The 44,851-nt window shown below is 59.3% G+C and carries 40 protein-coding genes and 1 riboswitch; of the genes, 27 read left to right on the forward strand and 13 right to left on the reverse strand.

Annotated elements, in window-relative coordinates:
* Window positions 1-122 precede the first annotated feature (122 nt).
* The 3 genes from HMPREF2547_RS08405 to HMPREF2547_RS08415 all read left to right on the forward strand — a co-directional run bounded on the left by HMPREF2547_RS08405 (window position 123) and on the right by HMPREF2547_RS08415 (window position 2,694).
* Window positions 123-605 (forward strand): pirin family protein, encoded by a 483-nt coding sequence (locus HMPREF2547_RS08405; RefSeq protein ID WP_048732946.1) that lies wholly within the window; start codon window positions 123-125, stop codon window positions 603-605.
* A gap of 249 nt (window positions 606-854) precedes the next feature.
* Window positions 855-2,093, forward strand: coding sequence for a methyltransferase domain-containing protein (locus tag HMPREF2547_RS11120; protein WP_083280599.1), 1,239 nt, complete (start codon window positions 855-857; stop codon window positions 2,091-2,093).
* 121 nt (window positions 2,094-2,214) lie between these two features.
* Entirely contained in the window at window positions 2,215-2,694 is a 480-nt protein-coding gene (locus HMPREF2547_RS08415) for an SDR family oxidoreductase (protein ID WP_070546444.1), read from the forward strand.
* Here the strand turns inward: HMPREF2547_RS08415 and HMPREF2547_RS08420 are convergent.
* Together HMPREF2547_RS08420 and HMPREF2547_RS08425 are read right to left on the reverse strand one after the other, a co-directional pair.
* Window positions 2,676-4,523 (reverse strand): hypothetical protein, encoded by a 1,848-nt coding sequence (locus tag HMPREF2547_RS08420; RefSeq protein ID WP_070605525.1) that lies wholly within the window; start codon window positions 4,521-4,523, stop codon window positions 2,676-2,678. The genes HMPREF2547_RS08415 and HMPREF2547_RS08420 overlap by 19 nt on opposite strands.
* Complete coding sequence (locus HMPREF2547_RS08425) at window positions 4,520-5,050, reverse strand: hypothetical protein (RefSeq protein ID WP_242451376.1); 531 nt, start codon at window positions 5,048-5,050, stop codon at window positions 4,520-4,522. The genes HMPREF2547_RS08420 and HMPREF2547_RS08425 overlap by 4 nt, the downstream gene beginning before the upstream one ends.
* 384 nt (window positions 5,051-5,434) lie before the next feature.
* Window positions 5,435-5,556, forward strand: a riboswitch (TPP riboswitch).
* On the opposite strand from HMPREF2547_RS08425, the gene thiC reads away from it, so the two are divergent.
* The 3 genes from thiC to HMPREF2547_RS08440 all read left to right on the forward strand — a co-directional run bounded on the left by thiC (window position 5,555) and on the right by HMPREF2547_RS08440 (window position 10,282).
* Window positions 5,555-7,261, forward strand: coding sequence for a phosphomethylpyrimidine synthase ThiC (thiC, locus tag HMPREF2547_RS08430; protein ID WP_070605527.1), 1,707 nt, complete (start codon window positions 5,555-5,557; stop codon window positions 7,259-7,261). It overlaps the preceding riboswitch by 2 nt.
* A gap of 381 nt (window positions 7,262-7,642) precedes the next feature.
* Window positions 7,643-8,626 (forward strand): HtaA protein, encoded by a 984-nt coding sequence (locus HMPREF2547_RS08435; RefSeq protein WP_246819662.1) that lies wholly within the window; start codon window positions 7,643-7,645, stop codon window positions 8,624-8,626.
* Between the two features lie 312 nt (window positions 8,627-8,938).
* Window positions 8,939-10,282 (forward strand): glycosyltransferase family 87 protein, encoded by a 1,344-nt coding sequence (locus tag HMPREF2547_RS08440; protein WP_246819664.1) that lies wholly within the window; start codon window positions 8,939-8,941, stop codon window positions 10,280-10,282.
* A gap of 2 nt (window positions 10,283-10,284) precedes the next feature.
* On the opposite strand, the gene HMPREF2547_RS08445 is transcribed toward HMPREF2547_RS08440, so the two are convergent.
* On the reverse strand, window positions 10,285-10,482 hold the full coding sequence (locus HMPREF2547_RS08445) for a hypothetical protein (RefSeq protein WP_049180842.1): 198 nt from the start codon (window positions 10,480-10,482) through the stop codon (window positions 10,285-10,287).
* A gap of 264 nt (window positions 10,483-10,746) precedes the next feature.
* On the opposite strand from HMPREF2547_RS08445, the gene HMPREF2547_RS08450 reads away from it, so the two are divergent.
* The 3 genes from HMPREF2547_RS08450 to HMPREF2547_RS08460 all read left to right on the forward strand — a co-directional run bounded on the left by HMPREF2547_RS08450 (window position 10,747) and on the right by HMPREF2547_RS08460 (window position 15,022).
* Window positions 10,747-12,129 carry a M18 family aminopeptidase gene (locus tag HMPREF2547_RS08450; RefSeq protein ID WP_070605529.1) on the forward strand — a complete coding sequence of 461 codons (1,383 nt, stop codon included), beginning with the start codon at window positions 10,747-10,749 and terminating at the stop codon, window positions 12,127-12,129.
* A gap of 135 nt (window positions 12,130-12,264) precedes the next feature.
* Complete coding sequence (locus HMPREF2547_RS08455) at window positions 12,265-13,677, forward strand: M20 metallopeptidase family protein (RefSeq protein ID WP_048732929.1); 1,413 nt, start codon at window positions 12,265-12,267, stop codon at window positions 13,675-13,677.
* 4 nt (window positions 13,678-13,681) lie between these two features.
* Window positions 13,682-15,022 (forward strand): alpha-amylase family protein, encoded by a 1,341-nt coding sequence (locus HMPREF2547_RS08460; protein WP_070605530.1) that lies wholly within the window; start codon window positions 13,682-13,684, stop codon window positions 15,020-15,022.
* 156 nt (window positions 15,023-15,178) lie between these two features.
* Here HMPREF2547_RS08460 and HMPREF2547_RS08465 read toward each other — a convergent pair whose 3' ends face one another.
* Together HMPREF2547_RS08465 and HMPREF2547_RS08470 are read right to left on the reverse strand one after the other, a co-directional pair.
* Window positions 15,179-15,376 (reverse strand): hypothetical protein, encoded by a 198-nt coding sequence (locus HMPREF2547_RS08465; protein WP_049172707.1) that lies wholly within the window; start codon window positions 15,374-15,376, stop codon window positions 15,179-15,181.
* A gap of 89 nt (window positions 15,377-15,465) precedes the next feature.
* Complete coding sequence (locus HMPREF2547_RS08470) at window positions 15,466-17,517, reverse strand: DUF2339 domain-containing protein (RefSeq protein ID WP_070605531.1); 2,052 nt, start codon at window positions 17,515-17,517, stop codon at window positions 15,466-15,468.
* Window positions 17,518-17,674: 157 nt separating this feature from the next.
* Between HMPREF2547_RS08470 and HMPREF2547_RS08475 the strand changes: the two genes are divergently transcribed.
* The 6 genes from HMPREF2547_RS08475 to HMPREF2547_RS08500 all read left to right on the forward strand — a co-directional run bounded on the left by HMPREF2547_RS08475 (window position 17,675) and on the right by HMPREF2547_RS08500 (window position 23,395).
* A complete protein-coding gene (locus HMPREF2547_RS08475; RefSeq protein WP_048732921.1) occupies window positions 17,675-18,283 on the forward strand; it encodes an ECF transporter S component in 609 nt (202 codons plus the stop codon).
* An 8-nt stretch (window positions 18,284-18,291) separates the two neighbouring features.
* Window positions 18,292-19,908 carry an ABC transporter ATP-binding protein gene (locus HMPREF2547_RS08480; protein WP_070605532.1) on the forward strand — a complete coding sequence of 539 codons (1,617 nt, stop codon included), beginning with the start codon at window positions 18,292-18,294 and terminating at the stop codon, window positions 19,906-19,908.
* Between the two features lie 95 nt (window positions 19,909-20,003).
* Window positions 20,004-20,723, forward strand: coding sequence for an energy-coupling factor transporter transmembrane component T family protein (locus tag HMPREF2547_RS08485; RefSeq protein WP_222865080.1), 720 nt, complete (start codon window positions 20,004-20,006; stop codon window positions 20,721-20,723).
* A gap of 19 nt (window positions 20,724-20,742) precedes the next feature.
* Entirely contained in the window at window positions 20,743-21,258 is a 516-nt protein-coding gene (locus HMPREF2547_RS08490) for a nucleoside/nucleotide kinase family protein (protein ID WP_070605534.1), read from the forward strand.
* The gene (locus HMPREF2547_RS08495) at window positions 21,258-22,103 is read left to right on the forward strand and encodes a YdcF family protein (protein WP_070429526.1); all 846 of its coding nucleotides are present in this window, start codon (window positions 21,258-21,260) and stop codon (window positions 22,101-22,103) included. The genes HMPREF2547_RS08490 and HMPREF2547_RS08495 overlap by 1 nt, the downstream gene beginning before the upstream one ends.
* Before the next feature lie 107 nt (window positions 22,104-22,210).
* Window positions 22,211-23,395 (forward strand): acyl-CoA dehydrogenase family protein, encoded by a 1,185-nt coding sequence (locus tag HMPREF2547_RS08500; RefSeq protein ID WP_016422383.1) that lies wholly within the window; start codon window positions 22,211-22,213, stop codon window positions 23,393-23,395.
* A gap of 395 nt (window positions 23,396-23,790) precedes the next feature.
* Here HMPREF2547_RS08500 and HMPREF2547_RS08505 read toward each other — a convergent pair whose 3' ends face one another.
* From HMPREF2547_RS08505 to HMPREF2547_RS08525, 5 genes are all read right to left on the reverse strand, one after another.
* Window positions 23,791-25,023, reverse strand: coding sequence for an amidohydrolase (locus HMPREF2547_RS08505; protein ID WP_049189471.1), 1,233 nt, complete (start codon window positions 25,021-25,023; stop codon window positions 23,791-23,793).
* Between the two features lie 82 nt (window positions 25,024-25,105).
* Entirely contained in the window at window positions 25,106-25,603 is a 498-nt protein-coding gene (locus HMPREF2547_RS08510) for a hypothetical protein (RefSeq protein ID WP_048732907.1), read from the reverse strand.
* A gap of 107 nt (window positions 25,604-25,710) precedes the next feature.
* Window positions 25,711-26,322 (reverse strand): suppressor of fused domain protein, encoded by a 612-nt coding sequence (locus HMPREF2547_RS08515; protein WP_070605535.1) that lies wholly within the window; start codon window positions 26,320-26,322, stop codon window positions 25,711-25,713.
* 30 nt (window positions 26,323-26,352) lie between these two features.
* Window positions 26,353-26,997: a ribonuclease FAU-1 family protein gene (locus HMPREF2547_RS08520; protein WP_070605537.1), complete on the reverse strand. Its 645-nt coding sequence runs from the start codon at window positions 26,995-26,997 to the stop codon at window positions 26,353-26,355.
* 96 nt (window positions 26,998-27,093) lie between these two features.
* Entirely contained in the window at window positions 27,094-27,786 is a 693-nt protein-coding gene (locus HMPREF2547_RS08525; protein WP_049193655.1) for an Rv1157c family protein, read from the reverse strand.
* Between the two features lie 636 nt (window positions 27,787-28,422).
* On the opposite strand from HMPREF2547_RS08525, the gene typA reads away from it, so the two are divergent.
* From typA to HMPREF2547_RS08560, 7 genes are all read left to right on the forward strand, one after another.
* Window positions 28,423-30,336 carry a translational GTPase TypA gene (typA, locus tag HMPREF2547_RS08530; protein ID WP_016422389.1) on the forward strand — a complete coding sequence of 638 codons (1,914 nt, stop codon included), beginning with the start codon at window positions 28,423-28,425 and terminating at the stop codon, window positions 30,334-30,336.
* An 82-nt stretch (window positions 30,337-30,418) separates the two neighbouring features.
* Entirely contained in the window at window positions 30,419-32,563 is a 2,145-nt protein-coding gene (locus tag HMPREF2547_RS08535) for an ABC transporter family substrate-binding protein (RefSeq protein WP_070605543.1), read from the forward strand.
* 8 nt (window positions 32,564-32,571) lie between these two features.
* Window positions 32,572-33,525, forward strand: coding sequence for an N-acetyl-1-D-myo-inositol-2-amino-2-deoxy-alpha-D-glucopyranoside deacetylase (mshB, locus tag HMPREF2547_RS08540; RefSeq protein ID WP_070605545.1), 954 nt, complete (start codon window positions 32,572-32,574; stop codon window positions 33,523-33,525).
* On the forward strand, window positions 33,518-34,039 hold the full coding sequence (locus HMPREF2547_RS08545; RefSeq protein WP_069358854.1) for a hypothetical protein: 522 nt from the start codon (window positions 33,518-33,520) through the stop codon (window positions 34,037-34,039). The genes mshB and HMPREF2547_RS08545 overlap by 8 nt, the downstream gene beginning before the upstream one ends.
* 232 nt (window positions 34,040-34,271) lie before the next feature.
* Window positions 34,272-34,595 carry a ferredoxin gene (gene fdxA, locus HMPREF2547_RS08550; protein WP_005509435.1) on the forward strand — a complete coding sequence of 108 codons (324 nt, stop codon included), beginning with the start codon at window positions 34,272-34,274 and terminating at the stop codon, window positions 34,593-34,595.
* Between the two features lie 53 nt (window positions 34,596-34,648).
* Window positions 34,649-35,776 carry a succinyldiaminopimelate transaminase gene (gene dapC, locus HMPREF2547_RS08555; protein WP_070605547.1) on the forward strand — a complete coding sequence of 376 codons (1,128 nt, stop codon included), beginning with the start codon at window positions 34,649-34,651 and terminating at the stop codon, window positions 35,774-35,776.
* A gap of 90 nt (window positions 35,777-35,866) precedes the next feature.
* Entirely contained in the window at window positions 35,867-36,811 is a 945-nt protein-coding gene (locus tag HMPREF2547_RS08560) for a pseudouridine synthase (RefSeq protein ID WP_070605549.1), read from the forward strand.
* Here the strand turns inward: HMPREF2547_RS08560 and dapD are convergent.
* The 3 genes from dapD to HMPREF2547_RS08575 form a co-directional block, all read right to left on the reverse strand.
* Entirely contained in the window at window positions 36,804-37,775 is a 972-nt protein-coding gene (gene dapD, locus HMPREF2547_RS08565) for a 2,3,4,5-tetrahydropyridine-2,6-dicarboxylate N-succinyltransferase (RefSeq protein WP_070605551.1), read from the reverse strand. The genes HMPREF2547_RS08560 and dapD overlap by 8 nt on opposite strands.
* A gap of 116 nt (window positions 37,776-37,891) precedes the next feature.
* Window positions 37,892-39,295: an amino acid permease gene (locus HMPREF2547_RS08570; protein WP_172620259.1), complete on the reverse strand. Its 1,404-nt coding sequence runs from the start codon at window positions 39,293-39,295 to the stop codon at window positions 37,892-37,894.
* Window positions 39,296-39,419: 124 nt separating this feature from the next.
* On the reverse strand, window positions 39,420-40,412 hold the full coding sequence (locus HMPREF2547_RS08575; RefSeq protein WP_016422397.1) for a 2,3,4,5-tetrahydropyridine-2,6-dicarboxylate N-succinyltransferase: 993 nt from the start codon (window positions 40,410-40,412) through the stop codon (window positions 39,420-39,422).
* Window positions 40,413-40,495: 83 nt separating this feature from the next.
* On the opposite strand from HMPREF2547_RS08575, the gene HMPREF2547_RS08580 reads away from it, so the two are divergent.
* The 5 genes from HMPREF2547_RS08580 (at window position 40,496) to HMPREF2547_RS08600 (ending at window position 44,674) form a co-directional block, all read left to right on the forward strand.
* Window positions 40,496-41,386, forward strand: coding sequence for a hypothetical protein (locus tag HMPREF2547_RS08580; RefSeq protein ID WP_246819666.1), 891 nt, complete (start codon window positions 40,496-40,498; stop codon window positions 41,384-41,386).
* Between the two features lie 5 nt (window positions 41,387-41,391).
* On the forward strand, window positions 41,392-42,528 hold the full coding sequence (gene dapE, locus HMPREF2547_RS08585; RefSeq protein ID WP_070549619.1) for a succinyl-diaminopimelate desuccinylase: 1,137 nt from the start codon (window positions 41,392-41,394) through the stop codon (window positions 42,526-42,528).
* A gap of 69 nt (window positions 42,529-42,597) precedes the next feature.
* Window positions 42,598-43,425 carry an LOG family protein gene (locus HMPREF2547_RS08590; protein ID WP_070605557.1) on the forward strand — a complete coding sequence of 276 codons (828 nt, stop codon included), beginning with the start codon at window positions 42,598-42,600 and terminating at the stop codon, window positions 43,423-43,425.
* Between the two features lie 45 nt (window positions 43,426-43,470).
* On the forward strand, window positions 43,471-44,283 hold the full coding sequence (gene folP, locus HMPREF2547_RS08595; protein ID WP_070605559.1) for a dihydropteroate synthase: 813 nt from the start codon (window positions 43,471-43,473) through the stop codon (window positions 44,281-44,283).
* Between the two features lie 223 nt (window positions 44,284-44,506).
* Window positions 44,507-44,674, forward strand: coding sequence for a DUF3117 domain-containing protein (locus HMPREF2547_RS08600; protein WP_005509573.1), 168 nt, complete (start codon window positions 44,507-44,509; stop codon window positions 44,672-44,674).
* The last annotated feature ends 177 nt before the right edge of the window (window positions 44,675-44,851 follow it).

A 44,851-nucleotide genomic window follows, 5' to 3' on the forward strand; every position in this document is an offset into this window, starting at 1 on the left:
GCTGCGCTGATCACCGCCGGCCCGCACGATGCGGACCGGCGATCAGTCACGGCTACAACACCCCCATGCGATGTACGTGAAAGTCCCGCCTGACTATTGACAATCCACATAGGGACCCCGGCATGGCGCAGCGAATCAGCGCCGGGCGCGGGATCCGCCACTCCGAGCTCAATGCCTCCGGTTACCTCGACGGCAAGAAGTTGCGGGTCGTCCAGGCCTGGTTGCCGCCCGACGATCTCGGTGCCGCTCCCTCCCACGACGAGGTCGACCTCAACGATGCTCTCACCGACGGCACGCTGGTCCCGGTCGCGTCGGGCACACCGGGCCTCGCGCCGCTGACCATCGGCACCACCGGCGCGACGTTGCGCATCGGCCGGGTTCCCGCAGGCCGCACCATCGACGTGCCGTTGTCGCGGTTCACCCACTTCTTCGTCGCCTGCGGCTCGGCATCCTTCGGCGACGAGACGCTTTACGACGGCGACGTTGCCCGCATCACGGCCGACGGATCGAATTCAGCGGATTCGGACGAGGTCGACTCGCTGCCCATGACCGCCATCAACGATGCCGAGGTGCTGGCTTGGACCATGGACCGCAGCATCGACTGAGCCCACCAAACGACACCGGATGACGGTATAGACCAGACGCCGAAGGACAGGTACCTCGCCTTTTTCGGATCGACCGGGTCGTCGGACATCTACGTTGCAACGGCCCGGTTCGGCGTTTCGGGCCAACCCCTCGACAAATATGCCAGGTAAGGCTAAGTTAATTGCTAAAGCAGTATTTTACATGCGGGTTAACGGGCCGGCGCAGCCGCCGACACCGTCGGCCCGGCCACACGACGAGTGAGACGCACCATGAATGCACGCGACAGAGATTTCGAACAACTCCAGGGCCACTGGCTACTGGCCCGACTGGGCAAAAAGGTCCTTCGACCCGGTGGCCGGAAGATGACGGAGTGGATTCTCGACCGGGCTCGCCTCACCGACGCCCGCGTCGTCGAACTCGCACCGGGACTGGGGATTACGGCGACGGAAATCTTGAATCGCGCACCGGGGGATTACGTCGGCATCGACGAGGACCCCGACGCCGCCAAGACGACCGGCAAGGTCGTTGGCCACAGGGGCCGGGTCACCGAAGGCAAGGCCCAAGCGACGGGGCTCGGCGATGACTCGGCGGACGCCGTCGTGGGCGAGGCGATGCTCACCATGCAAGGCGACAAGGGCAAGGCGGCGATTCTCGACGAGGTTCGTCGGATTCTCGTTCCCGGCGGCCGCTACGCGATCCACGAACTGGCGTTGACCCCCGACGACCTGGATGCGGCGACGAAAGATGAGATTCGCATCGCGATGTCCAAGGCCATCCGGGTCAACGCCCGACCACTTACCGTCGCGGAGTGGCGAAACCTCCTCGAAGAACACGGATTCGAGGTCGAGCACGTCCGCATTGCGGAGATGGGCCTGCTCAAGCCCTCCCAGATGATCGAAGACGAAGGGATCTCCGGAGTTGCCCGCATCGCAGGCAACATGATCAAGCACCCCGCGGCGCGTAAGCGCGTTCTCGGCATGCGCAGCGTTTTCGTCGAGAACGACGACGCCCTCGCCTCGATAGGCATCGTGGCCCGTCTGCGCGACACCGCCGATTCCGCCGACGCCGCCGATGCGACGGGTGCCGTTTCCAACGCTTCCGAAAGCGGGCGCGAAGCATCGCCCGCCGTCCGACGCGGGCCCGAGATTGAGTTCCTCGACGACGACCAGCAAGCTGAATTGACCGCCGATCCGGAGGCTCTGAGCCTTCATGACGTCGTCGCCGCCGCTCCGCCCGCCAAGGACGGCGACGGCCCGGCGGTGAAACGTCTGCAGACGGCCGACGGGGTAAACATCATCGCCATGCGTTTCCGCTCCGGCCAGGCCTTGCCCGATCACCGCGCTGCACACCCGATTATGGTGCAATGCATCGAGGGCCAGGTGCGCTTCACCGTAGGCGACCGCACCGAGGTCCTCACGCCGGGGACCGTCGCACACCTGCCCACCATGGTCCCACACCGGGTCGACGCAGACGAGGACTCCGTGTTCCTGCTGTCGATGCTCACGTAGATCCGTACACGGGGTTGACCGCCGCACGGGCGGAGCGATTTCGCCGGCCCGGACCGGCCTCGCCGCCGCATCCGGCGAGGGCCCCTTCGGCCGTTCCCCCGAACCACGCGGCCTGCGGCGCGTGCTCATCACCGGCGCCGCTTCCGGCTTCGGCCTCGAACTGGCCAAGCGCTTCGTCGCACGCGGCGATTCGGTCATCGCGACCGATCTGCATGACTCGGCGAACGAGGACGTCGTCAAGCTCGGCGATGCGTGCACCTACCGCGAGCTGGACGTCACCTCCGACGCGGACCGGGAGGCGGCGGCCGCGGCGATAGGCGCGGTGGACGTGCTCGTGCTCAACGCGGGCATCGCGGTCGGCGGGGCGATCGAGAACGTCACCATGGACACGTGGCACCGCGCGCTCGACATCAACCTGCTCGGGGCGGTCTGCGGCTGCCGTGCGTTCGTGCCACTGTTGGAGCCGGGCGCGAAGATCGTGATGACGTCGTCGATTGCCAGCCTGATCCCCCGTGGCGCCCGAGCGGGTAAAGATCAGCTTTTGCGCGCTGACTTTATGCTCGGAGGCTTACGGTCGGAGCTTTACGATCGGACGTTGTGACCAATCACCGCCGGGATAGTAATTGGCGCATCCCCGAAAAGCTCCTTCTGGTATTCGTTCTGCTCGAAAGCGCCGGCATCGTTATCCCTGATGGTGGCTACATTTGTCAGTTTGCGTGCCGACGGTGCGGAGCCCTTTTGGAGCAGTCCGCCACGATTGCCCGCTGTGGTGGCCGCGAAAGCCCCTGCGCCACGGTTTCCAGCAGCGGCGCCCGTGGTTCCGCCAGCAGTACCCGTAGCTCCGGTAGCAGTACTGTTGCGCGCGCTGATTAGGGAATTCATCAATCCACTTCCGCGCTGTGCAGGGCTATTCGAGGCGTTTGGCAAGGCAGAACCAGCAACCCCGGGCCCCAAGCCGGTTCCCATCCCGCGCCCCGCTGTTGGCGCTGGCATACGACCGGGACTCGAAGTCGGAAGTCCCGAGGCCGGTGGACGGGGGCTTGCGTTTCCAGAAGACGGCAGTGCCGGGATATTGCCCGCTGGTGTGAGCCCCGCAGTGCGACCTGCGCCGAGGGAGCCAGCCGGCCGGTTGCCGTGAACTCCGTAAGGCGAGACTCCTTGCGGTGATGTGCGTTGAAGTGGGGCGCTCGCTCCCGAAGGGGTGACCATGGCTGGATTCGCCGTGCTCGGTTGAGCCATGGTTGATGTGCTGGTCGGGGATGTTGGCGAGATTGTGGAGCTCGTTGGGCTGCTAGGTGATGCTGGGTGCACAGGGGTAGCAGACGGATTTGTGGGGTTCGACAAAGTCGAAGTGCTCGGTTGCACGTGCGAAGGAGCGGAAGGGCTCGCGGTTGTGGATTGTGGTGTTGGAGAATCCGGAACAGTTGAGGTGGCACCAACTGGTGTGCTGGCGGCCTGCATGCTTCCAGTCATCCCCGCAGGCGAAAGGCTGAACTGGCTAGTTCCAGAACGCCCGGCGACTGTGGCTCCAACGGACACCTCGGCAGTCACACCACTTCCCGCATCGGCAGAAACCAGGTTAGGAATTCGGGGAATAGCTGTCTGTAGCTGTGCGGTATACGGACCAGAGAGAAAGGCTGCTACCTCGGCCTGTTCAAAAGCCTTTTGCGCGCCAGGGTTTTGGAGTGCCTTGGATTCGGCTTCGATCGCTGATAGTGCATTGACGGCCATCGCCTTCACAGATGGCAATACGGCAAGGTGCCCGGCCATGACCTCAGATGCGGTGGCGATGCTGGTAGCGCGTGCGGCCAGACCTTTCATTGTCGTATCCGCAGCAGAGAAAACAGCACCGCTGTTGCTCGACACCAAGCCGGATGAGATGAAGGTTAGATTGCTGGCCAACGTGGTCATAGTTTCAGCGAAGTTGTTCCAGTAGGCGATCGCCTCGGCTACGGCACCATCGTTTGTCGAGGAAAACATGGATAGTAGGGACTTCGCATCGAGACCAAGTTCCGCAGAAAGAGTGACTGGCGCGAAAGTGAGACTTCCAGCTTCAAACATCGGCCGACGCTGAAATACACCACTTGTGCGCGCTACTTCAGCAAGGGAAGCGCCGTCACCATTGAACGGGTTAATGCTTCGAAGAATCCGGTTCATAGTGGATTCGTGTTCAGTAATCACGCGACGGAAGTCAGCGAGATTCGTTTGCGCCCAGGTGAGTTGTTTGCCCAGAGACAAGCCGACGGCTGCAGAGCTTCCTGAACTGCCGGAAATTGCCAGACTGTGCTCTGTCGCCACCAGCTGGAGTGACGGAACCTGTGAGTAGCCGGTCAGGTTTGGCTGCATCGTCATAGACGAGCCGGGAAGCATGATTGCTCCAGTTAGTCCGCTAATTGCGTGATCAATCGTCGAAATATTTGCAGAAATCAAGACATTTCCCCCAGGTAATTGGTCATGAGTTCATTGGCAGGATTGCAGAGGGTTTCATCGAAATCAGTGGATTCTTCCTCTGAGATGTGCGTTATAAAACCCAGTGCGCCTTTCGGGGTCTCTACGGATGCAATGCAGTACGAGAGACCAATCGGGTTGGTTTGTTTGAAAGTCACCCAATGGAGGCCTTCTGAGTGGTGCGTGGTGGGGTGAGCGTCATAGTTCTCGAGCCGGGAATGGGCCACCGATGTGTGCCAGAGCCCGAGTGGCAAAATATGACTGGTTTGAAGCCCGCAACCTATTTGTTTGACACCTTTAATTCGCTCTGAAACCTCAGACTGCTCCTGGAACCCCAGCCTGTCGAGGCGCCCCATAATCTCAGGGTCGTCACACGGATTGGTCAGGACGAATTCGGGTGCGTCGTAGTTGTAGTGCCCATCGGGACCAAGTGGAGCATCACCGGGCTCCGGCGGATTGTTGGGTGGAAGCACACCCGCAGGTAACGTCACGCCCGAGTCAGTAGTCATGGTTGTCGCATTGTCGCCGACAGGTTGAACGTCCTCGCCGGATGCCTCGGTCGATGCGCAACTAGTCCCCGTTATTCCCCATAGAAGTGCTGACAGTAGGGCGGCAGTAGTCGCCTTTTTCAATTTTCCCTCCCCAAAGAATTTGTGTGAGAAAGATATAACACCGCGGTCGCAATTGCGCTTGCTGAGAAGCCGAAAAAATAGACCGGCTGTGGATAACTTTTAGGGGGTGTGGACAACGCGGTCGCCGTGCAAAACGACGCCTCTGCGTAGCCACAACCTGCATCTTTGGGGTGCGTTCTCCGCGCCGTCGTTAAGCATTTGCGGCAATCGTGGGTGTAATGACCGAAGTAATCCGAACGATTGGTTAGACTATGAGGCGCATTACAAAACCACGGGAGTGCCAACCGAAATTCCGGCACTGAGAGGACGCTAGGGATCGAGCGTCGACCGGACGAACCTGAATCTGGGTAATACCAGCGTAGGAAAGGGATGTGTTGCTTCATGGTCGCACGTGTATCTGTATCCGCTCCGCCGAAAGAGGGCGAGGTTACAACTGGCCCGATTTACCGCAGTAACAAGCATTACGACGAGGTTGCGTTCAGCAACGATTTCGGTGAGGCGAACCTGCGCGTTCCAGTCCGTCGAATCAATCTGACGGACGGCACTCACTTCGATGCGTACGACACCTCGGGTATTTACACCGAGGAAAACCCGGAACTGAACCTGAAGGAGGGGTTGGCTAAGACTCGTGACTCTTGGCCGAAGGCTCCGGCGGTGCCGGCGGTTGCAGGTTCTGAGGAGGCCCCGAAGGTCAAGACGCAGCTGGCATGGGCTCGTGCGGGAATTGTCACCCCGGAGATGGCATTCATTGCCGCTCGTGAAAATGTGGATCCGGAAGTTGTTCGCGAAGAGGTTGCTGCGGGGCGTGCCGTGATTCCGGCCAACCACAAGCACCCGGAGACCGAGCCGATGATTATTGGCAAGCGCTTTGCCACCAAAATCAACGCCAACATTGGTAACTCGGCTGTGACTTCGTCCATCTCCGAAGAGGTGGAGAAGATGGTGTGGGCGACCCGTTGGGGCGCGGACACCATCATGGATCTGTCCACCGGTAAGGACATTCACGAAACCCGCGAGTGGATTCTGCGTAACTCCCCGGTGCCGGTTGGTACGGTGCCGATTTACCAGGCGCTGGAGAAGGTTAAGGGTGACCCGGCCAAGCTGACCTGGGAAATCTACCGAGAAACCATCATTGAGCAGTGCGAACAGGGCGTGGACTACATGACCGTTCACGCGGGTGTGCTGCTGCGCTACGTGCCACTGGCCGCCAACCGCGTTACCGGCATTGTCTCCCGCGGTGGTTCGATTATGGCCGCATGGTGCCTCGCGCATCACCAGGAGAGCTTCCTCTACACGCGCTTCGCTGAGCTGTGCGACATTCTGGCACAGTACGATGTCACGTTCTCCCTCGGTGACGGCCTACGCCCGGGCTCCATTGCCGACGCTAACGATGAGGCCCAGCTGGCTGAGCTGCGGACCCTCGGCGAGCTGACCAGGATCGCCAAGTCCCGCGGCTGCCAGGTCATGATTGAAGGCCCAGGCCACGTTCCGATGCACAAGATCGCTGACAACGTGAAGTGGGAAGAGGAGTGGTGTGAGGAAGCTCCGTTCTACACCCTCGGCCCGCTGGCAACCGACATCGCGCCGGGCTATGACCACATCACGTCGGCTATCGGCGCGGCAATCATTGCGCAGGCTGGCACCGCCATGCTTTGCTACGTCACGCCGAAGGAGCACCTGGGTCTGCCGAACCGCGACGACGTCAAGGTCGGCGTGATTACGTACAAGATTTCCGCGCACGCCGCTGACCTGGCAAAGGGGCTGCCGCGCGCTCAGGAGCGTGACGACGCGCTGTCGAAGGCCCGCTTCGAGTTCCGTTGGCATGACCAGTTCGCACTGGCCTTGGATCCGGACACTGCGCTGGACTACCACGACGAGACTCTGCCTGCAGAGCCGGCAAAGACCGCGCATTTCTGTTCCATGTGTGGTCCGAAGTTCTGCTCCATGCGTATTTCCAAGGATGTGCAGGACTACGCGAAGGAACACGGCCTGGACTCCGTTGAAGCTATCGAGGCCGGCATGGCTGAGAAGTCCCAGGAGTTCGCTGATCAGGGTGGTCGCGTCTACCTGCCGATTACCGCGGAGTAATTGGTTGCCTCAAAGCTGCTGAAGCAAGCCGCGGTCGAGCTCTATTGGGCTTGGCCGCGGCTTTCTTTTGCTCTCAGCTATTTCTTCCAATCCCAGCGTTGAGACTCAAACGGGGGTGGGTAAGGTGCGCCTTAATAACTAGGTTAGGTGAGCCTAATACGCGGGGTGTACATTGCTTGTATGCACAGTCTGAAGTTCCTGACTTTCGATCATTCCCACCGCCATCTTGCGGGTGCCCACGAAACTCGCCGTTCATTCAGCTCTGAATCATCGCCCGTTGGAGAAGGCAAGCGTCGACCGGTGAGGCAGAGTGCGCGCAGAGGTGTTACTGCGGTTTCGCTGTCCGGCGCCATGGTCCTTTCGGCGTTTGTGTCCCCAGCAATGGCTGAAACTGCGAAGCCAATCGTGCCGGACAACTTTCCCAATGTGATTAATCCAGCGGAGAACTTCCAGCCGCAGGATCCGCAGTATGTCGAATCCCCGGAAGTTACTGTGACTTTTGAGGACGGCACACCAGCTGAAGGTGCCACGGTTCATCGCGGCGATGTTCTTATCGTTCGCGGTAGTGGTTTCAATCCGTCGGCCAACCGTGGTGGTTACCCGCTTCCAATTCCTCCGGGTGTGCCCAATGGTGTTTATGTTCTCTACAGTGCGTTCCCAGACTCCTGGAAGCCAAGTGAAGGTGCTCCGTCCTCGTCGCGGAAACATCCGCACGACAACATTGCCTGGGTCACGCCGGCTGGAACTCTCGAGGCGATACCGAACCAGGGCGTCGACATGCGACGTTCTATCGCTCGTCAGGCTACCCCGATGACAGATGACGGCAGCTTTGAGGCTCGCATTGTTGTTGACCCGCCAGAGACCCCAGCTGGTGAAAACTGGGGCATTTATGTTTACCCGGCAGCCGGCTCCATTAATGAGGCCGAGGAAATCTACATCCCGTTGAATTATTCGGATGCTCCGGGCAAGAATGCCCCGGCTCCCTCCAGCGAGGATTTAGTAATTTCTGTATCTGCGCTGGAGAAGGTATTCGGCGCACTGGGTGGTGGCGTCACTGCCAAGAACGGTGCCCTAGAGCCTGAAGCCGGTGTCGTCTCATTCACCCGCGACAATGACAACAGCGATGTCGAAAGGGAGAGCTACCGCGGAGAAGTTCACATCACCGCGAAGTTCAGTCTGGTTCATGTGGTCGTTCGTAATCCGCGCATTGAGGAAGGCCCGACCGGAAAGATTATTACGGCAGAGGTCTCGCAGGGCTACGATGTCGGCCCGGATGAGATGGAGCGCATGCCCATAGCCGCCGTGGTCGACAGCGATGGAGATCAGCTGATTACGACCATCGGCACTATTTCACAGATTCGATAGTCCTCCGGCCATCACGGCCGCCAACTGTCGTCCTCCTGGCACTTTGTTCAAAGTAAGCCGTCATACCTTGTGGGTTCTTGCGGGGTGTAACCACTGCCGTATTGGAATCACTACATTAGATAGAGGCGCTTACCAGCGATGAGGAGGAACGTGGGACGGCATAGTCAGGCAGAAGGACCTGTGTCACAGGATGGCGCATCGTCACAGGCTGCGGAGTCGCAACGTGCTGCTGCGAAGTCTCGGTCACAGGTCTCGCGAAAAATGCGGGCTCGCAAACCCAGTCAGACCCCCGCGCTGGCGCAATCGCCTGTGATGAGCTGGCCTCTTATTCTGGTCTCGCTGCTCGGTGGTCTTGCCTCGCTGTTGGCCTGGAATGGTCGTACTCAGCCGGACGATTGGGCTTCGCTCTGGGTAGGCGGGCTACTTATGGACAGGGGACTTGAGTCCCATCTTTATGACGCCGATCCAATCGATTTCACTGCCATGAGTGGAGAGGTCTGGCCACGCCTGGCGCAGGAAGTGTCTGCGCCATTTACGCATCCCTTTGTGCAAAACCCTTTGTTCGCAAAGGCTCTGGGAGTGATATCCCACGTCATGAGCTTTGAAACCTCGGTTGCTTGGTTGCTGTTTCTCTCCGGAATGGCCGTCGTGGTCCTCGTCGTAGCTTCCTACCACCTGTGGTTTCGGTCCACCATGCCCTGGGGTATCGCAGCGCTGGTTACCGCATGCGTATTCGCTCTGCCGACCACTATTAATTCGTTCTGGATCGGTCAGACGACACCGCTGATCGTCGCGGGTGTCGCCTATGGTCTTGCTGCCTCGCGCACTCGTCCTTGGCTCGCGGGCATCGTGCTCGGCATCGTCGCATCCATTAAATTGACTCCGTATGCGCTCATCGCTGTGATGCTCTTTTTCGCTTATCGACGGCGCGCAGCCCTCTGGTCGCTGGCCACCACGGCGGTACTGGCGGTCTGGATGTTTATCCGCGTTGATATGGCGGTGATTTCGGATTGGATTGATCGAATCGGCGACATTGGTTCATCGGTCTTGGTCGGCGGTGCGAATCAGTCGTTGGCGTCGACTTTAGCCACAGACCTGGGAAAACCTGATTTATTAGTAACAGTGGTTCGTGATTATCCGAGTCATGTGAAAACGATTCCACTGTGTATTGCGCTTGGCGTGGTGTTGATGGTCACGGCAGTTGCGTGGTTGAACCCGGTCTACCGGTTTGAATTCCTAATCACGGGCGCGTGGCTTATTGCAGCCACATTCTCATCGATTCTTTGGACCCATTACATGTTGATGCTGGTCACGTCTGTGTTCGGTTTGGTCGCCATGGCGCGGACCCGATTGACCAGACAGTGGCCGTATATCGGTATTGCGTTGCTAGTGGTCCTGCTGACGTTTCCTGTGACAAACCCGATTGCTGCTACGCCATATACCGGCGGATTTATGTATTCGGGGATTACCGCGATGCTCTTGACGCTCGCATTGATGCTAGTTATTGGTGGCTGCCACGCGTTTGCGGTACATCGGTATGGCGATGGTGATACAGGCGAGGTTGGACCTGGTTTTGGCAGTGAATTAGCTGCTGTGGAGACGTTGAAATTTCCTCAGCCAGAGCCAATGGTCTTATTCGACTTGAGGAAGCGCTAGATTTAGCGGCTCAGCATAGAGACGATGTCACGGGGAGACATGTCGCTGTAGATCTCGTTCCGGGTGCTCTTAACCTGGTGGCCGAAGTGGACTGCGTTAGCGTCACTGCTGGTGTCGCGGGCAAGAGCCTCGCGCAGCGGCTGAGAGAAGAAGGCGCGCTTGGTAGTGAAAGAACGGGGGAACAGGTTTTCAAGGCTCACGGTATAAACCCTTTCTGTGGTCGGAATCCGGTCGGGACTCCGGTTTGAGAGTTTCTGTATTCAAATGGTTTTCTTTGATGCGGTTGCCACTATATGTCTGAATATGCCCGATATCGAGTTAAAACGGGCAAAAGTGACTAAGCGGATACCGTTCCCAACATGAAAGCTGCATCACATTGTGGACCGGCTTAATACTCGGTCACGGTCAGTTGTGCCCTCCAATACAATGAAATGCGGAATCAAATTTGAAGTAGGAGTTTGGCTATGGCTATTTCTTCGGCACCCACCCCTGAGTCTCCGGATTCGGCGGATACCTCGGACGCGGCATCGCGCAGCGTTCCGGCGGCAGCGCTCAGTCACGTTGAGGATCTAATTGATTTTGTGGCTGCGTCGCCAAGCTCATTTCATGCGGCACAACAGGTCGTTGACCGTCTGAGTGCAGCCGGTGCCACGGTCGTCGACGAGCACGAACAGTGGCCAAGCGAACCCGGTGCCTACGTCCTGCGTCGCGATGGCGCTGCCGTTGCTTGGGTCGTCCCGGAGACGCCGGCTGCCGATTTCACCGGTTTCCGTATTGTGGGTTCCCACACGGATTCGCCGGGTTTTCGTGTGAAGCCCAACGCGCGCACCTCCGCCGCAGGCTATGCGCAGGTCGCTGTGGAGGTCTATGGCGGTGCGTTGTTGGGAAGCTGGACCGATCGCGAAATTGAGTTCGCCGGTCGGGTAATTGATAAAAGCGGCAATGAGCACCTTGCTCGCACTGGCCCGGTTGCGCGTATTCCGCAGTTGGCTATCCACCTCAATCGTGCGGTTAACGAAGAGGGGTTGAAGCTCCACAAGCAGAATCACACTGCACCAATCATCGGACTGGATACTTTCGGCACCGATGTGTACCAGGTCATCGCCGATGCTGCGGGACTGTCTATCGACGACATCGTCGCCTGGGACCTCATTTCTTTCGACACCCACCAGCCGCGCACCTTCGGTGCTCACGATGAATTCCTGGCTTCAGGTCGACTCGACAACCTGCTCAGCGTCCACTCCTCCCTAGTCGCCTTCGAGGCCTTGCTCCGCCAAAACTGGAGCACGTCAACCACCATCCCCGTCATGGTCGCTTTCGATCACGAGGAAGTTGGGTCCGCCTCCACTACGGGCGCTGCAGGGCCACTGCTTGCCGACGTTCTGTCCCGCATCGCAGCGGCCACAGGCGCTGACCTGGAACGCACCCAGCAGCTCTACCGCGGTTCCATCTGTCTCTCGGCCGACGGCGCACACGGTGTGCATCCGAACTATGCAGGCGAACACGAGCCGGGGCACCAGCCGGAACTCAATGCCGGCCCGGTGGTGAAGATCAATGCCAACCAGCGCTACGCCACTACGGCGGCCGGTCAGGCTGAGGTTGTCCGAATCGCAGCGGAAACCTCTAAGCGCATTGGCCAGGAAGTGCCGGTGCAGTATTTTGTCTCTGCGAACCACAAGCCATGTGGCTCCACTATCGGCCCGATCACTGCAACGCGACTGGGTATCGACACCATTGATATCGGAGCTGCGATGGTCTCCATGCACTCGGCGCGTGAGATGTGCGGCACGATTGATCCATGGTGGTTGGCCGAACTCACCGTGGATTTCTGGGGTGCCGGACACTAGCAGCTCGCTGGCAGCGCTGAAGTCGCCTCTAGCAGGGGAGATGTCGGGGCGCTGTGGCCGTCGTGAAGCGAAAATGGGTGAGGGAGTTTCCGTAGCTGCTCGTCGTGGAGCCTATTTTCTGTCATGCTATGAACCATGACTGATGCTAACGACACCCTGCCGTCGCACCGCCTTGAAGTACCTATCGAAGAGGCGGTGGCATGGCGTCGCCAACTGCACCAGAATCCGGAGCTGAGCTTCCGGGAGTACAGGACCTCGGACATGATTGAGGATCTGCTCAATCAATGGGACATCCCGACGTACCGGTTAACCCCGACGTCCGTGATTGGCGTCATCGAGGGTACAGCGGGCGACCCCAGCACTGGCCGTGTGATTGGCTACCGCGCGGATATTGACGCCCTGCCGATTCAGGAGGAAACGGGATTGCCGTACGCCTCGCGCACGCCGGGTGTGATGCACGCCTGTGGTCATGATGTGCACACGGCGATGCTGCTGGGCACGGCGAAGGTGCTCTCTGGAATGCGCGATCAACTGCACGGCAAGGTGCTGTGCATCTTCCAGCACGCCGAAGAAATGCTGCCGGGCGGTGCTCGTGAGCTGGTCGACAAGGGTGCCGCCGATGACTTGGATGAGGTCTACGCCTTCCACGTCGCGCCGCATCCGGTAGGGCATGTGGGAATTTGCGCTGGGCGAGTGACAACCATGTCGGGCATCGTCTCCATCGCGATTCGTGGCCGTGGCGGACACTCTTCGAACCCGCAGCTGTCGATTGACCCGGTGCTCATCGCCAGCGAGGTGACTCTCATGCTGAACACGATTGTCTCCCGCGATGTGGATCCAAAGCACATGAACATCGTCAACGTCGGCTCACTGCATTCAGGTGAGGCCGGCAACGTGATCCCGGATACGGCCAACCTGGAAGTGTCCATCCGCTCGGTGGATGAGGCCGACTGGGAGATTGTCTGCCAGCGTATCGAGGCCGTCGTCAACGGCGTCTGCCAAGCTCACGGCGCACAGGCGACTTTTGACTGGCAGATTCCGTACCCGATGGTGGTCAACGCCGACATTGCAGTCAATCGCGCCTGGCATGCGGCGACGAAGGCAGTTGGCAACTCCAAGGTGTTCGCCGCCGATCCGTGGGCTCCTTCGGATGACTTCTCCTATTTTTCCCGTGAAGCGCCGGGCTGTTACATGTTTCTCGGCACCGGTGGCCCGGAAGCGGGTAATCCCTTCTTTCTCCACAATTCCAAGTTTAAAATTGTGGAGAGAGCCATGGTCAATGGCATGCGCACGGAAATCCAAATCGCGCTCGACGCACTGAACCCGTCGAAGAATCATCCGCCGGAGCGCCCTGCCACATCTCCGACCATGCCCGCAGCAGGTTCCGTGCCTCCACGGCCGCGGAAGGCAGGCCTTGGCACGCCACAGTCGCATGCGGGCCAGGCGCGGGCGTCGTCAAGCGAATCGGCGGGGGAGACCTCACCGAGTCCTGAGGCGGCGGCATCAGATAATTCCAATCAGCCTCAGGCACCTAGAGAGGATGCATAGGACAATGTCCACGACCCCCAACGCCCCTAATAAGACGCTCGCTGCCGCACCTGAGTGGTCGAAGTGGGCGATTGGATGGCACGTCTATCCACTGGGGTTTGTGGGAGCGCCCATCCGTGAGAAGGATCGAGGCGCCGCGCCGGGCAATCGAATTCACAAACTGATTGACTGGCTTCCGTACGTCCAGGAGCTCGGGCTCAACGTGCTGCAGCTGGCGCCAGTATTCGAGTCGACTAGCCACGGCTACGATACCGAGGACTACTACCGCATTGACTCGCGCCTGGGTACCGAAGAGGACATGAAGGCTGTCATCGAAGCTGCCCATGAGCGTGGCATCAAAGTGCTTTTCGACGGCGTTTTCAACCACATCGGGGCAGAGGCACCCGCGTTGAAGACCGCGAAGGAAAACCCTGACTCTGAAGAAGCACAGCTCTTTGCGTTTACTCACTCAGATGGCGACATGACCGCGCCGGTGTTTGAGGGCCATGAGAGTTTGGTCGAATTCGATCACACCAGTGACGCGACTGTTGATTTTGTCGTCAACGTGATGAATTACTGGCTGGCGCGGGGGATTGATGGCTGGCGACTGGATGCGGCCTACGCAGTGGACCCACAGTTCTGGCACAAGGTTTTGCCGCGAGTGCGTGCTGAGCACCCGCACGCCTTTATCTACGGCGAGGTCATCCACGGTGACTATGCGGAGATTGTGTCGGTGTCCGGCATGGACTCGGTGACGGAGTACGAGCTGTGGAAAGCGACCTGGTCTGCGCTGAAGGAGGAAAACTTCTTCGAGTTGGACTGGACTCTGAAGCGCCATAACACCTTCGCGGAGTCTTTTGTGCCGGTGACGTTTGTGGGAAACCACGATGTTTCACGCATTGCGACGCAGGTAGGGGCCGACAAGGCCGTGCTGGCGGCGACGGTGCTGTTTACCGTGGCCGGTGTGCCGCTGGTCTACTACGGCGACGAACAGGGCTACACCGGTCTCAAAGAGGAACGCATCGGCGGTGACGACCAGATTCGTCCAGTGTTCCCGGATAGTCCGGAGGAACTCTCTACGCTTGGCGCGGATCTCTACCGCGCTTACCAGCAGCTCGTTGCGGTGCGACGCCGGTTCCCATGGTTGCACTCCGCTCGCGTGGAGACTGATGAATTGCGCAATGGTTTTCTTCGCTACCGCGTGACCGCAACCGACGCGGCGCTCGTGGACGATGCTGCCGAGGCCTTGGGCGAGACTGGAGCTTCCGGCGAGATGCCCTCGCTCGTTGTCGAGCTGAACCTGGAAAACGGCGCAACCAGCGCCGTGATCCGTGATGGTGACCACGTGGAATTTGAGTTTTCCTAGGCTCTCTTGGCGGCTCTAGGCTGCCCTCGGAGAACCAAAACCGCCCGGACACAATGTCCAGGCGGTAATTCTTTCGTGCCCCATCGATGAGTGGGCACAAGGGGTAGTGACTGCGTTTATGTTTGCTGGCTACCCCTGTTTTCGCAGATGCAGTGATTACATCTCTGCGGTCTCAGCAGGGGTCATCTCGTCGGAGGATGCCGGAGTGGTGGCCTTCTGCTCGAAGGTCTCCGACGGGTTGGCCTGGTCGCCGACCTTCACGTCCGAGTCAACCTGATTCGGGGGAGAGCAAGCGACCAGGGCTGCTGCGGCAATGGCGGATGCGGCGATTGCGCCGGCGATGCGGTTACGCATGGATGTGGCTCCTCTGTCGGAAAAACAATAGCTACAAGGGGCTAATAAACTTTTCTCACATTATCTTAAAGCAATATCTTAGACGTTTCTTAACGGCTTGCGGGAACCAAGGGGCCAATCGCCCCCGCGCCGATGCATAGCGTTGCCCCCGGAGTGGCCTTTTCCACATCGACATGGAGAGTATTTCCGCCACCGTTGAGGTACACATAGCGCGGCCGCAGGTCATTGTTCATCTTCACGACCGTGGAACCACCGCGGGTTTGCTCTTCGGTCTCGAAAGGATTGGGGAGCGATAGGCGCACATCCATGTCCTCGGAGGCGGTGGCCGGGAACTCAAGCACCCAGTCACCGAGCTTGATGATGTTCTCCAACTTGATGTCCTCCGACGCAGTGCCGTCCTCGCCAACTGTGATGCGATGGCCGCACTGCTCGACAGGTCCATCAGTGACACGGGTGATCTCGGAGACCTTGGCGTCGATAAGCGAACCGTCTGTATTGAACATGCGCGGGTGACCGGTGACGCGCTCAAACGGCGGGCGATCGGAGACCGCATCAAACACCCGCGAGTACATGTTCATCGGAGCGGCGACGGGCACGAGAACTTCGAAGGGGACGGGCTGGTCGATGAGATTGTAGTCGATCGCCTTGTCGGGGCCAGCGGCATCGGCTTCCTCGCGCAGCGCAGACAGCGACGCCTTGGTGTTGCCGATCCACTCCATTGCGATGTCATCAGACCAGGCATTGCGGTAAGTGACCACGGAAATCGTGGAGGTGACAGCCAGCGCGATGCCCAGCGACCAAATCAGAATGTGCGTACGAGCCGGTAGCAGCGCTGGCGCCTCGTCCTTCGGTGGGAGTCCAGCCAGGGAGATCGCGACGCAGATTACGATCACGAGCGCGACATCAGAGTAGTAGTGCAAAGTGTGCGCCAGCACGCCAGAGGTGTTCTCTCCCGAGCGGAACAGGGTGATGGCGAACAAGGTGGTGAACATGTACGCCACCGATAGCGTCCACGGAGCCCAGCCACGGTAATCGCGGCCGATGAGGGTGGCAGACAGAATCAACAGGATAATGCCGCCGAGAGTAATCAGCTGAGACGAAGCGGAGGCAAACGGCTGTCCCGGAGCCCAGCGTTCCCAGCTTGTTGGTCCGCCGATGATGCCGGCAAAAATCTGGCCGAGGCCGTTGAAGAACAGTTCGGGCTGCAGCTTGTCGGAAATGAAGCCGGTGGTTTCGGCGGGGCCGAAGTAGTACCACAGTGCCCAGGCGCCGGTCAGCAGCATCGATGGGATCCAGATGACGAGGCCACGGCGGAGAACCTGCAGGATATTTCTGCGCTCCATGTAAGCCAAAGTGACGACAACCAGCATGGAGATCGGTGCGATAGCCAGGGACTTCTCAAAGAATCCCAGCGCCACTGCCAGCAGCACGAACAGGCCTACGGCTTCCCACGGGCGGGGGCCGAAGGAACGACGCATAGTGGTGCGAATGGCGACAATCATGAAAACCACGAATGCTAGGTGGAACGGCTGGGAATTGGCCGCGGCCGACCACCAGGTGTCGCCCGGAAGCATCAGCGGAGTCCAGGCGACGACCGTGATGAGGAAGAGCGATACCAGCGTGCGGCCGGTGAGAAGCTCAAAGAGTTTAGCTGTGGCGTATGTCAGCACTACCGACATCACGGCCATGGTGATAGCCGGTAGCCACCAGTTCCACGGCGCGATGAGGTGATAGAGGCCTTGCACCAAGAAGGCCAGTGGTGCAAGGTGCCCGTCGTGATCCTGAAGCAGGTAGTCCTTGCTCAGCAGTGGGGTGTCGTAAAGATGGCCAACAATGATGAAGTCATCCCAGTAAAAACCATGGCTAGTCAGCACCAGAATGCGAGCGACAAGCTGTATCGCAATAACAACTCCGATGAGTGGCCACCACTGCTTCGCAGACAGGTCAAGTCGCTCGCCCCACGTCAATGTGGGCATGTAGTATGGGCGAGAACTTTCCTGCTCAGCGGTGTTGTCAGCACCAGGGGCCTCGGCAGTGTTCACTGCGGAATCCGCGGCTGTCCCCTCATCGCCGACTGGCGGCGTATGAGGGGTTTGGGCAGTTGGGGTATCTCCTGTAGATGACCGCTCGGCTTTAGTCATGGTTCCTTATGTTATCTAGGCCATCTGCTGGGCGCGGTAGGGTAGGCAAAAGTTAGTGCTTAGGGCGTGTCGACACAGGCTTCATACGCCGCTAATGAATACATCAATAATGTTTGAGCAATACCGCTCGAGTTAAAGAAAAATAGGAGCAAGTGGGATGACGCAATCGGCGAGTGCAGCGCGCGCTAACTTCTCGTGGCGCAATATTGACATCATCATTGCAGCTGTTATCGGCGTGGCCGTTGGCCTGATTTTTGTTATCTGGAACATCATCGGCGGTGCGGGCTATGAAGCAGTCAACGCGCTTACTCCTGGTCTTGGCGGTTTGGTCGCTGGTATGTGGTTCCTCGGTGGTCCGCTCGGCGCGTACATCATTCGCAAGCCGGGTGCCGCTATCTTCGTCGAGGTAATCGCAGCGACGGTTTCAGCACTGATCGGTAACCAGTGGGGTATCTCCACCCTGTACTCAGGTTTGGCGCAGGGGCTCGGCGCGGAGCTGGTGTTCCTCATTTTGGCGTATAAGAGCTACAACCTGGTCACCGTGGTTATCTCGGGTCTCATGGCAGGTGTTGGCGCATGGACTTTCGAGCTTTTCACTGGCAACCTGGCCAAGACTTTCGAATTCAACGTCATCTACCTGATCTCCACGGCGCTGTCGGGTGCCGTCCTCGCCGGTCTGCTGGCTTACTTCCTGGCTAAGGCACTGGCGGCAACTGGAGCGCTGGATCGTTTTGCCATCGGGCGAGAGCGGCACGACGACGTCTAGGAAAATCGATGACAGATGAGGCGTTGACGCGGGGGCCGTCGTCAAGCGGAAATGTCCCTGCGGTGAGCGCGCGGGGGTTCGGATATCGGCACGCGGGGCGCAAAGCTGCGGTACTGAACGACATCACGCTGGACATCGAGCGCGGTGAAAAGGTGCTGTTGCTCGGCGCGTCGGGGATGGGGAAGTCGACGCTGCTCGCCGCTATTGCTGGCGTGCTTGGCGACGACTCCGATGGCGAAGCCACCGGAAAGCTCCTGATTGAAGGTCGTACTCCTGCTTCCGCACGGGGTTCGGTGGGCTTGGTGCTGCAAGACCCTGACTCGCAGACGATTAGTGCTCGCGTTGGCGACGATGTTGCCTTTGGTGCGGAAAACCTGGGCGTTGCCCCAGCTGAGATTGGCAACCGAGTGCGCGCCAGCCTGGATTTGGTGGGGCTGGATTTGCCGCTGGATCATCCCACGCACAGACTTTCGGGTGGGCAGAAGCAGCGCCTCGCATTGGCAGGTGTGCTGGCAATGGGCGCACGGGTTATTTGTTTGGACGAGCCGACGGCCAACATCGACCCGGCCGGTGTGCCGGTACTACGCGATGCTGCGATTACCGCGGCGGAGAGGACCGGTGCGGCACTGATTGTGGTCGAGCATCGAGTGGATGCGTGGGTCGATGTGGTCGACCGCGTCATCGTGCTGGGCCGCGGAGGTGTGATTGCCGATGGTGCACCGCATCGGGTCTTGGAAGACTACGGGCAGGCTCTGACGGATGCTGGGGTGTGGATTCCGGGTGCTCCGCCCGCGCTGCCGGATGCGCGTTCAGTTGCCTGCGACCAGGACGGGCACCCTAGCGGTGACATCGCGATCGAAACCCGCGAGCTGGACATCGGCTATGGCGCGAAGAAGTCGTGGTTCAGGGGTAGCGAAACTGTTGATCCTATTGCTCGCGGAGTATCCGTTTCTATCCCATCCGAAGCTTCCACCTGCATCGTTGGTCACAACGGCAGCGGGAAGTCCACGTTAGCGCTGACGCTCGGCGGCCTGCTTGAGCCGATGGCGGGCACGGTCCAAGTGGCCGGCAGCGGTAGTGCGCCGTGGAGATGGCCGTCGAAGAAGTTGGCTACTCGGATTGGCACGGTCTTCCAAGACCCCGAGCATCAATTTGTCACCGGCACAGTGCTGGAAGAGTTGCAGCTTGGCCCCAAGCTTGTCGGTGTCAACGCTGATCAGCGCATCGAGGAATTACTTGAGCGGCTGCGGCTAACGGCTCTGACCAAGGCGAATCCGTTCTCACTCTCGGGCGGTGAGAAGCGACGTCTGTCGGTGGCGACAATGCTGGCGACAGCGCCGGATATTGTGCTTCTCGACGAACCGACGTTCGGCCAAGACCGCCGGACATTCACCGAGCTGCTCACTTTGCTTCGCCAGCTTGCTGACGACGGCCGAACGGTTATTTCGATTACCCACGATCCATTGGTGGTACAAGCGATGGGGGACTACGTCGTCGACATGGATATGTTTCATCTGAAGCGGTTAGACCGTGCGGCGCTGGGACAGCCTGGTTCGGGGGAGCAGGCCGGTCCGAGCAGCAATAGCGGTTCGCGCGGCCAGGGCGAAGCAGGAGGGAAATTGTGACTGAAGTCGGTTCCGCCGGTACGGCTGAAGGTACGCAGAGCGGCACTTCGAGTAAGCAGCCTTTCCTCGCGACGGTCAACCCGGTAGCGAGAGTACTGGGCCTGTTCTTGCTCACCACACCGCTGCTGATTTCCATCGACTGGGTCTCCGCAGTGGTCGCGCTTGTCTGCACGCTTTTCTTGGTGCCGCTGTCGGGTTTGGGTTTTCGTCGTTTTCTAGGACGCAGCCTGCCACTTCTTATCGCCGCGCCCATCTCTGGAATCTCGATGGCGCTCTACGGCAACCCGGAGGGCAAAGAGTATTTCTCCTTCCTGCTTGCGCATGTGACGGATAATTCTATTTCCCTGGCCATCGCGATCATGTTGCGTGTGCTGGCTATCGGTACTCCAGTTATCGTGCTGACAGCCAATATCGACCCCACCGATCTGGGCAATGGGCTGGCGCAGATTCTCAAGCTGCCCAGCCGGTTTGTGCTGGCAACGGTGGCGAGTCTGCGACTCGTCGGCCTATTCATCAGCGATTGGCAGGCGCTGACCCGAGCCCGTCGCGCACGCGGTTTGGGTGACCACGGCGCAATCCGCCGCACTATTTCTCAGGTGTTCGCTCTGCTGGTGTTTGCGCTGCGCCGCGGCACCAAACTGGCTACAGCCATGGAAGCCCGCGGCTTTGGCACACCGATTAAGCGTACGTGGTGGCACACCTCGACATTGGCCACGCGTGACTATGCCACCATGGCCGCCTGCCTTGCCATCGCCGTCGCAGCAATCAGTATTTCCGTGTGGGCCGGGGAGTTCCGCTTCCTGGGCGTAGCGTAGCAAAGGCGTTTCAATCACGATGATTCTGCTTATCGACGGCCGTTCCGGCAGTGGCAAAACCACCTTTTCGGCAAAGTTGCACAGTATCCTCGGTTGGCCAGTTATCCACTTGGAGGATGTATATCCGGGCTGGTCCGGTCTGCAGAAAGCATCGGCCGCAGTTGCGGAGACCATTTTGAACCCCGCTCTACCGGCCGATGAGCGCGGGTATCGCCGTTGGGACTGGTACTCCAGTGAATTCGCCGAGTGGGTCCCCACGCCACCGGACTCCTCGCTCATCGTTGAAGGCTGTGGCGCTGTCACTGAAGCTAACCTTGCCGCTGCCCGCGCCATCGGCGACGGCAACGCCTGGGGAGTCTGGGTAGAGCTGGACACGCAGACTCGATTTGCCCGTGCCATGGCTCGCGACGACCACTTCGAGGAACACTGGGACATGTGGGCCGAGCAGGAATCCCAGCATATGGCGAAGCACAATCCGCAACAGCTCGTCGACTGGACCATCAACGTCCCAGAACAGTTAACGTGGAAGCTCTGATGAGAAAAACACTCGCGTGCCTCGGTGCAGGCTTCGGTTCCATGCTCCTCGTCGGCGGACTACGCGTCGCCGCTAATTCGGAGCTACGCCCACCACGCCTGCCCAATCGCAGACCTCCGCGGTGGGTTCTTCCCACAGTAGGTGCCGCGTGGACACTGGCCAGCTACCGCGCCTACTACGCTCGCGCATCGCATCGCTTGACGACGCCCCTGCTCGCCGGCCTCGCAGTACCAGGAGCCGCAGCGATCGTTTTCGAGGCCGTTCGTCTTCGATGTGCAGCCAAAAAACCAACTCTGCCGCCACACACCGTGGTTGTGCTGGGATGCGGATTGAAGAACAATCGGCCCTCGGCCCTGCTGGCCAGAAGATTACAGCGAGCAGTCTCAGCGTGTGATGAGCGAACCGAGCGAATCATCTGCTCCGGTGGGGTCGGCAGTGAAGCGGTGACAGATGCCACCTGCTCCGAAGCGGACGCCATGGTGGAGTGGTTGGAGGCGAACGCTGGGGACGTCGTAAAGCGTGGCGACATCGAGTTGATCCCCGAGGACCAATCGACGAATACGTCGGAAAACATTGACTATGCGTGCGAATTGATGCGCGGCATGGACGGTGCGTTGAGCGCTGGAACGGTTGTTGTGACCAGTGATTTTCATGCGCCACGGGTAGCGAAGCTCATGCGCGAACGGGGGCTGGAATCCTGGTGTGTCGTCGGGGCCTATACGCCGTTGAGGTACTGGGCGACATCGCTGCTGCGGGAATTCCTCGCGCAGTTTATTCTGTGGGCGCCGAGCGGCAACGCGAGAATTTTACGAATTTCGCGGGTAGCGCGAAGCGTTAGCCACTAGTATCGAACGAAGATAAATACGTCGTGCGGTGATAGTGCTGCGTAGAAATGCGTAGAGCGCGATATCGAACACGACATCGGAATCATTAAATCGGGAGGAACACCCACATGGCTTTGACCCCAGGATTCGACCTGTTCCAGCTGCCAGAGGAGCACCAGGAGCTCCGCGCCGTTATCCGTGATCTGGCGGAGAAGCAGATTGCTCCGTACGCAGCGGACGTCGATGAGAACGAGCGTTTCCCGGAGGAGGCCCTGAAGGCTCTCAACGAGGCCGGCTTCAACGCCGTCCACGTGCCGGAGCAGTTCGGTGGCCAGGGTGCGGACTCGGTTGCGGCCTGCATTGTCATTGAGGAAGTTGCTCGTGTCTGTGGCTCGGCTTCTCTTATCCCGGCTGTGAACAAGCTGGGCACCATGGGCTTGATCCTCAAGGGCTCCGACGAGCTGAAGAGCAAGGTCCTGCCGGACATCGCCAACGGTGAAATGGCTTCCTACGCACTGACTGAGCGTGAGGCCGGTTCGGATGCCGGTTCCATGAAGACCCGCGCGGTCCGTGAGGGCGATGAGTGGGTCCTCAACGGCTCCAAGTGCTTCATCACTAACGGTGGCCGCTCCACCTGGTACACCGTCATGGCTGTCACCGACCCGGAGAAGGGTGCCAACGGCATCTCTGCATTCATGGTCCACAAGGACGACGAGGGTTTCCGCGTCGGTGGCCTGGAGCACAAGCTGGGTATCAAGGGTTCCCCGACCGCGGAGCTGTACTTCGAAAACTGCCGCATCCCGGCTGACCGCATCATCGGCGAAGAGGGCACCGGTTTCAAGACTGCCCTGGAGACCCTGGACCACACTCGCCCGACTATTGGTGCACAGGCACTGGGCATCGCGCAGGGTGCATACGACTACGCCGTTGGTTACGTGCAGGAGCGCCAGCAGTTCGGCAAGCCGATTGCTGCTTTCCAGAACACCCAGTTCATGCTGGCTGACATGCGTATGAAGATTGACGCTGCTCGTCTCATGGTCTACACCGCAGCCGCTAACGCTGAGCGCGGCACTGCTGAGGGCGGCGCTCGCCTGGGTCTGATGGCCGCAAACGCCAAGACCTTCGCCTCTGACGTTGCTATGCAGGTCACCACTGATGCCGTGCAGCTGCTCGGCGGTTACGGCTTCACCCGTGACTTCCCGGTTGAGCGCATGATGCGTGACGCCAAGATCACCCAGATCTACGAGGGCACTAACCAGATTTGCCGCATGGTCGCAGGTCGCCAGATTCTCGCAGACGCACAAAAGCGCTAATCACCAGCGCAAACGCTAAGCCCTCGCTACCAAGGCGGGGGCTTTTTCATGCTGCCACATCACCCAGAATTTGTCTCTTAACCCCAATGCGAGTTACTGACTGCATTTATGACCAGCGGCGGTGGGGCGATGCGAGTTACTGACTGCGTTTATGACAGAAATGGCCCGAAAAACGGCTTCAAAGTGTCATAAACTCATACAGTTTCACATTTGCAGCCCGTAAGTTTTTGGGTTAAGTAGCAAGAAGCATGTCCGGTCGGCGTGCGCCGGGGCCTACTTTTTCGCTTAACCCCCGGTTTTTCGGCCGTCCGGCACTCCAGCCCCGCACGAGTCCGGCACTACACCATCCACCAGCTCGCCAGCAGCCGCACACATCAGCCTCGCTAATCACACCCTCATTTCGCCAACCAAGCACAGGCAGCTACAACGATTGCCTCTGCTCCCCGGTCAAGAGTGGGTTGGAGGTCAGGGGCGAAAGCTGGGTTGTGGTTGCCAACGGCGCTGCTCTCATCCGCGAAACCGCCGAGCCCCCAGTACGTATATGGCACTCCAAGCGCATCGGGGATGATTGAGAAATCTTCAGAGGCGGCCACTGCGTCCAAGTCGGAGACTTCTTCACCGAAGTACGCGTCGAATGCCTCACGCACAGTATTCGTGGCATCCCCGTCATTATTCGTGAGGGGATAGCGGTCGTAGTAAGTGAACTGCGGGTCTTGAGGGCTGCGGGCAGCAACGCACTCTGCTCGTACAATGCGCTCGATTGCCTCTTTGAGGTGTTCGGTCACGGCGCTGTTGTAGGCACGAGTGTTGATGAGCAGCTCTGCGGAGTCAGGAATGATGTTGGACTTAGTTCCCGCTTGAATCGCACCAACGGTCACCACTGCGGTCTCGGTGGCCGCTACCTCACGCGAGACAATGGTCTGAAGGCGCATCACAATGGTGGATGCCAAGACAACGGGATCGACACTGAGCTCCGGCATGGATCCATGGGAGCCATTACCGTGCACAGTGACTTTGACCGAGAATGCAGAGGAGAGAACTGGCCCGCGGCGAGTTCCCACATAACCGCCGGGCAAGCTAGCTAGTACGTGTTGACCGAGATAAACGTCGGGACGCGGAATAGCCCTCTCCAGATCTGCCGCCAGCATTGCGCGTGCACCTTCGGCGGTTTCTTCAGCGGGTTGGAAAATACCGATGAATGTGCCAGACCACTGATCAAGGTTTTCGTTGAAAGCCTGCAGCGCTGTGAGCAAAGACATCAGGTGGAAGTCGTGCCCACAAGCGTGGGCGACGGGGACCTCTGTGCCGGTCTTTTCATCAATCTGCGTTGCCGTGGAGGCGTAGTCTTTGCCGGAAGTCTCCTTCACCGGTAGCGCATCAATGTCTGCGCGCATAGCTACAATCGGCCCGGCACCGTTCTCAATAATGGCAACGATGCCGGTGTCTCCGACGCGATTTGTGGAAATACCTGAAGATTCGAGCTCCTGAATAATCCGGTCTGCAGTGCTGTGCTCCTGCATGGAAAGCTCAGGGTGCCGGTGGAAATATTTGTACAGTTCCTCGCGCTGGGATTGGGTGGACGCGAGACCATTCAGAATCTTTCTGGCGCTCTCAGTATTAGTGGGCATACCTAAAATGTACGCCGACCTAAAGCGGACGGTGGAGGCCCTGGAAGGCATCCCCGTCCCGCCCCAAACCTCTAAGAGCTGCCTACGTCGTCACAAAGAACTTCTGGTTACGCTCGCCGCGGTAGGACTGGGCGGTTGCAGTTGCGGCGATGATAGAGGCAACAATCAGCAGGCCAGCTGTAATCAAACCGAGCGCCGACGAGTCTCCGGAGCGTACCTGGGAAATCGTTCCGACCAGCGTCATTGATGCATTAATGACAAAAACTGCCGCCGCCACGGACAGCACCGTGCGCGCTGCAGTCGATCCTTCAAGGAGTTTGCCAGCAAGCCACCAGCACGCAATCGCCGTTGCCGTCTGCGCGAGAATCGCAAACGCGAAGCTCACGGCCAAGCTGGTCTGTGCAGCAGAAACCTCGATGTTGTTGGCCTTTGCCGCTTCCGTAACAGTCGCGTCCCATTTCAATAGGGAACTGACCACGGTGAGGATTAGCGCTGGGACGTAAACATATACCGCGAGCCGCCACCACCTAAAGGACTGCGCCGCATGGAAAGGAACGTCTTTAGCCGAATTGACTGCCATAATTCCATACTCTAAACCACGCTGTCGCGGCGCGAAACGTCACTGCTAGGTTGAACTTATCGCTTGCCGACGAGCAGATAACCGGCAACCACCACAAAAGCTAACTTTTATACAGCGCTGGTGCGGTGCGGGTCGGTGAAGTCGACACCTTGGGTTTCCCACACGCGACGCAGTTCGTCAACGCCCTTAGCGCGAGCAAGGGCAAATTCGTTGGTCGTGGCGGGGACCGGCTGGAAGATTGTGACTTCGGTTTCCTCTATCGCGACCGGCGGGATTTCTGCCTTGAGCAGCACAAAACCGGTGAAGCGCGACTGATCCCACAGTGGCTGGCCGAAGTCGATTAGTGCCCCCTCGGTGAGGATGAGGCCTTCGATGCTTGGGGAAGCGGCAAGAATACCCAGCGGGCGGATGACTTCGTCCAGTCCACCACGAATAGGCAAGATGAGCTCGGCGCGCGGGCCAGAGTTGGTGTCCACCACCATTGCGGACGGATCCTGCATCGCCTCGGCACTGCAACCCAGTGTTGCATAGGTGACAATCCGGTCTGTGTCAGGTCCGAAGCGCAGCATCTTCAGTGGCGCAGAGCCAAGGAAGGTCAGCTGGGCTTCGCCGGGGTTGGACTCTTCAAAATAGGAGGTAAATGCTGCTCGGACTGCTTTGATAATCGCATTGCTATCGGGGCCGGCGGGAGGAATGGGGCCGGTTAAGTTATCGAACACGGGCGGTACTCCTTTGTTGAGGTGGTCGTTCTAGGCCGCAGGCGAAAGCTCAACGGCATCAGCCCACGTCGCATCGAGGTTCAAAGTCTGCATCCACGCATCAATGTTGTCACCGTGTGCGGCGATTGCGGCGCGTGCAGTCAGCGTGGTCTCGATGGCGAACTCGGTGAGTTCATCGCTAATCAGTCCCTGAGTGTGGGCAGCGACAAGCTCGTCGACATCTTCAACTCGAATCTGTGTGGCCGCATCGACGGGTAGGGGAGCTATGGCCTCAGAGTCGGTCGGTGCCTGCAGGATGTCGAGGTACAAATCGGTCATACGCCAGCACTGCGGATCAGTCCGGTCGATGCTGACAATATCGACGTAGCGTTGGTGTTCTACCTTCACGCCCGGGCGGAAGTGATAAATGCTGATGCGCAACCCTTCGTCGGCAAGCAGGAATGACTCTAGATATCCAAACTTTGGATGATCCATCCCACGGCGCATATAAAGGCGGCTGGGTGTGAGAGTTCGGAACTCATCGACATTGCGCTGAAAGCCCTTGGGGTCGGTGTTGACCATTTCACGTAGGTCAAAGGTCTCGACTTTCGGAGGATGTGTGTCCTGACTCGAGCGAATTGGGGAGAGCGCAGGAGCTGCCGCGGTCGAAGCCGAAGTGGCCGGTGAAGTGGACATGCGAATACCTTAACGTGTGGAGGCTGCCTTTTTGGGCATAGAAAAGCCCTTTCTGCATACGTGATGCAAAAAGGGCTAGGGGAGAACTAGAAAAACTTAGTTCAGGCCGACCGGGAAGACGCCGGCGGTCGGGGTGTAGTTGCAGTTGGTCGGACCAGGCTCTTCCTGAGTGGTGATGCCGCCCTGCATGACAGCGATGACCACGCCCTTGCCCGTGTCGGCGGTGCCGTTGACAGCGCCCGGGCCCTTCTCGGCGTTGATGCCGTTGTTCTCCAGGGTGGTCTTGCCGTACTTGCCGTTAGCAACGTTGACCCAATAGACATTCATCTCTGTGTCCTGCTGCTTAGCCAGCTGCTTGGTGCCCAGGCCAGTGAAAATAAAGCCAAGCTGGTTTTCTGGAACACCTGGCAGAGGCAGGTCTGCCGGGCCCGGAACGGTAGTGGCCAGGCCGAAGGAACGACCTTCGCCGCCGATGCACTTGTCGGCAACAGTAGGTAGCAGGAACTGGTTGGTCTTCGGGGCACCTTCCGGAACCTTGAAGCCCGGCTCGCCCTCGCCCTCACCAGTCAGGAAGTCAATTCCCTTGTTCAGTGCGCTGGAAATTTCCTCAGGAACGCCTGGGGAGTTAATGATGTCGCGCGCGTTGCCGTAGAGATTCGGCGAAGCGATGTTCAGGGAGTCCAGCGACGGGGAAGCAGAAGCGGCGGGAGTCATGCCCGCAGTGAGAATTGCAGCTGCACCCAAGGTCGCTGCGGCACGGCGCAGGAAGGAGCGTCCAGTCGAAACCACGGTGAAGAACCTCTCATTCGTGGGCTATTGGAGTCGGAATCAAAATTTCGGAATCGTTGCTCATCTTAGAACGACTCCAACGTGAAATGGAAAGATTTGAAAAAGAAATGTTCAGAATCTTCTCAGGAGATTAACGCACGGATTCCCGCGTGTCGCAAGTCAATTAAAGTGGTTCTTGGTGTAGAACGAGATGATTGTGACAATTGAGGCGCAATGCGTACGCATGGGGTTAATGGTGTTTCGCAGCGTGTAAGTGGGTGAAGTCAAGTCTCATCCCGTGGGGTTACAACTATGGCATTTGGTCACATCTATCACATGGTGGGCTGAGAGATTGCCGTCGTGAAGCGTTGTGGCGCTGGCGGATATGCCGTTATGGCTGTCGGTAAAGCGGGGGTGCAGTAAGGGGGTAATTTATCCCTAAGGGTGGCGCGGCAGTGCCACTTTGCATGACGGATAGGTGCTCGGGGTTGCGAGAATCTCTGCCAGATGTGCAGGGGCATTAAGAAGGAGTACACTGTAGAACGCTTTATTACGCGTTGATGCGGGGCGTTAAAGGCAGTCGTAAAGACAGTCCTTTAGAGCAAGGCCGTATCTTTTTCCTTTTAGTCCTCTTAGCTTGTTAGGAGCTATCCGCCTGTGAGCGATACCGAGTTCCGTAATGTCGCCATTGTCGCACACGTCGACCATGGCAAGACCACTCTCGTGAACGCCATGCTGGAGCAGTCCGGCGTTTTCAGCGACCACGAAGAAGTTGCAGACCGAGTGATGGACTCTGGTGACCTTGAAAAGGAAAAGGGCATCACCATCTTGGCGAAGAACACCGCTATTCGCCGAAAAGGTGAGGGCAAGAACGGCGAAGACCTCATCATCAACGTCATTGACACCCCTGGTCACGCCGACTTTGGTGGCGAGGTGGAGCGCGCACTGTCCATGGTTGACGGTGTCGTGCTGCTGATCGACTCCTCTGAAGGTCCGCTGCCGCAGACCCGCTTCGTCCTGGGCAAGGCGCTTGCTGCCTGCATGCCGGTGATTATCGTGGTCAATAAGACTGACCGCCCAGATGCACGTATCGACGAGGTTGTCGAGGAAGCACAGGATCTGCTGCTCGAGCTAGCCTCCACCCTGGAAGACCCGGAAGCTGCTGAGGTCGCTGAGCGCAACCTTGAGCTGCCGGTTCTCTATGCCTCTGGTCGTGCCGGTAAGGCTTCTACCGAGAACCCGGGTAACGGCAACTTGCCGGAGTCTGAGAACCTGCAGCCGCTGTTCGACGTCATCACCGAGGTGCTCCCGGAGCCGTCCGCTGAGATTGATGCCCCGCTGCAGGCGCAGGTTACCAACCTGGACTCCAGCTCCTTCCTCGGTCGAATTGGTCTGATTCGTATCCATAAGGGCCGTATCCGCAAGGGACAGCAGATTTCGTGGATTCATTACGACTCCGAGGGCAATGAGCATGTCAAGAATGCGAAGGTCGCGGAGCTGCTGCGTACCGTCGGCGTGACCCGCGTACCTGCTGAAGAGGCCATTGCTGGTGACATCGCCGCTATCTCCGGTATCGACGAGGTCATGATCGGTGACTCTCTCTGTGATGCCGAGCATCCGGACCCGCTGCCGCGCATCCTGGTCGATGAGCCGGCTATTTCTATGACGATCGGCGTGAACACCTCGCCACTGGCAGGCCAGGGTGGTGGCGATAAGCTGACCGCTCGTATGGTCAAGGCCCGCCTGGACCAGGAGTTGATTGGTAACGTCTCGCTGCGCGTGCTGCCGACCGAGCGCCCGGATGCCTGGGAGGTGCAGGGCCGTGGTGAAATGGCGCTGTCCGTTCTGGTTGAAACTATGCGTCGTGAGGGCTTTGAGCTGACCGTCGGTAAGCCGCAGGTTGTTACCAAGACCGTCGACGGCAAGGTTCAGGAGCCGTACGAGCACCTGACCATTGATGTTCCTGAAGAGCACCTGGGTGCTGTCACTCAGCTGATGGCGGCTCGTAAGGGGCGCATGGAGCAGATGGGTAACCAGGGCACCGGTTGGGTGCGCATGGAGTTCCTCATTCCGTCCCGCGGTCTGATTGGCTTCCGCACTACTTTCATGACGGAGACCAAGGGCACCGGTATCGCCAATCACTACTCGGCCGGCTACGGCGAGTGGGCTGGTGAGATTAAGGACCGTCCGACAGGATCGTTGGTGGCTGACCGTACCGGCCAGATCACCGCTTACGCACTGATTCAGCTTTCTGACCGCGGCACCTTCTTCGTCGAGCCGGGTGACCAGGCTTACGAGGGCATGGTCGTTGGCCAGAATCCGCGTGATGAGGACATGGACATCAACATCACCAAGGAAAAGAAGCTGACCAATATGCGCGCAGCCTCGGCTGATGCGACCGTGACTCTGGAGAAGGCGCACAAGCTTTCCCTCGATGAGGCTATGGAGTTCTGTGGTGCTGACGAGTGCGTTGAGGTCACCCCGGAGGGCATTCGCGTACGCAAGCAGATCCTCAGCGCCACCGATCGCGCTCGCGCTCGTTCCCGCGCGAAGGCCATGAATAAGAAGTAATTCGGGTTGGTAGGGGACTGGGCCACCTGAAAACCAGTCTCGGGGTAACTGACTCGGTCAGGTGTCGAGTAATCTCGTGGATATGTTTATTCGCAGCCGTCGTCACGCAGCTTCTCGTCGATTTTTCGTAGCATCGACACTCTGCGTGACGGCGGCTTTGGCGTCTTCGTGCATGGCTCGCCCCTCGGACGCTCCGACTGTGCCCGGGCAGCAGGAAGCGCCGGTGCAGCAGGAAGACACCGCTGACCAGGCCAAAAAGATGCGTGAAGTCACGGTCGGTGTCGACGAGTTTGTCGAAGGCTTCAATCCGCATTTGCTTGCCGACGTCTCCCCGGTGACCAGCCTGGTAGCGCGACTGACACTGCCTAGTGTTTTCACCCCTGCGCCGGTAGAGGGCGAGGCTGGTGACGCTAGTGCCGCCGCGCAAGCTCCCGGAGTGGTGGATAACGCTGCCAATGCTCGCTCGGCAGGAGCTCCCCAATGGCTTCTCAACTCCGACTTGCTGGATTCCGTGCAGGTCATCGAGAGTGATGACAGCAAAGACGGTGACGCCAGAAACGGAGCTGGAAACGGGAAAGCGGCCGATGTTGACATCACGGATCCGACGGTAGCGGCAGAGCATGTCCGCTACCGCATTCGAAAAGGGGCGCAGTGGAGCGATGGCACGCCAATCAGTGGCGAGGACTTCCGCTACCTATTTTCCCAAGTCACGTCCACGCCAGGATCGCTGGATACGGCGACTTATGAGCTGATTAAATCCATTGATGTCTCCGACGGTGGCCGTCAGATTGATGTGACGTTCACTCAGCCGATTACGCATTGGCAGCGCCTGTTTGCACATCTCTTGCCAGCGCATTTGATGCGGTCGAACACTGATGGTTTTTCCGAAGGGCTGGCCAGCCGTTTGCCGGCCTCCGGTGGGCAGTACACCGTCGAGTCGATGGATGTCGGCCGCAACATCATTCGACTGGTTCGAAATGACCGCTACTGGGGTGAGCAGCCAGCAGCCTCGGAGGTTATTACGCTGCGTGCCATGCGTAGTGCCATCGATGGTGCGGAGCAACTGCGTTCGAAGCAGATCCATGCCGTGCAGGTCCGTCCGACGGAGACCTCTGAGCTGACGTACGGTCTGGTCCCCGGTGTTGCTGAGTTCTTCCATGAGCCGAACCGGGAACTGGTTTTCAGTACCAATCTCGCGTCGAGCAGGCTTGCCGACGAATCCGTCCGCCGGGCCATTCTGAGCACCATCAACGTTGCAGAGGTCTCAGAGGTGGCCACCGGGCGCCGAATTGCGGGTGGTTCTGGTGACGGTGGTGACCAGGAGCGATTCGAGACACCACAGGCTGGTTTTACTGAGGACAATCCGCTACGAATTGGCATCATCAGCGACGGTATAGCGGCACGCGCTGCGGCTTTTGCGGTCGCTGACCAGTTGACTGCAGCTGGTATCCCCGCCACCGTTGTTTCGTATTCTCCGGCGGACATGCTGCGGTCTTCGTTGCCCTACGGAACTGTCGATGCCGTGGTGGCATGGGCAGAGCAGCCCAATTCTGTCCAGGCGGCCCGGGAACGCTATGTGTGTACGGAAGGCTCGGTCAGTTCGCTGCCGCCGAAGGACCTGGACGAAGCGGGCGCAGAGTCGGCTGCTGAGTCTGAGTCCGAGTCTGATTCTGAGCTCGTCGATAGTTCGACAAGGCCTGCGCCAAGTGGAGATCGGGAAAAGAGTGCTGAAGAGCAGGGCTCGTTGGACGGGACAACACCATCTGAACAGTCCAAATCTTCTACCTCAGCGGAGCCGGCTGACCTAAATGGAGTACCAGTTGCTCCGAAATCGGCTGCTCGGAGCGAGAATCTCTCCGGTCTTTGTGACCCACAGATTGATGAGCTGCTCGCTCCCGACAGTTCTGCGTTGCCCGCTGAACTCGCCGATATCATTGCTGGCCACAGTATCGAGCTGACCTTGGTGAAAGACGGCTTGCTGACGGTGGTCAGCCCGGAAATTACAATTACCGGGAGGAGGGACTCTTCGCAGTGGACCGATGACCCAGTGTTGGGCCGCCTCGGTGTTCTGGGCGAGGTTCGCCGTGTCTCGACACAGAGTGGGGCTCGAGAATCGTCTGAGAATTCTCAGACGAGAGATAATCCGCGCGAAGATACAGAGCAGGACGGTTCGGGTCAGAACCAAGATGGCCGCGATAACATCGACCAGGAGAACAAGGGGAAGTAAGAAAGTCCGTGAAGTTACTTTTTGTTCACGCACATCCAGATGACGAGTCCATTTGGACAGGTGGTTTGATTGCGGCTGCCGCGCGTTCCGGAGCGTCGGTAAGCGTAGTGACCTGCACGATGGGCGAGCTGGGAGAGGTCATCGGCGCGCCGTACCAGGGGCTAGTTGCTGATGAAGCTGACCAGTTGGGCGGTTTCCGCGTCGCCGAGTTGCGCTCGGCGCTGCGTGCGCTGGGGGCCAATAGCCCAGACAATGCGCCACGTTTCCTCGGTGGTGCCGGGCGTTGGCGTGATTCCGGTATGGCAGGGGACAAGGGTAATGAGCATCCCCGTGCGTTCATGAACTCAGGTGATGAGGCGGTAGCCCAGCTTCGCACCATCCTCGATGAGCTGCAGCCAGACCTGGTCATTACCTACGATGCCGATGGTGGCTATGGGCACCCGGACCACATTCGCGCACACGATATCACTGTCGCGGCGTGCGGAAATCGCTTTCCGACGCTGTGGGCGGTCACCGATCGTGAGGCAATGGTGGCGGGGCTGGATGCCATTACCGTGGTGCCGGAGAGCTGGCAGGCATGCGATGTCGACGACTTCGCTACCGTGACCGGCCGTTTCGAGGTTCAGCTGGATGATGCCGCTGTGGCTGCCAAGGTTGAGGCCATGCGCGCGCATGCGACACAAGTGTGGTTCGCCGATGGTTCCGTTAGCGAGGTCAATCCTGATGCTGTCTATGGGCAGACCGACGGCTCTGGTCGTGCGCGAGCCGTCTGGGCGTTTTCCAATTTGCTGTGTCAGCCGGTGACACCGACTGAGGCATACCGTTTTGGTACGGCGACCGCTGCGTCCCTGGAAGAGCTGGGGGAGCTGGTGAATATCCAATTACCGCCAGAGCCGGTAGCGAGCGTCGACTCTGTACCGAGCGTGGATCTGGAAGCGGAGGGGAGTGCGGACGATGAGTAACCCTCAGCCTCACGAAAGCGAAGACTTGATTAACGCTGCTGGCGGAAAGTTGAAGAACGAGCGCTTGAGTATTGAAAAGCGCACATTCGGGGATGAGCGCTATTGGGGTGACCCGGAACGTTCGCAGCCACGCGAGAACTTCCATCAGGGGGAGGTCACAGTAGCGCTAGTCTGGCTGTCGCTGGCTGCGTTGGCAGCGTTGGTGATTGAAGTAGTTTTCCTCGGAGTGTGGATTACCATCGGCTCGGTTGCTATTCCGTTGCCGTGGACCATTCCGCTGGCCTATATTGCCAATCTGATTATCACCAACACAGCGTTGCTGTGGACACGCGATCGCTCCAAAGCTGCAATTCCGACTGTCATCTGGGTGCTGGGCTTTGCAGGCATTCTGCTGTGGGCAGTGCTGCCCTTCGGTGGGGACTTGGCAATGGGGCAGTGGTTGCGAACAGTGCTGCTGCTTGTTTGCGGTGTGCTGGGCGGTGCCTGGCCACTGCGCCATCTGCGGGCACTCTAGCGAAAACCGCAGCGGATACTGCAGGAGACGGTGAGGAATTGATACAGGGCAGGCCCGCATCAATGTGGCTCTTTCTGGAGCTAGTTGATAACAACACCCACGTTGGGTGTAGACTCCAATCTGAATATACCGCTCTGTCTATTTTGCTCTGTTTCTCGTTGGAACGGCATAATCGACAGATAGCGAAAGCCTCATCCCATATCTTGTGAGAAAGGTTCTTAAACCTAAAACCATGACTTACATCATTGCCCAGCCATGTGTTGACGTCCTCGACCGCGCCTGTGTCGAGGAGTGCCCGGTTGACTGCATTTACGAGGGCAAGCGCATGCTCTACATTCATCCTGATGAGTGCGTGGACTGTGGCGCCTGTGAGCCGGTCTGCCCAGTCGAGGCCATCTTCTACGAAGACGATGTTCCGGATGAGTGGGTTGAATTCATCGATGCCAATGTCGACTGGTTCGATGAGCTGGGTTCCCCAGGCGGTGCCGCCAAGCTCGGCCCCCAGGACTTCGATGTGCCATTCGTGGCAGCTCTGCCGCCACAGGCAGAAGACTAAAGCCACAGAGGACTAAACCTATTTCTTTCCCGGGAAGGATTTCATCACCGCCCATGTCAGCTGCCCGCAAGCGCGTAACTCCCGGTTCTCTTTTGCCTCAGTTTCCGTGGGATTCCCTCACGCAGGCGAAAGCAACTGCGGCTGCGCATGAAGAGGGCATGGTCAATCTCTCGGTCGGCACACCGGTCGATGAAGTCGCTTCGATAATCCGGCAGGGCCTTTCCGAAGGCGCTGCCGCACCGGGTTACCCTCAGACCGTCGGCACGCCTGAGTTACGCGCGGCGATTGTTGCAGCGATGGCGCGCCGTTACGGCGTGACGGGACTGGAGTCAGCGGTCAACGGCGGCAATGTGCTTCCAGTCATCGGCACCAAGGAAGCGATTGGCTGGCTTCCCTTCCTCCTTGGCGTAGGTGCGGGGCATACCGTCGTCATTCCGGAACTGGCATATCCCACGTACGAGGTCGGCGTACGCATTGCGGGCGCTGAGCTGCTGCGTGCGGACTCGCTGACACAAATCGGCCCCGCCTCGCCGACACTGATGTTCATCAATTCCCCGGGCAACCCCAACGGCAAGGTCCTCGGTGTTGAACACCTGCGCAAGGTGGTTGAGTGGGCTCGTGCTCGGGACGTCATCGTCGCCTCCGACGAGTGCTACCTGGGGCTCGGTTGGACTGAACAGCCAGTCAGTATTCTCGACCCGCGAGTGTGCGACGGTGATTTCACCAACCTGCTGGCTATCCACTCACTGTCCAAGACGTCGAATATGGCGTCGTACCGCACCGGCTGGTTCGCCGGCGATGCGGACCTTATTGCCGAGCTGGTTTCCGTGCGTCGTCACATGGGGTTGATGATGCCGGGACCCATCCAGCACGCCACGATCGCGGCGCTTAACGACGACTCCCACGAGGCCGAACAAAAGCAGCGCTACAGGGACCGCCGTGAGATTCTTCGGGATGCACTGGTAGCCGCAGGCTTTCGAATCGACAACTCCGAAGGCGGGCTCTATCTGTGGGCTACTCGCAGGGAAGACTGCTGGCAGACGGTTGATTGGTTGGCCGAACGCGGCATCCTGGTCGCGCCGGGTAGCTTCTACGGCCCCAGGGGTGCGCAGCACGTGCGGGTGGGGCTCACAGCGACGCTCAACGATATCGAAGTGGCCGCGGCGCGCATTCGCGGCTAGCTCGGCCAGATGTGCTGGCCCGAGTAGGCCGAATGCTGCAAACGGTGCCGACATCGACATAGACCAAATCATAAAAAAGGGGAGTGTGCCGTGGGACGTGCCGCAGGCAATCGCGATGCCTGGTGGGGACTTGAGAAGAACCGTCAGGCAGCGCAAGTCGATGCCGCCGCTCACGAGCGTGAGGGGTACATCCCCTTTGAGCCGGCAATTGTGGCCGACACTGATGAGTTTTTGGTCGTAGACAAGCCACCTTTTCTGCCAGCGACCCCCAATGGCCGCATCGTGGCCAATACCGTGCAGGAGCGCCTGCGACGTAGTCTCGGGGAATCGGAGATTGTGGCCGTTCACCGTCTGGACCTGCTGACCAGCGGGCTGCTGTTGCTCTCTCGGAATCTGGCTACCCGTGCGCGCTACCAGCAGCTTTTCCAAAACCAGGAAATCACCAAAGAATACGAATGCCTCACCGTGATGCCCGATGATTGGCATGCGGGAGAAAGCAGGGAAGTCACACTCCTGCTCGACCCCAACCCGGCAGAGCGCGGAGTAAAAGTTGTGGAAACCAATGATCCCGCACGCGCCGCTGCGAAGAATCCCAAGCTCAAGCTCGCACACACAACAGTGACCTTCCTAGGTCCGGTAGCAGCGGATATCGGCGATGTGCTGGCGAGCAGCCGTGGCGGTGGTGCGACCAGCGCCAGCATTCCGCTGCATGCAGTCGGCTGTGGTTGCGGGCATTGCGGCAGCCGCATGCAGGTGGGGCACTGGCGGCTACAGCCCCATACGGGCCGCACACATCAGCTGCGGGCGACGATGGACTGGCTAGGCTATCCCATTCTCGGTGAGGACACTTATGGCCGAGAGGTTAGGACGCAGGAGCCGTCGGCAAGCGCGGGCAGCGCGCCAAAGTACACGCCGCAGTTGCGCCTGATGGCGACCGCACTGGCGTTCATCGACCCCGTCACAGGTGAGCGACGTGCCTACCGGAGCGCGCGGAATATTATGGCTCCGGCAGACGTGCCGACCACTTCTAGTTAGCGTGCAGATCGGCGCTGAGCTTCACCTTTTCGGCAGCCCACGGCACAACCTCGACTGCACCAGAGAGTGAATTGCGGCGGAAGAGCATATTCGATCCGCCCGAAAGCTCGCGGGCCTTGAGCGTCTTCTTCACGCCGTCCAGGGCAACGTGACACTTGGTGCCGGCGGTGATGTAGAGCCCGGCTTCCAGTACGCAGTCATCGCCGAGCGAGATGCCGAGACCAGCGTTCGCACCGAGTAGGCATCGCTTGCCGACGGACACAACTTCCTTACCTCCGCCGGATAGTGTGCCCATGATGGACGCTCCACCGCCGATATCGGAGCCGTCGTCGACGATGACGCCCTGGGAGATACGGCCTTCCACCATGGAGTGTCCAAGCGTGCCTGCGTTGAAGTTGACGAAGCCCTCGTGCATGACTGTGGTGCCCTCTGCGAGGTGGGCTCCAAGGCGCACGCGGTCAGCGTCACCGATGCGGACTCCGGTGGGAGTGACGTAGTCGACCATGCGGGGGAATTTATCGATGGAGTAGACGGTGACAGGCCCGCGGCGTGACAGCTTGGCTCGGGTTACCTCGAAGCCTTCGACAGCACAGGGGCCAAAATTCGTCCACACCACATTGTTGAGCTTGCCGAAGATGCCGTCCAGGTTGATGCTGTTGGGGGTGGCCAGGCGGTGGGACAGCAGATGGAGACGCAGGTAGGCATCGATGGTGTCGACTGGTGCGTCATCGAGTGAAGCGATGGTAGCTGTGACCAGACGGCGGGTGGTGCCGCGGTCCGCATCGGCTACGGCCAGATCTGCGAGGTAGGTGAAATCTTCGGGCAGTGCGTCGGCGTCGATGGTTCCGGTCGTGGTGGAGGTTGCTGTGCCCTCCTCGATGAGCTTGGGGGCGGGGAACCAGACGTCGAGAACAGTATCGTTGTTAAAAGTGGCAATGCCGGTAGCTTGTGCTCCAAATTTCATGGAAAACAGGCTACCGGCATATCCCTATCTATGAAAAGTGTTCCGCAAATGTGTAGCAAGGAAATGTTCGGATAGGGGTAGCAGGGTGGTTAGGCCCTGCAGTCAGTTGCTAACGGCTAGTTGCTATCGCTGGACTCGAGAGCCTCGCGGGCCGCGGTGCGGCTCTTCTTAGTCAGTGCAGCGAGCACCGCGAGGAACGCAGTGACACACACAACGGCGATAACCTGCTGGCGAGCACCAGAATCGGTGAGCATGCCAACAGCGAGGCCCAGGATCAGGATGACCGCTACCCAGGACAGTGCCGGGTAGGCCCACATGCGAACGGAAAGCTCGTTGTTCGCCTCCATCTGCGGGCGCAGCTTAATCTCGGACAGGGCGATGACCAGCCAGATCACCAGCAAGCAGCCGCCGACAGCGTTCAGCAGGAAGACCAGGACACTCGAGCCGTCGAAGACAACCTGCAGGCCAACGGAGACGAAGGCGAAGACCATCGACATGATGACCGCACGGTTCGGAACTGCGCCCTCATTGGTGTGGGCGAAGAAGCGCGGTGCCTCACCGCGGGTGGACATCGAGTAGACCAGGCGAGAGGTTGCGTAAATCTGAGCGTTGAACGCGGACAGCAGCGCCAGAACGATAATGGCCTCCATGAAGCCAACGGCACCCGGAATGTTTGCCTGCTTCAGAACCTGGGTGAACGGCGACTCAGCTGCGGAGTCAGCGCCGTCAATCTGGGAGTACGGCAACAGCAGGATGATGACGGTCACGCAGCCCAGGTAGAACACAGAGATGCGGAAGATCACCGAGCGGACAGCAGCAGCGATGGAGCGTTGCGGATCTTCAGCCTCAGCAGCGGCGATTGTGACAATCTCGATACCGCCGAAGGCGAAGGCCACAGCCAACAGACCAGCGGCAATGCCGGACACTCCATTCGGGAGGAATCCGGACTCGGCAATATGCGTCGTACCGACGAAGCTGGTGCCTGGCAGCAGACCGAAGAAAAGAAGAACGCCAATGACCAGGAACGCGATAATCACCGCGACCTTGATGAACGCGAACCAGAACTCGAACTCGCCGAAACCGCGCACATTCGCCAAATTCACTACAGCGAAGAAGACAACACAGATCAGGCCTGGAATCCAGCCCGGAATACCGAACCACGCACCCATGATGGCACCGGCGCCGGTGATCTCAGCACCGAGCACCATGATGAGCATGAACCAGTAGAGCCAGCCGAGGACAAAGCCAGCCGAGGAACCAAAGGCCATCTCGGCATAGGTGGAGAAGCTACCCGGTGTCGGGCGGGCAGCGGCCATCTCGCCGAGCATCTGCATGACGAGGACGACAATGAAGCCAGCGATGACATAGGAAACTAGAACACCCGGGCCAGCTGCCTTAATGCCGACGCCCGTACCAAGGAAAAGACCGGCACCGATTGCGGAGCCAAGACCCATCATGGTCAGGTGTCGAACCTGCAGCCCCTTGCCCAGCTGAGCTGTCTCGCCGGAGGTGGAGGTAATTTGCGATTCGGTCATGTCGCAAACATTACCTCGCTGATAACAGGGGCAATAACCGTATTACGGGTTTACCCCCATTCACCGTTTCGGGGCCAATTAATGTGTCTTCAAGAGCACCGAAAGTAGGTTATCCGGCCAGCTCATCCGGCACGTCGGCAAGCTGAGTGAAAGCAGCGGCACCTTCGTCATTGCCCGGGCGTTCCGTGCGGCGGACGCACACCGCCGAGTGGTCCGGGTGATGGTAGAAGTGCATGTTGTCGCGGCCCGAAATTTCCCATGCCTGAATACGGCGGTTCTCCGCGGGGACATCGATGGGCGTATCGGGGGCAATGAGGATGCTTCGGTCAATAATGCAGTCATTACCGAGGCTGACGCCGACGGTGCCGGCCGCGATATCGATGTGGCAGCGCTCGCCAACCGTGAGCGGCTTACGCTGACCGGAATCGTCATGAGCGGCAATGATGGAGGCCGACAGTCCCACCTTCGTGTGCGCGCCAATGACGACACCGGAGGATAGACGTCCCTCAATCTTGCATGGGCCCAGAGTGCCCGAGTTCAGCGAGACAAATCCCTCGCGCAGTACGGACGTACCCGGTGCAAGATAAGCGCCCAACCGCACGCGCTCGGCCTCTGCAATGCGGACACCGGCGGGCAGCACATAATCGACCATGCGCGGCATGCGGTCGATGGCGTAGACGTGAATCAGGCCACGGACGCGCAAGTGGGTACGCAGTTGCTCGAAGTTGTCCGGCAGACATGGCCCCTTGTTGGTCCACGCCACAACATGGAGCAACTCGTAGAGGCCCTTGGTGTTTAGCTGGTGCGGCTTAACCAGGCGGTGGGAGAGCAAATGCAGGCGCAGGTAGGCATCGTGCGGGTCGACAGCAGGCTTGGACAAATCCTCAATGGACGTGCGCACTGCCACCTGCTCCACGCGGCGATCCTCGTCCAAAATCACCTGACGAAGCAACTGTGGGGTCAAATCAGCGGCGCCGAGCCGGTGAGTGCTCGATTCTACGACCTCATCGCTTAACTGAGGTGCGGGAAACCAAGTATCGAGAACTGTACCGTCCATTGCGATATTGGCGATTCCCGTAGCGACAGCACCAGATGTAATCATGATTCTTAATATTAGTATCCCTTTAAGGAATCTTCGCGGAAGGATGAACTATGCCCCTAGCTGGCCTTGAAAGCACACAGAAAATGAAGCAGTGGTTCTTAGTGAGCCTCATCATTGCTGTTAGTGTGCTCGGACTCGGCTTCGTCCTGGCCCTGCCGGTGGTCTTCTACGTGGGATTCGCACTGCTGAGTGCTTGGATTCTCGCCGTAGCCAGCTTCTTTGGTTTCGTTTTGCCGCCGCGAGCAATGCCAATTGGCGCAGTCGGTGTGGCTATCGCCGCAGTGGTTGCGCTCATTGCGCCGAACCGTCTTGTGCTGGTTATCGCAGTTGCCATCGCGGTGGGGCTCGGCGGTGGCATGATTGCCCGCTTTTTGCTGGAGCGCAAGAACCGCGATCAGCAGGCACGCATCGATGCCCTGCCGATGTGGGAGCGCGATGAGCTGGGCGATGTCGCCGAAACGCTTCGTCCTGCTTATCGACGAGACATCGATCCCACCCCAGTGCAGCTGCCACATGCAACGGCCAAGATTGTCGCGGCCGTCTGTAAGCCGCTGGCCGGTTCTACGGTGATTGTCAGCACGAATGAGCTGCGTCCGGTGATTGCGGTCTATGGCTCCCGCGTGGCTGTGGTCTATGGTCCCGGCGCGGGCGTTGTCGAGGAGGATGGCGGAAACGGAGAGGCGACCGATTCTGCGGGGGAGGAGCGGGCGCCGGGGTCGTCGACAAGCGAAACTCCGGAGGCAATCATTGCCCAAACTCTCCCGGAAGGAGCGAAAACCCTGGTCTTTGAGGTGGCTGATGGGCTTAAGCGCCCGGCGGAGGGGAGAATTGGTGTGACCTCCGCCGAACCGCATGAGCTGGCGCTGTTCCTCGGTGGTGGCGCGCCCGCCAATGGGGATGCGATCAATGGTCGTGCGGCGCATATTCATCACAAAATTCTGGTTTCGCTGGCGCACAATGGTTTGTACGCTTAATTGATGTGAAATCGAAGTTAAATCTGCTCCAAGATCCTGTAGACCTCACGGCGGCACTGGTGGACATCGAATCGGTGTCCCACAATGAGACCGCGATTGCGGATGCCGTCGAGGCGGCATTGCGTGAGGTCGCGCAGGCAGATGAGTCGATTGAGGTCCTGCGCATTGACAACAACGTGATTGCGCGGACCCATCGGGGGTTGCCGCAGCGCGTGATTTTGGCAGGACACCTGGATACGGTGCCGACTGCGGACAATGTGCCCTCGACGCGTGGGGTAGACGCGCAGGGGCGAGACACACTGTTTGGGTGTGGAACTGTGGACATGAAAAGCGGTGACGCGGTCTACCTGCATGCTTTTGCGACGCTGGCGGCAAGCCAGGAGTTGCAGCGCGACCTGACACTCATCATGTACGAATGCGAAGAAATCGCCGCGGAGTTCAACGGGTTGCGGCACTTGAGTGAGTCGCATCCGGAGCTCCTGACTGGCGATGTCGCTCTGTTGGGCGAGCCCAGCGGCAATGTCATCGAAGCCGGCTGCCAGGGCTCTATTCGCCTGCGTCTGACCGCGCACGGCACACGTGCACACTCGGCTCGGGCATGGCTCGGCGACAATGCCGTGCACAAGTTAGCACCTGTGCTGTCACGTATTGCCGCCTATGAGCCGCAGACTGTGGATATCGACGGCTTGGCCTACCGCGAAGGGCTCAACGTCGTCTGGCTGGAGGCCGGGGTTGCCACCAATACGCTTCCCGACGAGGCGGTGCTGCGAGTCAACTTCCGATTCGCGCCCAACCGCAGCGCCGATGAGGCCATGGAGCACTTCCGAGAGGTGCTGGGGCTCGACGAGTTCGCGGCCGAGGATCTCACCGTCGATGTCGAGGATGTGAGCCCTGGGGCACTGCCGGGACTGCATGCGGCTGCTGCGAAGGAGTTGGTTGCGGTCGCAGGCGACGTCGTAAAGCCCAAGTTTGGGTGGACCGACGTGGCGCGTTTTTCGGCGCTCGGCATTCCTGCGGTGAACTTTGGCCCTGGTGACCCGGCGTACTGCCACAAGAAAGACGAGCAGATTCCGGTCGAGTGCATTACGGCACTGTGGGAGGACCTGCGGCGGTACTTGACCACCGCGCCGGTGGCTGAGTGAGCTTAGAATCACACCCTGCCCTCGCTGAGCGGGTGCGCGTATGTCATTGCTGGCATACATTGTGAGGTTATGAAACCTGTACGTACTCCGTCCCCAGCTAAGCGCCGTGCACTCCGCGGCCCAATCGCAATCCGACAGGCGGGCGAACCGCAGGCGTCTACGACCGACCGCAGGCTGTTGTCACACAATCCGAACACGGACTGGCTGCACAACGACACCTGGCGTGTGCTGCGCATTCAATCGGAGTTCGTTGACGGCTTTGGTGCGTTGGCGGAGATTCCGCCGGCGGTGACGGTGTATGGTTCGGCACGTCTGCCAGAGGACAGCCCGTACTACCAGTGGGGCTTCGACCTGGGCAAGGCACTGGCGGAGGCGGGTTACGCGACCATCACTGGCGGCGGCCCGGGCATCATGGAAGCCGCCAACCGCGGCTGTTACGACGCCGACGGCCTGTCCATTGGGCTGGGCATTGAGCTGCCGCACGAGCAGCACTTGAATGACTGGGTCGACCTGGGCATGAACTTCCGCTACTTCTTCGTGCGTAAGACCATGTTCCTGAAGTACTCGCAGGCGTTTATCTGTCTGCCGGGTGGATTCGGCACGCTCGATGAACTCTTTGAGTCACTGGTGATGGTGCAGACCGAGAAGGTGGAAAATCACCCAATCGTGCTGCTGGGTACTGAGTTCTGGTCGGGGCTGGTTGATTGGATGCGCGAGAAACTCGTGGCCATGGAGCTGATTTCTCCGACAGATATGGACCTTTTCCTGGTCACCGACTCCATTGAAGAAGCGGTCGAGTACATCGAGGCCGCGCACGAAAAGCTGATGGAAGAGTGCGAGCAGACCTCCGACGTTCGCGAAAAGCTCCGCCGAGTCCGTCGCTTCAGCGAGAGGTAAGACGCTGTGCGGAGTTTTTATCAGGACTCCGCGGTGCCGACGGTGATGGCCATCGTCAATCGCACCCCGGATTCCTTCTATGACCGTGGCGCAACGGCTGCGGAGGAGGCCGCGCTCGCTCGCGTCGACGAAGTTGTTGCGGCAGGCGCAGGCATTGTTGACATCGGCGGCGTCAAGGCCGGTATCGGTGCGGAAGTAACTGTTGCCGAGGAAATTGAGCGCGTGGTGCCGACCATCGCGAAGGTTCGCGAGCGCTATCCTGACCTGCACATAAGCGTCGACACCTGGCGCGCCGAAGTCGGGGAAGCCGCCATCAAAGCTGGCGCCAACCTCATCAACGACACTTGGGCAGGCCATGACCCGGAGCTGCTGGAAGTCGCGGGCGCCCACGGGATGGGTTACGTCTGCTCGCACACCGGTGGGGCACTGCCACGCACCAATCCGATTCGCGTGCGTTACGACGACGTCGTGGACGATGTCATCTCAGAAACCGGCAAGCTCGCCCAGAGGGCAGTGGACGCTGGCGTGCCGGAGGACCGCATCCTCATCGATCCCACCCACGACTTCGGCAAGAACACCTACCACGGCCTCGAACTTCTGCGGCGCTGCAATGAGCTCGTGGCTACAGGCTGGCCAGTGCTCATGGCGCTGTCGAATAAGGACTTCGTCGGTGAGACTTTGGACCGCCCGGTCGAGCAGCGTGTGCCCGGCACCTTGGCTGCGACCGCCCATGCGGCAGCTGCCGGTGTTGCGGTGTTCCGTTCGCATCAGGTGTCCGAAACTCTTGATGTTTGCCGTATGACTCTGGCTATTTCCGGTGATTTTGCACCACTGCATCCGGTGCGTGGGCTGGTGTAAGGGGCGTAGTTTGAGGCGCTTCACCCATGCCGCTGCGTGAAACAAAGGACTATGATGAAGAGAAGTAGTCGAAAATGCCGACAGGGATTCTAAACCGGGATCTTGAGCCGGGGTCTTAGACCGAGGTCTTGAACCGGGATTGTCAATCTCTTGGCTACCACAGCCAAGCTGGGGTGGTTGGTCGTCTCCTGCATCGACATTGTCTTAGAACGAAGGAGTTCACATGGCAGCAATGAAGCCGCGTACCGGTGATGGTCCGCTGGAGGCAGTCAAAGAGGGCAAGAAGATTGTAATGCGCGTCCCCGCAGATGGTGGTGGGCGCCTGGTGGTGGAACTGTCCCCGGAGGAAGCCAAGGAGCTCGGTGCAGAGCTTGTAGCAGTAGTGGAGTAGCAGAGTAGTGGGGTATCGGGTAGAGGCCGGGTAGAGGCGAGCCTGTCCGGTTTTGACCCAGCGGCGACCTACACAGGTGGTGTAGGTCGCCTTTTCTTCTTCAGGTGATAACGGCTCGAATGGAGGGGTTATGAACAAAAAGTACGGGCTGCAAATGTGAAACTGTGCGAGTTTATG

The organism is Corynebacterium sp. HMSC055G02 (assembly GCF_001809065.1).
Lineage (GTDB): Bacteria > Actinomycetota > Actinomycetes > Mycobacteriales > Mycobacteriaceae > Corynebacterium > Corynebacterium jeikeium_D.

Coding starts and splice junctions, on each gene's coding strand:
- HMPREF2547_RS08580 (WP_246819666.1), top strand. CDS start 40,496: ATGAAGCAGTGGTTCTTAGTGAGCCTCATCATTGCTGTTAGTGTGCTC.
- HMPREF2547_RS08480 (WP_070605532.1), top strand. CDS start 18,292: ATGACAGATGAGGCGTTGACGCGGGGGCCGTCGTCAAGCGGAAATGTC.
- HMPREF2547_RS08475 (WP_048732921.1), top strand. CDS start 17,675: ATGACGCAATCGGCGAGTGCAGCGCGCGCTAACTTCTCGTGGCGCAAT.
- HMPREF2547_RS08470 (WP_070605531.1), bottom strand. CDS start 17,517: ATGACTAAAGCCGAGCGGTCATCTACAGGAGATACCCCAACTGCCCAA.
- folP (WP_070605559.1), top strand. CDS start 43,471: ATGGCCATCGTCAATCGCACCCCGGATTCCTTCTATGACCGTGGCGCA.
- HMPREF2547_RS08545 (WP_069358854.1), top strand. CDS start 33,518: ATGAGTAACCCTCAGCCTCACGAAAGCGAAGACTTGATTAACGCTGCT.
- HMPREF2547_RS08495 (WP_070429526.1), top strand. CDS start 21,258: ATGAGAAAAACACTCGCGTGCCTCGGTGCAGGCTTCGGTTCCATGCTC.
- HMPREF2547_RS11120 (WP_083280599.1), top strand. CDS start 855: ATGAATGCACGCGACAGAGATTTCGAACAACTCCAGGGCCACTGGCTA.
- HMPREF2547_RS08520 (WP_070605537.1), bottom strand. CDS start 26,997: ATGTCCACTTCACCGGCCACTTCGGCTTCGACCGCGGCAGCTCCTGCG.
- dapC (WP_070605547.1), top strand. CDS start 34,649: ATGTCAGCTGCCCGCAAGCGCGTAACTCCCGGTTCTCTTTTGCCTCAG.
- HMPREF2547_RS08465 (WP_049172707.1), bottom strand. CDS start 15,376: ATGCGTAACCGCATCGCCGGCGCAATCGCCGCATCCGCCATTGCCGCA.
- HMPREF2547_RS08425 (WP_242451376.1), bottom strand. CDS start 5,050: ATGACTACTGACTCGGGCGTGACGTTACCTGCGGGTGTGCTTCCACCC.
- thiC (WP_070605527.1), top strand. CDS start 5,555: ATGGTCGCACGTGTATCTGTATCCGCTCCGCCGAAAGAGGGCGAGGTT.
- HMPREF2547_RS08405 (WP_048732946.1), top strand. CDS start 123: ATGGCGCAGCGAATCAGCGCCGGGCGCGGGATCCGCCACTCCGAGCTC.
- HMPREF2547_RS08455 (WP_048732929.1), top strand. CDS start 12,265: ATGACTGATGCTAACGACACCCTGCCGTCGCACCGCCTTGAAGTACCT.
- HMPREF2547_RS08600 (WP_005509573.1), top strand. CDS start 44,507: ATGGCAGCAATGAAGCCGCGTACCGGTGATGGTCCGCTGGAGGCAGTC.
- HMPREF2547_RS08500 (WP_016422383.1), top strand. CDS start 22,211: ATGGCTTTGACCCCAGGATTCGACCTGTTCCAGCTGCCAGAGGAGCAC.
- dapD (WP_070605551.1), bottom strand. CDS start 37,775: ATGAAATTTGGAGCACAAGCTACCGGCATTGCCACTTTTAACAACGAT.
- HMPREF2547_RS08435 (WP_246819662.1), top strand. CDS start 7,643: ATGGCTGAAACTGCGAAGCCAATCGTGCCGGACAACTTTCCCAATGTG.
- HMPREF2547_RS08440 (WP_246819664.1), top strand. CDS start 8,939: ATGAGCTGGCCTCTTATTCTGGTCTCGCTGCTCGGTGGTCTTGCCTCG.
- HMPREF2547_RS08535 (WP_070605543.1), top strand. CDS start 30,419: ATGTTTATTCGCAGCCGTCGTCACGCAGCTTCTCGTCGATTTTTCGTA.
- HMPREF2547_RS08490 (WP_070605534.1), top strand. CDS start 20,743: ATGATTCTGCTTATCGACGGCCGTTCCGGCAGTGGCAAAACCACCTTT.
- HMPREF2547_RS08450 (WP_070605529.1), top strand. CDS start 10,747: ATGGCTATTTCTTCGGCACCCACCCCTGAGTCTCCGGATTCGGCGGAT.
- HMPREF2547_RS08575 (WP_016422397.1), bottom strand. CDS start 40,412: ATGATTACATCTGGTGCTGTCGCTACGGGAATCGCCAATATCGCAATG.
- fdxA (WP_005509435.1), top strand. CDS start 34,272: ATGACTTACATCATTGCCCAGCCATGTGTTGACGTCCTCGACCGCGCC.
- HMPREF2547_RS08460 (WP_070605530.1), top strand. CDS start 13,682: ATGTCCACGACCCCCAACGCCCCTAATAAGACGCTCGCTGCCGCACCT.
- HMPREF2547_RS08510 (WP_048732907.1), bottom strand. CDS start 25,603: ATGGCAGTCAATTCGGCTAAAGACGTTCCTTTCCATGCGGCGCAGTCC.
- HMPREF2547_RS08590 (WP_070605557.1), top strand. CDS start 42,598: ATGAAACCTGTACGTACTCCGTCCCCAGCTAAGCGCCGTGCACTCCGC.
- HMPREF2547_RS08505 (WP_049189471.1), bottom strand. CDS start 25,023: ATGCCCACTAATACTGAGAGCGCCAGAAAGATTCTGAATGGTCTCGCG.